This is a genomic window from Bradyrhizobium sp. WYCCWR15520 (genome assembly GCF_056174665.1).
Window position 1 is genome coordinate 53694 of record NZ_JBWBWM010000029.1, and the last position, 53464, is coordinate 107157.

Below are 53464 nucleotides of genomic sequence, written 5' to 3' on the forward strand. Positions count from 1 at the left end.
CTCATATCAGCTTCTTTTCGGTTAAACTGTCGGGAAGGCCGCATCTGTCTAGCCAAGGCGGCGGCAACAGGAAAGCCAAATATCGCGTTCCCGGTCGCCGCAACCCCTTGCCGCCATTCGACAAGTGGGCTGTAAGGAGGCGAGATTTTCGGAGATGGCCCCGTGAACGCCCCCTTGCGTCCCGACGCGACCCCGCGTCTGGAAGATTTTCCCTATCGCCTGTCGGACAATGTGCGCTTTGCCGACCTTGATCCCAACCAGCATGTCAACAATGCGGTCTACGCGACCTATTTCGAAACCGGCCGCGTCACGCTGATGAAGGATCGCAGCTACGGGCTGATGCCGGAGGGCCTCGGCTGGATCATGGTGCGGATCGACATCCATTTCCGCGCCGAGTTGCGCTGGCCGGGCAAGATCGAATTGGGGCTCGGCGTCGCCAAATTCGGCCGCACCTCGGTGAGCTTCGATCAGGCGGTGTTTTCCGAAGGCAAATGCGTGGCTTCTGCGCGTGCGATCACGGTTCTGATCGATGAAGTCACGCGCAAGCCGGTGCCGCTGACACCTGAGCTGAAGGCAAAATTTGCGCCGTGGATCCGCCACGGCGTCGATCCCGGATGAGGTGGGCCGCGCTGCTCCTGCTTGTGGTCGCGAGCATCACGCCACGATCTGCCGCGGCGGCGGAATATCATCGCGAGGAGTTGCGCATTCCGATGGAGGCTGCGGGTCCGCGCGGACTTGAAGCGATGCTGCTCAGGCCCTCGGGCACGCGGCGTTATCCACTCGCCCTGATCAGCCACGGCACGCCGCGCGAGGGGCATGCACCGGCGCCGATGTCGCCGTACGGATCTTATCGCCAAGCGCTCGAATTCGCCCGGCGGGGTTTTGCGGCGCTGGTTTTCATGCGCAGGGGCTACGGCGATTCCGGCGGCCAATATGCCGAGAGCAGCGGCCCATGTGAGCGGCGCGACTACATGCGGGCGGCGCGCGAGTCGGCGAGCGATTTGCGGGCGGCGATCGAGGCCATGAGGAGCCGGACCGACGTTTCGACCGATGGCATGATCGCCGTCGGCGTCTCCGCCGGCGGTTTCGCATCGCTGGCGCTGACCGCCGATCCACCGCCGGGCCTCGTCGCCGCGATCAACTTCGCCGGCGGCCGCGGTTCGCGCGCCAACAACGAGGTCTGCGACGAGGATGCCCTCGTCCGCGCCTTCGCCACGCTCGGCAAGACATCGCGGATTCCGACGCTGTGGATCTATGCGCAGAACGACAGGTTCTTCGGACCAGAGCTGGTGCGCAGAATGCACGCTGGCTTTACCGGCGCCGGCGGGCGGGCTCAATTCGTCGACTTCCCGCCACATGGCGAAGATGGGCATTTTCTGTTTTCGCGTGGCATCCCGCTCTGGACGTCAGCGGTCGATGGCTTCCTGCGCGATCAAAATCTCGGAACGCGCGACATCGCCGCGATGCCGGCACCCTCGTCAATTCCACCGCCGCCGCAACTGCGCGACAAGGGGCGCGCGGGATTTGCCGATTATCTTTCCGCGAGCCCGCACAGGGCGTTTGCCGTCTCGCCAAAGGGCGCTTTTGCTTTCCGCAGCGCGCGCCGGTCGGCGCGCGAAGCGGCGGAAACAGCGCTTGCCGCCTGCGCAGAGTATGCGCCCGATTGCGCGCTATATGCGGTCGACGACCATCTCGCCGAAACCGCCAACGCCGGATCGCGCTGAACGTCCTCCGGACTTCAGGCCTGCCGCTCCGGCGTCGACACCACGAGACCGTCGAGGTCGTCGCTCACCTTGATCTGGCATGACAGGCGCGAGTTCGGCCGCACGTCAAAACCGAAATCCAGCATGTCTTCTTCCATCGGGGTCGGCGCGCCGACCTTCTCGCGCCAGGCTTCCTCGACATAGACGTGACACGTCGCGCAGGCGCAGGCGCCGCCGCATTCGGCCTCGATGCCCGGGATGGCGTTGCGAATCGCGGCTTCCATCACGGTCGCGCCGTTCTCGACTTCAATGGTTCGTTTTTCGCCCGTGTGGTCGACAAAGTGGATTTTGGCCATGATCGCTCGTGCTGCCGGAATCTGTGAGGAAGGTCCCGGCAGTCCTATAACGGGTCGATCCGTACAGCGCCAGCGGTCGGGACGAAAACCTTAAACGAGGCATTATACGAAGGTTTTGGCCGGTTTTCCGCTCAGGAACGGCGCAGAACCGCCTCGATCGCTTCCCGCGCCTGCGCAACTGCCTCGCCGAGTTCGGCGAGCGCCGCGGCGGCGTCGGAGCCGCTCGCGATGGCCGCCTCCAGCCGGGCTGCAGCCTCGGCGACGGCAAAGGCGCCGATCGCGCGGGCCGACCCCTTGAGCGTGTGCGCTAGCGCAGTGGCATCCGCAGGTGCGGCAGCGAGCGTGAGCACGAGTTTTAACGACTGGGCCGAGAACATCGTCAACACCTCCTGCTCGATACCGGCATCGCCGAGCGTCATGCGCTGCAGGTGGTCGAAGTCAATCGGCCCGCCGCCGGGAGCCAGCGGTGGCGATGGCATCCATTCAATCCGTTCGAGAGGAAGCGGCATGGCGTTGGGAGATCCCGCCCCCACCACTGATTCTCGGAGGGGCACTCTTGGGTGAGCCAACCACGACAGTGGTTAACGGAACGTTCTCCGAATTCGCCGTAATTTCTCCTTATTTTTGACAAAAATCTGTCTTGATCCGGAATCCGGTTCCAGAAATTTGTGTATCCGTAAGGCTTTAAGGAACAAAGCTGTTAACGATGATTAAGAATGTCTTAATCGCGGCCATTTCATTCGTATCGCTCTACCAATAGGATGTTTGCGGATGTGTGCGGACAAGCTGCCGGCGGGCACGCTTGCGGTCCGCTGGGGGTTATGAATCCGGCTTCGAGCTTGCGGGGGTTTTTGCAAGAACGGCTGGGCGCGTACGTTTAAGAGGGCTCGGACTGACATGGCGAACAATCCGAAAAAGGTCAAAGATCCCACCGAAGTCGCGCTCTCCGCCATTCAGGAAGCGCTCAACATCAGTGATACGTCCGTCGACCCCAACCGAAATTCGATCGGCGGTGAACTCGCGCCGCCGTCCATGCCCTCCGCCGCACCCTCCTATTCGGAAGCGCCGTTCGACACGCGCGGAAGCGCCGAGCGTCCCGTGTTCGATTCGATCGACGAGCCGCGCAGCCCCCGTCGCGCCGCCAATGACGATCGCGAAACCATCGGACAGATTCTGCAGGCGATCCAGAAGAACCACCCCGCCCGCAGCGTCTACACGCTTGCCACCGCCTTTGGCGGCGTCTGGGTGCTCGGTTGCGCCCTTCTGACCATCAGCTTCCTGCCCTCGCTGCAGGCGGCGATCGGACAGAGCGGTGGCGTGCTGGTGCTCGCCGGCCTTGCGGCGTTGTTCTTTGCGCCGGTGCTGTTGTTCTACTTCCTCGCCAGCCTTGCCTGGCGTGGCCAGGAAATGCGGATGATCGCGCAGTCGATGGCGCAGGTCGCGATCCGCTTCTCCGAGCCCGAGGGCGCCGCCGCCGATTCCATGGTGACCGTCGGCCAGGCGATCCGCCGCGAAGTCGCCGCGATGGGCGATGGCGTCGAGCGCGCGATCGCGCGCGCTGGCGAGCTGGAAACGCTCGTCGCCAACGAAGTCGCCGCGCTCGAGCGCGCCTATACCGACAACGAAGTGCGCATTCGCGCGCTGCTGCAGGACATCGCCCATCAGCGCGACAATCTGGTCGGCCAGGCCGAGCAGGTTCGCAGCGCCATTTCCGGCGTTCAGATCGATCTGCGCCACGACATCGCGCTGATCTCGGATGCGATCGCCTCGCGCGTCGACGAGGTCGCAAAAAGCATCACCGGCGCGCTGGAAGAGCGCGGCCAGCACATCACGAGTGCGCTCAGCCATGCCGGCGACAACATGATCCTCGCCCTCGGCGAGCGCGGCGGCGACCTGCTCGACCGCCTGGAAGAAGCCAGCGCCGAGACCACGCGCGCCGTGCTCGACGCCTCCGAGCGGCTGACCACCAGCCTCAACTTCAAGACCGGCCACGTCCACGACGAGTTCGTCGATCTCGCCGACCGCGTCCACGAGATGCTGAACGAACGCATCGACCGCATCACCGGCGAGTTCGAACAGCGCTCATCGACCATCGTCGACGGCATCTCCGACCGCACCGAACAGGTCCACGACTCCCTGAAGAACTCCTCCGACTCGCTGCTGCTCGAGCTCGAACTGCGTTCGGGCGATCTCGTCAGCAAGATCGACGATGCCGGCAACCGGTTGGCGAGCCGCATCCTCACCTCCGGCGACAAGGCCAGCGACGCGCTCGACGTGACCGTGAACACCTTGGTTGCCAAGGTGATCAGCCAGACCGAGAACGCACACGACAGCCTCGCGCTGCAGATGAGCGCGTACGACGAGCTGGTGAAGCACCAGGGCGCTGAGCTTGCGGAAAAGTTCGCCCGCGACAGCGGCACGCTCGGCGCGCTGATCACGCGGCACATCTCGGAGTTCGACCGCACCGTCAAGACCTTCGGCGGCGAGATCGTCGAGCGCATGGGCCAGCGGACCCAGGAGATATCGGACAGCCTGAAGAACTACGTCGACACCTTCGATACGCGCCTGGTCTCGAACAGCGGCGAGATCACCGCTTCCCTCGATCAGCGGCTGCTGCAATTCGAAACCCAGCTCGGCACCCGCGTCAGCAACCTCGACACCTCGCTCGACAGCAAGATCAAATGGTTCGATGAGGCCGTCGACGGTCGCCTGAAATCGCTGGAAGCGACGTTCGATAGCCGCGCCCAATCCGTCACCGAAACCATCGACAACCGCCTCAGCACGCTGTCGGGCTCGCTGACCGACGGCGCGGCGCAGGCGATCCAGTCGATCGACCAGCGACTCAGCCTGCTCACCTCCTCGCTGACCGAGGGCACCGCGCAAGCGATTGCAGCGGTCGACCATCGCATTACCAACGTCACCGAAACCATCGATGGCCGCAGCGCCCACCTGACCGACACCATCCAGGCGCGGTTCCAGGAAATTCACCAGGGAATGGAGACGCGGGTCGGCGAAATCGCTGCCGGCATTGAGACGCGGGTCGGCAATCTCACCAGCGGCATCGAGACCCGCGTCGGCGATCTCGCCAGCGGTATCGAAACCCGGGTCGGCGCCATCGCCGGCGACATCGACACCCGCGTTGCGCAGTTCGAGGATCTGCTCGGTTCGCGCATCGAGGCCGTTGCAGGCCGGATCGAAAGCAGCGGCCGCCAGGCCAGCGAAGACCTGATGTCGCGCGCCGAAATGCTGTCCTCCGGCATTAAGTCGCATGTCGAGGACGCCGAGCGTTCGCTGACCAACCTCGTGGTCAATACCGCCGAGACCATCCAGACCGGCGCGCGCACCGCGCAGCAGGCGCTGCTGACGGTTTCCTCCGATGTCGGCGCGCAGCTCAAACTTACCTCCGCCGAGGTCGAAGCCGCCCTCACCGCCGTCGGCACCGGCGCCGCCACTTCGATCCTGACCAGCGCCAAGGATGCCCAGACCACGCTGGTGTCGGCCTCCTCCGAGGCCGCTACGCAGATCAAGTCGCTCGCCGCCGACGTCGAGCGCACGCTCTCGGCCGCAGGCGACGCCACCGCCGCATCGGTTCTATCAGGCGCGCGCGAGGCGCAGAGCGCGCTGGTGACCGCGTCGGCCGACGCCGCCAGTCACGTCAAGTCGCTCGCCATCGATGTCGAGCGTTCGCTATCGATCGCCGGTACGGCGACCGCCGAGGCCGTCACCGCGGGCGCCCGCGAGGCACAGAGCACGCTGGTTGCCGCTTCCACCGAAGCCGCCAATCAGGTCAAGTCGCTCGCCGCCGACGTACAGCGCTCGCTGTCGCTTGCCGGCACGGCCACCGCCGAATCGATCACGGCCGGCGCCCGCGACGCCCAGAATACCCTGATGAGCGCGTCCGCCGAAGCGTCGACCCAGGTCAAGTCGCTCGCCGCCGACATGGAGCGTTCGCTCTCGATGGCCGGCAATGCCACCGCCGAGTCGATCACGACGGGCGCGCGCGAAGCCCAGAACACGCTGATGACGGCGTCTTCGGAAGCCACCAATCACGTCAAGTCGCTGGCGATCGACGTCGAACGCACGCTGACCGCGGTCGGCGCCGCCGCCGCCTCCACCCTCCTCGGCAGTGCGCGCGAGGCTCAGAGCTCGCTGTCCACGACTTCTGCCGAGGCTGCGAACCAGATCAAGGCGATCGCCGCCGACATGGAGCGTTCGCTCGGCGCCGTCACCGCCTCTACGACCGATACCATCCAGACATCGGCGCAGAACGCGCAGAGCGCGTTGGTCGCCGCGACCAACGAGGTCAGCTCCAAGGTCAAATCGACCTCGGCCGATATCGAGCGGTCGGTGCTCGCCGCGAGCAGCAATTTCGGTTCTACGATGACCGGCAAGACCGACGAAATCGTCACCTATGTTCAGCAGCAGACCGACCGTCTGGCGCAGATCGTGGACAGCCGCCGCGGTTCGCTGGTCGAGGCGCTCGGCGCCCGGGCCACGCAACTCACGACCGACATCGACCGCGTCACCGCCGACGCGCTCAAATCGATCGAAACCCGCGGCCAGGCGTTCTCGCAATCGATGTCGACCCACGGCTCGGACGTCGCGCGCACGATTACCACCGCCGGCGATCTCGCCACCGGCGCGGTGGCCAAGTCGCTGAAGGATCTCGAACAGGCGTCGCGTTCGGCCATCGACCAGTCGCGACAGGTGTCGATCGCCGCCGTCACCGAGATGCAGGAGACCAGCAAGATCCTGCGCACCGACACGGTCGCACTGTTCGAGCGGCTGCGCGAAGGCAACATCCTGCTGCAGGAGGTGCTGACCGGCGCCCACGACAACCTCAACTCGCTGGAACGCGCGCTGGTGACCCGCGTGGCCGACTTCGTGTCCGCCATGAACGACGTCACCGCCCGCAATGGCGTCGCCACGCAGACCCTGGAAGACCAGCTCACCGTCTTCAACGGCAAGACCACCAAGGCGCTGGAAGACCTCGGCTCGCTCTCCAGCGAGTTCGAGAAGCACGGCAAGGCGCTGGTCGAGGCGGCCAGCGTGGTAGAAAAGGCCAACCTCTCCACCACGACATCGGTCGCCGACCGCAAGTCGCAGCTTGAGTCTCTGGTGACCACCATCGACCTGCGCACCACCGACCTCGACCAGCGGCTGTCGCGCTTCACCGGCCTGCTCGACGAATCGCTCGCCGCGGCCGAAGAGCGCGCCCGCGACATCGCGCGCGTGGTCGCGGAGACCGCGGGCGCCGGATCGGCCGCGATCAGCCGCCAGTTCGAGGCGGTGCGCACTGCGGCCGAGAACGAGCGGCAGCAGACCCTCCATGCGATGAACGATCTGTACCAGCAGAGCACGCATGAAACCGATGCGATGTTCAAGCAATCGACCGAGAAGTTCGCTGCGATGGTGCAGACCATGAAGCAGATGGCCGCCGAGATGCATCAGGAGCTGGAGGCGACGCGCAACGAGCTGCGCCGCGGCGTGCTCGAGATGCCGCAGGAGGCCGCCGACAACACCGCGCAGATGCGCAAGGTGATCGTCGACCAGATCGAGGCGCTCGCCGAGCTCAACCGGATCGTCGCGCATCATGGCCGCGGCCTCGACGTCGTGACCTCCGGCCGCGCCAGCGTGCAACGCCAGGAGGAGCCGGTGATGGCCGCCGCGGTCAGCGGCCGCAACGAGGTGCGCATGCGCGACGCCGGCAGCGCTTCCACCCTGCCCCCGCCCGATCTCGGCATGCCGATGCCGATGCCCTCCCAGCGCCGCACCGAAGCCCCGCCGGTCTCGCCGGCTGCTCAGGACGCGGGACGCGACGGATGGCTTTCCGATCTGTTGAGCCGCACCGATGCCGGCGGACGCGAAACGCCGCGGGGCCGGCAGCAGGGCGCGGCCAACCCGCTGGAATCGCTGTCGCTCGACATCGGCCGGCTGATGGATCGCAACCTTGCCGCCGAAATGTGGGATCGCTACCAGCGCGGCGAGAGCAAGGCGTTCACCAAGCGCCTCTACACGCCCGCCGGCCAGAAGGCGTTCGACGAAGTCGCCCGCAAGTACCGCGCCGACCGCAGCTTCAAGCAGACGGTCGACCGCTACATCGCCGAGTTCGAACGGCTGCTGGACGAGGTCGCACGCGAGGATCGCGGACCGCAGGCGCTGCGCGGCCACCTCACCTCGGAGACCGGCATGGTCTACACCCTGCTCGCGCACGCGGCGGGACGGCTGGGGTAAGCGCTAATAGCGAGTGGCGAATAGCGAAAGAAAAACGGAGGCAGCGATGCCTCCGTTTTTCTTTTAGTCCTTGAAGCCTGAACCGAGCTATCTGTCCGTCGTCATTGCGAGGAACGCAGCGACGAAGCAATCCATTCTTTCTTGATGCGGCGCGATGGATTGCTTCGCTTCGCTCGCAATGACGGCTGGTTGCAGGAATTCCATCCGCTATTCGCTACTCGCTATTCGCCAGTCACTGCCGCTTCTGCCCGCTCGGCGCCCTTGGGGCTGCCGCCGGCGCTGGTGGCGGCGGTGGCGGTGCTGCCGCCTGGCTGTTGCTGCTGCTGCCGCCGCCGAAGATCACCCGGGTCGGGTTGCGGTCGAAATTGTTCACGGCGCGGCTGATGTCGGCGAGCGTGCGGCGGCCATCGGCCATCAGCGCGCCCGACCGCTTGTCGAAATCCTCGGCCAGATCCTTGATCGCCTTCACCATCAGGTTCAATTCGCCGCCGGCGGCGCCGCCCGCGATCGTGTTCAGCCCGAGCATCAGGCTGTCGGCCTTGCCCATCACGCCGTCGACCCTGAGCATGACGTTGTCGATTTTCTCGGAGTTGCGCGCGAGCGCGGCCGTGAAGGTCTCGAGGTTTCGCAGCGAGTTCTTCACCGATTCCTGATTGTCGGCGACCAGCCGGTTGACGTTCTGCAGCGTGGCGCGAATGGACTCCGTCACATCCTGCAGCGCGCTCGGGTCGGCGGTCAGCATCGGCACGCCGTCCTCGTCGAGCGGCACGGTAGCCGCGTTTTCCTCGCCGCCCTTCAGCGAGATCGCCGCCACGCCGGTCAGTCCCTGGAATTCGAGACCCACAAGCGTGTCTTTCCGGATCGGAGCGTTGTTCTCAACCATCGCCAGTGCGACCACGCGCCGCGGGTTGTCGAGCTTGACCGACACAACCTCCCCTATCCGGATACCGTTAAAGTTGACGCTGCCACCATTGCGCAACCCTGACGCGGGACCTTCGAAGACAATACGAATCGGGCTGCGCTGCTTGGTGGTATGCAGGCTCTGAAACCACAGCACGAAGCCGAATGCGGCGGCGATCACCGCCAGCGTGAAGGCCCCGATCAGGACGTAATTCGCCCGCGTTTCCATAACTCAATGTACTCCGAAACCAGGATCTATCCAGCGTCGCCGATAGATCGTCATTATCTCATGTTTGAGCACGATCTGATCCGAAAACCGATCACACTTTCGGGGTCATGCCCTAGCCCATCACCGCGCGGGCGCGTTTGCCGTGAAAATATTGCCTCAGCCAGGGATGCTGCGAGGCCTGCATGTCAGCAATTGTGCCTGCAGCAATGATCTTACCGTTCCCTAAAACCGCGATGCGGTCGCAGGCCGTGTATAGGCTGTCGAGATCATGGGTTACCATGAAAACCGTCAAGCCCAAAGTACGCTGCAGGGTGCGCACCAGCTCGTCAAAATCTCCGGCGCCGATCGGATCCAGCCCCGAGGTCGGCTCGTCCAGGAACACCAGCTCGGGATCGAGCGCGAGCGCGCGCGCCAGCGCCACGCGCTTGATCATGCCGCCGGACAATTCGGACGGATAGCGGTCGGCGACTTCGGGCCGCAGGCCCACCATGCCGAGCTTGGCCACCATGATCTCGTCGAGCAGCCGCTGCGAGACCTTGAGATATTCGCGCACCGGAAACTGGATGTTCTGCCGCACGGTGAGCGAGGAGAACAGCGCCCCCTGCTGGAACAGGATGCCCCAGCGGCGCTCGATGCCACGGCGCTCGGCGGCACTCGCCGCATCGAGATCGACGCCGAACACCTCGATGCGTCCGGCAATCTTTGGCACGAGACCGATAATGGTGCGCGTCAGCACCGATTTCCCGGCGCCCGACGGGCCGACGAAGCCGAGGATCTCGCCGCGCTTGACGTCGAGATTGAGTCCGTCCAGCACCCGCGTCTTGCCGAACTGCACGGTAATGTCGCGTACCCGGATGATGGCGTCGGTAATCTCACCCGCCATGGTCACATTCCGATCGATGCAAAGAAGATCGCGAACACGCCGTCCATCACGATCACGAAGAAGATTCCCTTCACCACCGAAGACGTCGTGTGCTGCCCGAGCGATTCAGCGCTGCCCTGCACGGCGAGCCCCTCGACGCAGGCGACGATGCCGATGACGGCCGCCATCACCGGCGCCTTGATCATGCCGACGACGAAATGATCGATCGAGATGGCGTCGCGCAGCCGCAGCAGGAAAGCTTCAGGCTCGACGCCGCCATAGAGCCACGCCACCAGCCCGCCGCCGTAGAGCGCCGCCATCGCCCCGAGAAACGCCAGGATCGGCAGCGCCAAAACCAGCGCCAGCATCCGCGGCAGGATCAGGACCTCGATCGGATCGAAGCCCATGGTGCGCAGCGCGTCGATCTCCTCGCGCATCTTCATCGAGCCGAGTTCGGCGGTGTAGGCCGAGCCGGAGCGGCCCGCCACCATGATCGCGACCAGCAGCACGCCGATCTCGCGCAGCACCAGCACTCCGAGCATGTCGACCACGAAGATGTCGGCGCCGAACTTGCGGAAATGAAAGATGCCCTGCTGCGAGATGATGCAGCCGATCAGGAACGTGATCAGCACCACGATCGGCACCGCGCGCCAGCACACCTGCTCCAGGTGATGGATGGTCGAAGTCAGGCGGAAGCCGCGCGGGCGAATGATGACGTGGGCGGTCGCGGCGAGCACCGCGCCCAGCATGTCGATCAGCCCGATCAGGGTGCCGCCGATACCGGCCACGGCGCGGCCGATCTGCTCCAGCATGCCCGTGATCGTCACCCGGTCGGTGTCGGCGACCGGCTCGGCGTTCACCCGGCGCACTTCGTCGACCAGGCTCGAATAATTGTCCGACAGCCCGGCAATCTGGGCCTCCACGCCACCGTGGGTCAGGCTGCGGCGCAGCCGCTCGATCAGCCAGGCGCCGAACGTGTCGAGCTTCGACACCTGCGAGACGTCGATGAAGATGTTGGGCCGGGTGCCGCTGAGCTTCTCGGCATCGGCGACCATTCGCTCCAGCATCGGCGCAAAGCGGGCCGTCCACGAGCCCGCCGCGCACAGCGCCAGCGCGTTGCCCCTGGCTATCCGCTCCAATGTCGGGCCGCCGCTCACAATACCCACCCCTCGACCGGTACATCAGCGGTGCAAACGCTGAAGGTTCCGCACGCCGTACCGCCTTGTCGAATCTGCCCCTAACCAGCCATAGTTGGTACCGGCGGGCAAGCTTACGGTTCAGAAAATTGCCAGATTTTAAAATGACTTCCAGCGTATCTCGAAACCTTGCCGTCAGCATCGAACGCTGGCCGATTGCGGGCGCTTTCACCATCAGCCGCGGCGCCAAAACCGAGGCTGTCACCGTCGTCGCCACCGTGAGCCAGGGCAACCAGACCGGCCGCGGCGAATGCGTGCCCTACCCGCGATATGGCGAGACGGCGGAAGCGACGCTGGAAGCGCTTCAAGCGATGCATGAAGCGCTCGCCGGGGGATTGGACCGCGCGGCCCTGCAGGCGGCAATGCCCGCAGGCGCCGCCCGCAACGCGCTGGATTGCGCTCTGCTTGACCTCGAAGCCAAGACCGCCGGCCAGCGGGTCTGGACCCTGCTCGGCCGGAAGGAGCCGCGCCCCTGCACCACCGCGTTCACGATTTCACTCGGCACGCCGGAAGCGATGGCGTCGGCAACCGCGAAGGCCGCGCACCGGCCGTTGCTGAAGATCAAGCTCGGCGGCGATGGCGATGAGATGCGGATTGCCGCGGTCCGCCAGGCGGCCCCCGAGTCCGAACTGATCGTCGATGCCAACGAAGCCTGGACACCGGACAATCTTGAATACAACCTCGCCGCCTGCGCCAATGCCGGCGTCACGCTGGTCGAGCAGCCGCTGCCGGCCGGGCGCGACGAGGCGCTGGCGCGCATCGAGCGCCCGATCGCGGTCTGCGCCGACGAAAGCGTGCATGACCGCGCCTCGCTCGAAGGCCTGCGCGCGCGCTACGACGCGGTCAACATCAAGCTCGACAAGACCGGCGGGCTCACGGAGGCGCTCGCGATGGCGGATGCCGCCGAGGCTCTAGGCTTCGAGATCATGATCGGCTGCATGGTCGCGACCTCGCTGGCCATGGCGCCAGCCATGTTGCTCGCGCAACAGGCCAGGTTCGTCGACCTCGATGGTCCGCTGCTGCTGGCGCGTGACCGCGACCTTGGCCTGCGCTACGACGGCAGCCTCGTCTATCCGCCCGAGGCCGTCTTGTGGGGCTGATGCGATAGCCGGTCCCGCGCCAGCCAGATCACCAGTCCGCCCAAGGCGGCCATCGCCGCCATCCCGTAATAGATGCCCTGTCCCCAAATCTCGTAGATCGTGCCTGACGCGACCGAGGCGAGGCCGGCGACGATGCCGCCGCAGGCGGTGAGATAGCCCTGCGCCCTCGCCATCACATGGCCAGGCACGTGATGCAGCATCAATCCCATAATGCCGACCTGCGTCAGCCCGAAGCTCAGCGCATGCGCGAGCTGGACGATCGCAAGAACCGCCAGCGGCAGGTCCTGCGCCGTCAACACCCAGCGCACGGCCGCGCTCAGCGCCGCGATCACCACCAGCATCGACGGCTGCAGCGTGAATCGCGGCGACAGGGCGAACAGCACGATCTCGGCGATCACACCCAGCACCCACAGAACTGCGATCGTCAGCCCGTCATACCCTGCTTGTTGCCAGACGATCGACGCGAAAATGTAATAGGCGGCATGGCTGCCCTGGATCAGCGCCGAGGCCACGATAACAGCGAGAAAGCCGCCGTCACGCAGCAGCGCGCCTGCGCCGCCGGTGACCGGGCGAGCGGCCTTGGCATCGTCCAGCGGCGCCAGCGCAAGGCTCGCCACCGCCCCGAGCGCGGCCGATCCGGCGATGATCCAGATCAGATTCTTGGCGGCGATCAGGTCCAGCAGCATGCCGCAGACCAGCGCGCCGAGGACAAAGGCGGCGGAACCCCACAGCCGCAACGGTCCGTAGTTGAGGCCGTAGCGCTTCACCCCCCGTAACGCATAGGCGTCCGTCAGCGGCACCATGGGTGTCCACAGGCAGCAGGTCAGGGCGTAGATCAGGAACACCAGCACCGGCAAATGCTGGGTGCCGAGGACGAAAAAGCCCAAAGCGGTGGCAAAGGCGGTCAGGATGATACCGCCGCGCAAGGCCTGGCGCCGTTCCGCAAAGCCGGTCACCAGCGGAAGCGCGGTAAATCGGGTTACCGGGGGTACGGCCGTGATCAAGCCTATCCAAAATGCATCGATCCCGACCGCCTTCAACCATACCGTGAAAAACGGCAGGTGGGTGCCGGTCATGCCGAACAGCGTGCCGTAAAATAACGCCACCCGGGTCGCGAATCGCTTCGATGCGTCTTGAGAAGCGATGGGGATTTGTGATTCGCTTGGCATCAATTCAATTGCGATTCGGTCAATATCGTGTTGTTTCGATATCGCAATGCGCGCCGATTTGCGCGAAGAGTTTGACATGGCCGACGAAGCATTCGCCCTTTCGCCGATCTCAGCCCGCGCCGCGCTGCCGAGCGAGGAGGACTATGCTGCGATCGCCGAAGCCTTCATGGAGACCTCGCGGGGCCGCTGGTTCCTGACCGAATACGCCAAGCGCAACCGCAATGCCGACACCCGTATGGTGCTGGACGCGGTGTCACGGATCGAGCAAAGCCTCACCGCCCAGAAGGAAGAAAGCCGTCACCGGGAAGAAAGCCTTCGCCGGGAAGAAGGCCTTTCGGCCCAGCAGGCCGCGGAAGCCGTCGCCGCGGCGACCGCAGCGCAGGAGCGGCTGACGGAGGCGCTCGCTGCCATGCGCGGCGCGGTCGAGGCGGCCGAGGAATCGGCGGTCGAGGCGCTCGACAGCCTCGCGCTGGACCAGCGGCTGGCGCCGGTCCGCAAGGGTGCGCGGGTGTTGCGCGAAATCGCCTGGCGGTTGCGGGAAATCGGCAATGACGGGCGGATCTGCGACCTGATCGATTCGCAGGTCACCGTCATCGAAAGGGGCACCGAACAGTTTTCCTCCGAGGATGCGAGAGTGGCCCTCCGTGCGGCCTTTGCCGCCCTGCAGGGCCGGCTTGTGGAAGTCGAGGACGAGGACGCTTCGCCAGTGCCTCTGGCCGAGACCGACGCTATGGCCCCCTTCTCTGCCGCGCAGGACATGCCCGCGACGGGGACAGCCGAAACGTTCGTCGCGCCGGAAGCTGAGAAAGCTGCCGAGACGCCGTTCACATCCGAGACGCCGTTCACCGCACTGGCCAGGTCTGCCGAAGCCGCGCTTGCGGCGGCGGAAGCCGGGCTGAAGGCTGCGGAAGCGCGGCAGGCTGCCGAAGCCGCCGCGGCTCAGGACAGCTCGGCTCAGGATACTTCGGCCCAAGATACTTCGGTCCAAGATACTTCGGTCCAAGATACCTCGGTGCAAGATACCTCGGTGCAAGACGCCGCAGCCCTGCAGGCGACCACGCAAGACAACGCCACGCAAGACAACTCTATCCCGAATGTCGACGTCCAGGACCCCGATGCACAGGACGAGGCCCTCCTCGACATCATCGCGATGGAGATGGGCGCGCCGGATCCGATCAGCGACGCAGAGATCGCCGAGGCGATAGAAGAGCAGATCCGTTCTGCGGAGCCTACGCCGGTCGCTCCCAAGGCCGTCGCCGAAGCACCCCAGCCGACCGCCACGCCGGCGCCGCCGCCGGTTCAACAAGTGGTTCAACCTCCCCCACCGCCCGCTGCCGCGCCTGCGCCTGCGATGGAAGTGTCGCTCGGCTCGACCCTCATTGCGAGCGGTATGCTGCGAAAGCCGGTCAGTGCAGCCAACGATCCGCTGGCGCCGATCCGGCGCATGAGCCAGGCCGAGAAGATCGCGTTCTTCTCATAAGAACTGCGCTGTCGCGTGAAGCGCCCCGGCCTCCACGACGCATACGCAGCATTTGTTGCACCTGCGAATAATTCGCTTTCCGGTTGATTCACTTCTCCGCCGAGATCAAGCTGGCGCGATTGCCTTCTTGGGAGACAGCCGTGCGAACCAAGATCATCGTCAATCCGATGGCGAACAAAGGAAACTGCGGCAAGCGTTGGCCGCAGATTTGCGCTGAACTCGAAAAACATCTTGGCCCACTCGCGTCCTCGGACGTTGCGATCACGCGCGAGCGCAATCACGCCACCCATCTGGCGCGGGAAGCGGTCGATGCCGGCTATCGCCGCCTGGTCTCGGTCGGCGGCGACGGCACCTTCAGCGAGATGATGAACGGCGTGATCGCGGATGATCGCCCGATTGTGCCAGGCCTGGTGCTGGCGCAACTGCCCGGCGGCACCTCGAACGAACTCTCCCGCTCCTTCGGCCAGCTTTCGCTCGCCGAGGCCAGCAAGGCCATCGCCATGGGGCATACGCGCGAAATCGATGTGTTCCGCGCCGACGCCAAGGGCTACGCGGGCGGCCAAGTCACGCGCTACGGCTTCGTGCTTGCCATCGTCGGCGCCGCCGCCACGATTTCCTGGCGTGCCCAACGCGTGCCGCTGCTGAAGCGATTGGGCCCGATCAGCTATGTGCTGATGACCGCGTTCACGTCGCTGACCTACAGCCCCCGCCCCTATCGTATCTGCATCGACGACGAAGCCGAACAGCGCCTGCCGATGTGGTCATTGATGCTGTGCAGTTTCGATGGCGCGGGCGAAGGCCTGATGCTCGCGCCGGGCGCCGATCCGACCGACCGCAAGCTCGATCTGATCATGGTCGGCGACATGGGGCGCTGGGAAAGCCTCACCAAGATCGTCCCGAACCTTGCCGATGGCAGCTATCTGAAACACCCGAAAGTCTCGCGGCGCCACGCAACGCGGATCACCATTGACAGCGATGACATGGTCCGCGCCGATGTCGACGGCGAAAGCATCGGGCAGTTGCCGATGTCGGTGACGATGTTGCCGTTCCACCTGAAGGTGGCGGCCAATCGGCCGTAGCCGCGCGCGTAAGGCTCATTGAGACGTCCGCTCCAGGAAGCCAGCCGGCTTGCCCTTGTCGCCCGTGACGGCCAGCAAGAGCCAAAACATCCACCGCGAGGAGCGATGTCAGGGGGGTGTTTGCCTGCTCAAACAGAAAGAAGGAGCGAGATGACGATGCCATCTCGCTCCAGTGGCAGGGAGGAACTATGCGCTGCGTGCGGTGGGCTGCCACGCGTAAGCCAGCCAGCCGATCCCGTGGGAGATCAGGTCGACGCCGAGCAGAAATCCGAGCACCCACAACCCGGTCGCGGGAAATCCGGTCAGAATGATGATGCCGGCCACGATGCCAAACACGCCGGACAGCAGCATGATCCAGCCCGCTTCCCGCCAATGGCTGATGCCGATCAGGATGCGGACGAAACCGGAAACCGCCAGCACCAGACCGAGAACGTAGGTGAGGATCAGGGCGCTGGCGATCGGCTGCCCCACCAGCACAACGCCGAAGGCCACGTACAGGATGCCGAGCAGCACCTGCCATACGAACCCTCCCCACCCCTTGGTCCAGAACGCATGGACGACCTCGAATGCGCCCGCAATGATGGAGACCCATCCGATGAAGATGGTGCTGATGACGGTGACGAGCATGACGTCCCCGAGCACAAAGAATCCCGCCACGATCAACGCGAGCCCGAGCAGGATACAGATCCAGAACGGCGGCGCAGGCAGGTTGGTGACGCCCATCGGCGAGCTGTTGTCATATGTCGTCATGTCATCTCCTCGCTTTGGGTCTCACCGACCTCGATTTTTATGTCCATCGCCAGCCGCACCGGCGACGGCCGCGATGCCACCAGCAGACCCAACGTCGACGTCGACGGCGATGCCTGTGAGGGGGAGGACGCGACGGCCGCGGGGGCGGCCGTCCTCCAGGCGGTCGTCCCGGTGGCCGTCCAGCCGGCGATCCAGGCGGCCCCATGCCGGGACCTTGAGCCTCCAGCTTGAAATCTCCGGCGTTCCTTCCAGGATCCTTCTGCACCGCGAGCGGCGCTGCCTCGGCCATGGCTGATGGCAGGCTTGTGGCCAGGCCGATGGTCACGGCACCGCACACCAGAGTCCGCAGCGCTGAGCGACGGTCGATTGCATCCATGGTTGTTCTCCTTCTTGGAACGTCCCTTTCCTCGCATGCTCGTGCTGATCAGCCGGACCTCAATCGGCTGCCGGGCGCATCACTTGGGATCTCGCCCGGCAGGTAGTTCGGAAGCCGACCCGCCGGGATGATCGCCAGCAATGCAAGACCGGCCATGATCAAAAGTCCGATCTTCAGGGCGCGCAGCCGCGCTTCGGTATTCACGCGTACCGCTTCGTCGACTTGCTGCGGCGTGGCGGTCGTGCCTTCCATCACGCTGCGCAGCCGGTCGTTGCTGACGAAATTGATGTTGTCGAGATCGACCTGGCTCTGGACCTCCTTCGGCAGCACGGGGTTCGCAGCGATCTGGCCCAGCACGATCGTGCTCAACAGGCCGACGAGAAGCGCACCAGCCAGCGCCGTTCCGACCGCGCTGGCCAGATTTTGCGTGGTGCCCCGCAGCGACCCGACGTCACCGGCCAGTTCCTTGGGCGAAGCCGTGACCAGCACGTTGAACAGCAACGTCACTAGCGCGCCCTGGCCGATGCCGAACAGAATGAGGCCAAACAGTACCGGAACCTCACTCCAATCGTTGCGAACGACGAAGGCGAGCCACACCAGACCGATGGTGCAGAGCACGAAGCCGTAGCGGCCGATCTGCCGCGGCGTCAGCCGGTCATAGAGATTGACGACCAGCATTGCGGTGAAAAATACCGTCAGGTTGAACGGCATCATGGCAATCGCGGTCGCCAGCGGCGAGCGGCCCTGGACGATCTGGATATAAAGCGGCACCGAGAAATTCAGCGCGGCTTCCAGCGCGACCACCGCAAACAGCGCATATACGGCGCTGCGCTCCTCCGGCGAGTCGATCACCTCGAGCGCCAATAGCGGCGTTCTTCCCGCTGCCTGGCGCCGGTGCGTCCACATCAGAAAAGCTTGCCCGAGCACGACGCCGAGAACGATGAGGACAGGCGCGGGCGAAAGGCCGAGCAGATTGAATGGCGCATTTGCCGTCGCCAGCACAAGGCCCCAGCCATTCAGATTGTTGAAACCGAAACTGATGAGGACGATCGCCGCCGCGGCCAACACGACACCGACCATATCGATCTGCACATCCGGGCGGCCGTAGTCGCGCTTGAGGCGGAAACTCAGCAGAAACACAATTGCGGAAACCGCAATCAGGATTCCGAACGCCGGCCGCCAGCCGATATAGGTGCCGAGCACGCCGCCGATGATGAATGCCAGCACGCCGGCGGCAGCACGCGCCGAGCCGAGCGCGCCGACCGCCGTCGCCTGCTGCCGCCCCGTGTAATTCTCGGCGATCAGCGCCACCAGCGACGGCACGATCACGGCGCCCGCCGCGCCGCAAAGCCCCTGCGCCGTGATCATCAGCGCTGCCGTCGGGCTGAACGTCATCAGTATCTGCGACGCGCAGAACAGGACCACGGCGAAGCGGAACACCTGCAACGCGCCGAACCGCTGCGCGAGCTTGGCGCCGAGCATGACGAAGCCGGCCACCAGCATCGAATACGCCACGATGCCGGTGGCAACCGTCGTCGGCGGCACGCCGAAACTCTTGACCATCCCCCCGAGCGCGACCGGGAGCGAGGCGACGTTGAAAGACATGATCATCTGGCCGAGCGCGATCGCGATCATCGGCACCCATGATTCCCGCGCCCCTTCCCGGATGCCTCCGATCGACATCGAGTGCGTTGCCATGGTGTCCTCCCGAGTTGCTCGGCTTTTTGGATCGACCGAGCCATCGGCTCGATCAAGCCATTCTTTGCATCTGCTTCAGTTTTCCGGTTGCGATACGAACAGATCCATTCCCAGCCGCTGCGACAGGAATTTTGCTGCGAGTTGTCCCTTCACGCTGTTGCCGGCCGCATCGAGCGGCGGCGCGAAGGTGCCGAAGCCGCCCTTGCCGGGAGAGACCGCGACAATGCCGCCGCCGATCCCGCTCTTGCCCGGCAAGCCGATGTCGTAGAGCCAGTCGCCCGAGGTCTCGTACAGGCCGGCTGTGATCATCACGGTCAGCGCATAGTGGCAGACCGAGGCATCCACCACCCGCTGCCGGGTAACGGGGTTGACGCCGCCGTCCGCCAGCGTCGCGCCCATCACAGCCAGGTCCCGCGCGCTCACATTCAGCGAGCACTGCCTGGTATAGAGATCGGTCGCCTGCTTGGCGTCGCAATAGATGCGGTCGTAGCTCTGCAGCAGCCGGGCGATACTGCGGTTGCGATAGTTGGTTTGCGAGGCCGAGGCGTACACCTCTTCATTGAGCGTGAGCTTGCGCCCGGCAAACCGCGACAGTCCGTCGTGAATGAATTGCCATTGGCCTTCCGCCGTCAGGCCCGGCACCAGACTCGTCGTCGCAATCGCGCCCGCATTCACCATCGGGTTGGTGCGGCCGCCGCCCTGCTCGATGGCGGCCAGCGAGTTGAACGGCAGTCCGGTGGCGTTCGCGCCAAGCCTCGCGCGCGCCTCCTCCGGACCGATCGTCTCGCACACCAGCGCGAACACGAACGGCTTCGATACGCTCATGATCGAGAATTTATACTCGGTCTCGCCTGCTTCGTAGACGCGCCCGCTGGTCCCGACCACGCAGACCCCAAACAGCTCTCTGGGGACCCGGGCGAGTGCCGGATAGACCTGAGAGTTGTGGCCCTCTTCATTCGACTTGAACCGCCGGTGGGCGTCGGACACCAGCCGCTGCACCATCTCTGGCTCAGGCAGATGCCCTGTCGAAATGTATGGCCGGTCTGCGGGTTCCGAGATCGAAGGCATGTCCATCGGACTCCTCCACCCGGCTCGAACGATCCTGCTCGCGGATTGTCGAGCCGTTCGGCAACACAACTACACGCTGACGAGCGATCGTGCTCGATCGCTTCAGCCTTCTTGCTGATTGGATGAACCGTAACGCTCAAGTCTATGTCGAGTCAACAATACAACCTGGAAGAAGGTTTGCGACGCGTGCGTTTGGCTACAACACTTTGTGACAAATCGCGCGACGTTGGCGATGCCTAGACGGTGCGTGCGCGCAGAAACCATCCGACGAATTAAGAGCGAATTTGATTACAGAGAACCCAAGAGTGCGATCAGCGAACCGTGATCCGTTCGCTCCCAAGTTATGATACGGTGATACCTCTGCCGCACGGCCGCTGTTCATTCCGCGGCTCTCCGGGATGACCTCGCCGCCGTCGGACATTTGCCATCGGCAGCTGACGCAACGGAAGCTCTCCGCTGCGAGGGCAACGCTTGAGGAGTGTCGAACCGTCAATGCGCCCCGTGCGGCCTATGTCATGTTCACATCGAGTGGGAGGATACGGATGTCAGATCTAGTCGCGATCGTCTATCCATCCGAAGCAAAGGCCGAAGAGGTACGGCAGCGTCTGTTCAAGCTGCAGAAAGAATATCTGATCTCGATCAGCGATGCCGTGATCGCGGTGAAGACCGAAGCAGGCCCCATCAAGCTGAACCAGCTTGTCAATACGACCGCGATCGGCGCCGTATCGGGCAGCTTCTGGGGGCTGCTGATCGGAGTGATCTTCCTCAATCCCATCCTTGGTGTTGCGCTCGGCGCAGCTTCCGGAGCGCTCGGCGGCGCCCTGTCGGATTACGGTATCGATGACGCCTTCATGAAGGACCTCTCCAAGAGCATGCAGCCGGGCAATGCCGCACTGTTCGTGCTCATCAAGAACATGACCCCCGACAAGGTGCTGCGGGAGATCAAGGACGCGGGAGGCACGGTGCTCAAGACATCCCTTGACGACAGCAAGGAACAGCAACTCCGCGACGCGCTGGCGAAGACGAGCACCGAGGAGCCAGGGCCCAAGACCAACGCCGCCTAGTTCGCGGCGGCCAAACGATAGCCGGCTGCGGTCGCGATGCCGCAGCCGGCCGCGCTTCAAGGCATGCTCCGAAGGCATGCTGTGCAAGGATGTCTGTCATGCGCGTCGCGGGCGAAGTGACGACTGACCCGGCAAAGGTAACCACCCGGACAATTCTCGACACCATCGAGCGGATCGGGAACGGCGTTCCCCATCCAGTCGTGATTTTCCTGATCCTGATTGCCGTCGCCGCACTCGCATCGCACCTGCTTTATCTGCTCGATGCCTCGGTCTCCTATCAGGTTATCAATCCAGCGACGCATGGCACCGACACCGTGACAGCGCGCGCCAACAGCCTGCTGACAGCCGAGGGCATCAGGCACATCTATACGCGGCTGGTGCCGAATTTCATGGGGTTCTCCGCCGCCGGATTGCTGATCATCGCCATGATCGGCGTGGGGGTGGCCGAGGAAGCGGGCCTCGTCAACGCATGCATACGCAAACTCGTGACCGTCTCACCGCGCTGGGCGCTGACCTACATTCTCGCCTTCGTCGGCATCATGTCGAGCGTTGCCTCGGATGCGGGCTATCTCGTGCTGATCCCGTTGGCAGCCACGGCGTTTCTGAGCGTCGGCCGGCATCCGCTGGCGGGGCTCGCGCTGGGCTTTGCCGCCGTTGCCAGCGCGTTCAGCGTCAATATGCTGATCAAGCCGCTCGATGCCGTGCTCACCGAGTTGACCAACGACGCCATTCACATCGTCAACCCGTCGCTGTCGATTGCGGTGACCGCCAATTTGTGGTTTTCAATCGTGTCCGTCGTCGTCTTGACGATTGTGATTGCGCTGATCAACGAACGGATCATCGAGCCTCGCCTTGGCTTGTATCGCGAAGATCAGGCGGGGGTAACCCTGCCTCCGCACGAAGGCGGGCGGCTTTCCGCCCAGGAGACGCTCGGCCTGAGGTACGCCGGCGCGGCGCTGCTGGCCGTCATACTGGTATTCTGTCTGCTGACGCTGCCATCAGGAGCCCCGCTCCGCGATCCCGCGACCGGTGCGCTGCTCGGAAACTCACCCTTTATGAGCGGCCTGATCGGCCTTGTCATGCTGCTGTTCCTGCTAACCGGTATCGCCTACGGCATTGGAGCCGGAACGATCAAGCGCGCCACCGATGTGGTCGACGCCATGACCAAAGCCGTTTCGGGATTGGGCGGCACGATCCTGCTGTTCGTGGTGATCAGCCAGTTCGTCGATTACTTCACCTACAGCAACATGCCGACGTTGCTGGCGGTCAGCATGGCCGATATCCTGAAGGACGCCAACATCGGTCCGCTGTGGCTGTTGCTGGGTCTTATCCTGCTCGTTGCTGTCCTTGACCTGATCTTCACGCCGGCGATTGCGACATGGGCCATCTTTGCACCGGTGTTCGTGCCGCTGTTCGTGCAACTGGCCGTCGATCCCGCCGCGGTGCTGGCGGCCTACCGGGTCGGCGATGGCCCCATCAATTCCATCACGCCACTGAACGCCTATTTCGCGCTGGTCGTCGGGTTTGCGCGAAAATACGAACGAAATGCCGGCGTCGGCACGGTCGTCGCGCTGATGCTGCCCTACGTGGCCTGGATGTTTTCGCTTTGGGTAGTTCTTTTCGTCGTGTGGTACCTGTTGGGCCTTCCCTGGGGGATATAGCTGGAGACGGCGCGAGGGCGCGATGTGGAGTTCAGCGATGACGGGGCCGACCGTGGAGCGCGACGCAGCCCACATGGAAGACCGCATGCTGATCGATCCGCGCCACGGCGATATCGAGGACGATGCCGCTAGTCCCGGGCAGCGATCTCTGCTCGCCATCGCCGGCAGCCTGCTGGTCGAAATCAGTTTGCCGAAGCTGCTGTTTGCCTGGACGGTGTTGCTGCTGTTGCCGGCGGTGCTGCTGGGTCTCTCGCCATTGCTGGTCTCCGCCTGGCTCGCAACCCTGTCGGAAAAGCTCGCCACGCTGACCGGGATCGGCACCGCCCTCGCCTTGCTTGCGATCGTCGCGGTCGGATGGATCGGATGGCGACCGCTGTTCCGGATCGCCGAGAATAATTTCTGGTCGCTCAATGCGCTCGCCGTGCAGCCCGGCTACGCTTTCACCCGCGAAGCGCTGCGCCACCTGACGGAACGAATGTGGGGCAGGAAGCTGACCGTCGTCGGCCGGGCGAGGTTACGCAGCGCCAATTCGATTGGGGCAGCCGTCCTGCTGTCCGCCGGCGCGGTGCTGATTGCGATGCTGGCCTGGCCCGCCTCGCGTTGGACAGGCGGCTGGAACGACCTGGTCCTGCTGCACCGCCTCGCGGTGCCGACGCTGGCAAATGCAATCCTGCTGGTGTCGGGATATCTGGCGGTCGCTTCGCTGATGTGGGGATTTGCCGATGCCAGCATGCAGCAACCCGTCGATCTCGCTACGTTCGACACCGCCTCGTCCGATGCGCGCCGCTGGCGCGTTGCGCACCTGTCGGACCTTCATGTGATTGGCGAGCAATACGGTTTCCGCATCGAAAGCGGACGGGCCGGCCCACGCGGAAACGACCGGCTCGAGCGCGTCCTGGCGCATCTCGCCGCCATTCACACCGCCGACCCGCTCGACCACATTCTCGTTACCGGCGATATGACCGACGCCGGCCGCGCCAGCGAATGGGCCGCATTCCTCGACGCCATGGCGCGTCATCCGGAACTTGCCGCGCGTACAATCTTGTTGCCGGGCAATCATGACCTCAACATTGTCGACCGCGCCAATCCGGCCCGGCTCGACCTGCCGTTCAGCCCGAACAAGCGGTTGCGGCAGATCCGCACCCTGTCGGCGATGGCGGCCGTACAAGGCGATCGCGTGCACATAGTCGACGGCAACGGAAAACCGACCGTAACGCTGAGCGCCTCGCTGGCGCCGAAGCGCGATTCGATCGTGGCCCTCGCTCAGCACGGCGGCCTGCGCCGGGCCGCGGCGCTGCGCGGCCTGTTCGACGACCAGTTTCCGATGATCCTGCCGCCCGATGCGGAAGGCGGCCTCGGAATTGCGGTCCTGAACTCCAACGCGGAAACTCACTTTTCCTTCACCAACGCACTCGGATTGGTGTCGGTCGAACAGACGCATCGCCTCGAGGCGGCGATCCGGCATTATCCGGCCGCACGCTGGATCTTCGCATTGCACCACCACGTCGTGGAGTATCCCATGCCGGTGAAAGCATTCTCCGAACGCATCGGGACCGCCTTGATCAATGGGAGTTGGTTCGTGCGCAAGCTGGATGCGCTGGCCGGTCGCACCGTGGTGATGCACGGTCACCGCCATATCGACTGGATCGGCGCCTGCGGTTCGCTCAAGATCATCTCCGCGCCCTCCCCGGTGATGAATGCGACCGATGATGCGGCCACGCATTTCTACATTCACACCCTGGCGGCCGGCCCGGAAGGGCGGCTTGATCTGCTGCCGCCGCAGCGCGTAGAGATTGCCGGCGAGAAGAACGCCTAGGGCAAAGCGGCGTTCGATCGGAAGTGGCTCAGATCGAACGCCAACCTCAGCGGCAGCCTCGCGGGCACGTCGCGATAAAGCGAGCCTACGTGCGCAGTTCGAGGGCAATCCGAACCCGCACGAGCCCGACGCGGTGAGTTTGACTCGAACGCGTTCGGAAAAAGACTAGAGCCCGCCGCGGCACATTTCCCGATACCGTCGGCAGTTTCCCTGGCCCCGTTCGCCAAGCTCATCCTTGTAGAGGCAGTGCGCGCGCAATTTCGCGCAAACCTGGCCGGTTGATACACGCTCGAATGACGGACGATCGAATGACGGACGCTGGCACGCTTCGCGGAATCTGCGGCAATGGCCTTGACCGCGCTCGCCGAGCGCGTCCTTCATTTCGCAGGTGCGCTGCAATTCCCTGCAGTTCTGCGCGAACACAACATCGGTCAATCCAACTAGCAAAAACATCGCTACTGAAAATGCACGCATGGCTTCACTCCTCGCGTTATCACTTTTGCTAAATACTAGACCCTGAAGTCTCCCGGCACGAATGTGTCAAGTGGATGCCGGGAAGAGCTCGATTTTGCGCACCAGCAAGTAAATCGCGAACACGACTTACCTCCTTTGCACCTCCACTTCCTTACCACGTCGGCGCGTATGGGCGCTGTGAACCCGATCACAGGTAGAATGGCTGGAATGCTAACTTGCTTGTCTCGATCTAAAGGACCGCTTCGATTCAAGAGCGACGGTCGAGGCTAACGGCAGCTACGTCGCAGGCTATGTCTTTGCGATCCGCTCGGAGCGATTGATCTGCCGCGAAGTGCGGTGAAGGTTTGCCATCGATGCGAGGCCGATTGCGGCTGATGCCAACAAGCAGCGCTCGATCACGGAACAGGATTGGCGTAGAGATCGCGATCCGGCGAAGTCAAGCCAGTGTCTAGCGACCGTCGCGATTCGGCTGGGGCATCGCCAGCTTGTCTCACCATCGGATCCCGCGGCGCAGTGGACCGGAGCTCACAAGCGGCCGGCATTCTTTGCTTCTCGGACAACTATCTCATCGACGTGAAGTCAGTTGCGGAAGTCCAGCACCGGAAATCGGTCCGTAATTCGATGCCAAAAACTGAGTGGCGGTCGCCGCGATCTTTGACCTGGAAGGTACAAGCACCGAGGCGCCAATTTCATTCCATAGTAAAGATTCTTTCCAGAAATGATTTGTCCACCCTCGAACCTTGCGTCCGCATCAAAAGTTAGCTTGATCACTTCTGCTGTTCGGTTCAGTAGTCCAGTTGCTGTATCGTCAAACGCAACCGTATATTTGGTCGTTGCCTTCAGAACTTGCTGTCCCTGACAGATGTAGTCACCTTCCTGCAGATACCTTCTCACCTCCTGATCGCATGTCCCTCTGTGTAACAACTCATTTGCTATGACCGCGAGATCCTCGAGTGACACTTCAAGAACTTCAACGTCATCAAGCTCAAGCTTGACAGATTCTACAAGCTTTGCATTCACGGTTGTTTCGATATTCCGCAATAACTCTGTAGTCACTCCAAGTCGCGCCTTTCGGAGCTCCGAAGAGACCTGTTTATTTGTGAAAGAGGTGCGAGTCACAGCGACTAGTCGTTGAGGCTCAACCTCGCAGAGCATGGAATAATATTTGCCGTCCGATGATACATGGTAGAGTGACCCCGGAGCGCGCAAGCTGGTGGGTGGCGTAATTGGATAGAAGCCAATGTCCACAATGGCTTCGTTTAGTTTATCGGGGTTAGGCTTGTGCATGTATACCGCCGCTACGGCGCCTGGGGGGCCTGCACACGCTAGAAATATTGCTCCCCACTTAAGGATCGGAAACATCAGATTCCCCTCCTTCGACGACTAGGGACAACAAACACTGCCGCAAGGCCGCGGGCACGCATTGGCCGAGTTGGTGGGGGCCGCCGCACCTAACGCGGAAAGAGCGAAGATCAAGAACAATGCTGCGAACTTCATGACCTGTCCTTTCTCAGATTGGTGTGTGCTCGCTCTAGTTGATGCGAAAAATTATCTCCCTACATAGACGTGCCAAATGTTATCTACTTCACACCCGCCTCGTTTTTTGTGGGATTGCCGAGAGAAACGGTCTGAGCCTTAGTGGTGCGATCGGCTCAAACAATGGGCCCTCTGGGTACCAGAACCAGTCATTGGCACGCATCCCAAGATGGAAGCGACGGTCGCAGAGGTTAGCGCCGGCGATGTTGGGTGAGCGTAGTGGACTCCGCAAAATGAAGCAGCCTCAGTTCGAAGTTGACTGAGGCAGCAGGTTTGGTCACCACAAGTTGACCGGTTCCAAATGGAAAGGCGATCGTCAATTTCGCCGATCGCGATCCGAGAGTGTTCCCGCAGAAGGCGAAGGGAGAGGCATCGATGATGGCTGCGCAGCCGATGACTGCGCCCTGGGTTGCGGCGTGTTGGGCTGCGGGATGGAGGTCGCCTGCGGGGCCGGAGCCGGAGACGTAACCGACATCTTCTGTCTGATGTCCTCCTGAACACCGCGCAGTGCCGCAACGTTCTGGGCGAGCTGTTCTTGCTTGTTAGCGAGTTGCTCTACGCTGCGCCGCACGGCATCGAGATTGGACGCCAGGGGCTCAAGCTGCACCGGGCCAGGGGAAGTTGCTGCCACGGCCGGGGATTTTGTCGTCGAAGTGGATAACAACCAGGCTAGCGCTGGAGCCCGGGCTACCACCATCTCCTTTGCTACATCACCATAGGACTGCCAGCCAAGCGTAGCGCCGACACCGATGAGAACCGTAATAGAAAACCGGATGAGACTGCGGGTCATTCGCCTGCCAATCGACGGCCGGCCGCCCGTCGCCGGCCCCTCGCCGAAGCGATAGGAATGCGAAGAATCGACCGACGACTTCGTGCGTCTTCTACCCATACGCCGATCGGATCGGACGTCCAGATCGCGCGCAAGCCCGCCCGACGAAATTTCTTCGGCGCTCGGCCACTGCTGCTCCGCGAGCGGTGGGCTTTGCGAGTATAACATCTGGTGACTCCACCCCGCGGTTCTTATTGGCTGAAGAGGCCAACCTGGTTTGACAGAAGCGAGGCGGGAGCGCAGCAGTCCTGGGGCGATTGTGGGATCGTCGCGCGATAGAGGATCGGTTTGTTTGAACTCGGTGAAAACTCAACCGTCAAGCCGGCTCATTGCGCAGCCCGTGCGTGACGGCAGTGGGAAGAAGCTCACAGTGACGATGCTTGATCGGTGTCCGGTCACGCCGCGACGGTGACCTCCAAATTGATCAACACCGCCGGCCGAATTGACTTAGGCAGCGCCGCCATGCGTCTTGAGTTGCGCCGTCCGTTAGCCTCCGGACCGAGGCAAAAACGGATGCACGGACTCAGCTAACAGGGTCGCCAATTGTGCGGTGGCAGGCGTGGACTGCTTTTCGGGCGGCAGTGAGCCGACAGACTGGACCACCAGTCCAGTACCAGCGGCAATGGCAACTATCGCAATTGCAGCAAGATATTCGATCCTCATGGCGATGGTTCCTCCATGGGCTTCCACAGAATAACCGGACACTCTCTGAATTGGTTCCAGAGCGCAGTTTGACCCTGGCCCTGGACCGCCTGCTTGCGCGGCGCCCGGATGGCACCCTTGTCAATCCGGCCGAGCGCGGCGTTCCGTCCGAACGGCGTCACGATCAGAAGTCAGGGAACGAAAGCTCTGGCCAAGACTTTAGAAGCTTGAGACCGTCGCTCGCCGTTAACTTCACGGCGCATGTCGCGGATAGCCAAAGGTTCTACTGCAGGGCCCGCTGTTCTCAAAAACAAGCGCTCGCGCAGATAGCCAAAAGCGGCGGTCTCGGTTCCGTTCAGAATTGCAGCAGTGCGCGCAAGCGGGAGATCTGCAGGAGGGGTGGGCGCCGATGCTGGTGCGTTCTTACCCGAACGAGGCTTCGTTATGCGCAACCGCCTTGACATAGACCCCAAACACAGCCGAGCAATCGTTCAAGAGATCGGGGAAAGATTACGCGCGCTCCTGAAAGAAGAGCCGGAACTCCCGGGGAGCCTTGGAACGCAACTCGATCGGCTCCGCGAATTTGAGAAGCAGTCACCATCGATCATTCCAGCGGCTGAGCACTGGGACAAGCGTCGCCGTTGAGACGCAGACGGCTCGGCCGAACATGGACGAGCAATGCCATCGGTGAAGGGCCGTGCGTCAAAAATTTTGAATGAGTACGGTGCGGCGCAATTCGAATTGATCGGCAAAGCCGTCGTGCTTACCGACGGAAAGGCTGGCACGGTCGAAAACGTTTGGCTCGACGAAATGCACGGGCTTCGGATTTCCATCAAAGGTCATGATGGAAGATGGCCGGTCTCGACCATCAAGCTTGTGGAGCCCTAGACCTCGCATCGGCTACGCGCTGCCCAGATCGCGCGCTCGGCGAGAGAGGGTTCATAATGCCTCGCATCTTGCGAAGCCCCGGGAGTGAGTAAACGCGCTAGAGCTTGCCCGGCTTCGTCTGATCCGGTCCGCCGAACAGATCGGCGACCCAGCGGCTCGACGGATGCGCGGCGCAGAAGGTCAGAATAGCGAGCGTGATCGGCACGCCGATGAAGGTGCCGAACAGGCCCCACAGGAAAGTCCAGAAGAAGATCGCGAACAGCACGACAACAGGCGAAATCGACAGCATGGAGCCGGCCACCCGCGGCTCGATGTAGCTGCCGACCGCAAACTGGATGACGTTCAGGCAGACGAAGACACCGAGCACCGCCGGCCAGCTCTCGAACTGCGTCATCGCCAGCAATGTCGGAAACAGCGTCGCGACGAACGGGCCGATGAACGGGATATAGTTGAGCACGAAGGCGATCACGCCCCACTCCAATGCGAACGGCAATCCGGCTACCCACGCAAATGCGCCGACCAACAGGCCGGTGATCGCGCTCATCTGCGTCCGCACCACGAGGTACTTGCGGAATTTCGCCGCCGTCGCCGCGCTGCCGTCGAGCAACACGCGGGCTGCGGCCTTGTTGTCCAACCGTTCGACATTCCGCCTGATGTTCTCGACTTCGAGAAGCCCGAGCATGACGTAAACCAGCGCGATCACCCAGAAGGTGAGCGTGGTATTGACGCGGGCCGTCACCTGCTGCGTCGCGCGCAGCAGCCAGCCGACGTTGAAATGCTCGGCCCAGAGCCCGGCAACCGAGATGCCGTGGCCGTCCAGCCACGTCACCATCGCCGAATAAAGCGCCTGGTACCGCGGCAGATCGCTGACCAGTGATCGGCCGACACGACCAAATCCCCAGGCAGCGAGCGAAGCAACGCCGAGACAGACCGCGACCGTTGCAACGACCGTGATCGCCAGCGCGACAAGCTTCGGCATCCAGGACTGCAACCGCTTCTGGATCGGCCACACGATCGCGATGATGAACAGGGCCGCCGCCAGCGGCGCGAACACCTTGCTCGCCTGGGCCAGCGCCGCCGTGACCAGCACCGCCGCAATGAGTCCCGTGGTGGTCTTCAGCCCGAAGCCCATTTTGGGTTCCTTCGACCTAATCAGCAACCTGAGACTGTCAGCCGCATCGAACCGCGGCAAGAGCGACGGCGCACCTACGCCATGCAACCGTGATCGCCGTCACGTACGACAACCCGGACCTGACTTAGCTTCCCGGCAGCAAACCTCGCAACGAGGTCCGCCCGAGGAGGCAGCCATGTCCCGTTTTAAGCCATTGCTATTGGGTGCCAGCCTGCTGGCAGGCCTGTTGAGCTTCGCTGTTACCGGTGCGGCTTTCGCCGAAGCGCCGAACGTCGACATCCGCAACGGCATGCAAGGGCCGCTGACCGACCAGCGCGTCGCGCTGGTGATCGGCAATTCGAATTACCAGACCGCGCCAAAACTCGCCAATCCCGGCAACGACGCGCAATCGATCGCGCAGCTTCTGAACTCGGCGGGCTTCGAGGTCACCCAGGCGACCGACCTGACGCGCAGCGACATGGTCAGGGTGGTGCAGGACTTCTCCAACAAGGTCGCCGAGCGTGGTCCCGGCGCGGTCGCCATGATCTACTATGCCGGCCATGGCGTGCAGGTGGCCGGCGAGAACTATTTGCTGCCGGTCGACGCAAGGATCTCCTCGCCATCCGATCTCGATGGCAACTCGCTGCGGCTGGTCGACGTGATGGGCACGCTGGAATCGATCCAGAGCCGGATGCGCATCGTCGTGCTCGACGCCTGCCGCAACAATCCCTTCCCGGAGGTCAACGACGCCGGACGTGGCCTCGCTATCGTCGATGCGCCGCGAGGCTCGATCGTCGGCTACTCCACCGCGCCGGGAATGGAGGCGCAGGACGGCGACGGCAACCATAGCCCGTATACGAGGGCGTTCCTCAATATCGCACGTGAACCGAACCTGCCGATCGAGCAATTGTTCAAGCGCGTCCGGCTCGAGGTGAACAATACCACCTCCGGCAAGCAGACGCCGTGGGAAAGCTCCTCGCTGACCTCCGATTTCTACTTCTTCGGCGATACCGCGGTTGCCGCAGGCCGCGCGCCGGATCGCCGCCCGATCATGCAGGTCGCGTCGAACCTGCCGTCGCGTTCGGCGCGCCAGGCTTACGATTACGTGCTCTCGGAAGGCTCGCCCGAATATTATGAAGAGTTCATCCGCCTCTACCCGCACGATCCGCTGTGCGATCACGTCCGCCTGCTGCTCGGCAACTTGCGGGTGGCGACGGCGTGGCACAAGGCGGTCGTCGCCAACTCGCCGTTCGCCTACAAGACCTTCTATGACAATTATTCGAGCAGTCCCTACGCCAAGTCCGCGCTGAAGCTGCAGACAGCGCCGAAGGCTGTTCCGCTGATGCACTTCACGCATCTGGCGAAGCAGTCGCCGGCGTTCAAGCCGGGCAACGTCGGCAACGTGTCCACCCTCGGCATCTCCAAGGGCAATCTTGGCGGCAATTTCGGCACCCACGGTCACATGCCCTCGAAGATCGTCACGCTTCCCGCCAAGGGTATCAACCCGATCAATGACGGCAAACTCAACGGCAACGCCGGTAAGGTCACCACCCTGCCTGGGAAGTTCAAGCCGGGCTCCGTCAACAACGGCGGGAATGCCGGCAAGATCGCCACCTCCCCCGGCAAGTTCGACCGCCATCCGACGCGGTTCGCCAACAAGCCCATGATGACCTCACGGCCCATGATGACCTCGCGGCCCATGATCAAAACCGCGCCGCGCCAATTCAACGGCGGCATGGGCGGCGGAAATTTCAACCGCTTCGCCGCAGGCCCGTCCCGCAGCTCGTTCGGTGGCAGTTCGTTCGGTGGTGGCTCGTTCGGCAGAATGGGTGGCGGCTTCAGGCGCTGACTCAAACCAGCGCAATGAAAAACCGGGCAGAGCATAAGCTCTGCCCGGTTTTGATTTTTAGAGAGCTGGATCAGGCGACCAGCTTGGCGAACAGGTCCGCGTCGACATTGCCGCCGGAGAGCACGATGACGACGTTCTTGCCCTTGGCGTCGATGCGTCCGGCGAGCAGTGCAGCGAGGCCGACGGCGCCGCCGGGCTCGACCACCAGCTTCAATTCGCGATAGGCATAGGCGACCGCCGCGCCGACTTCCTCGTCGGAGGCGGTCACGCCGTTCGCCAGCAGCTTGCTGTTGATCGAGAAGGTGAGTTCGCCCGGCATCGCCGCCATCAGCGCATCGCAGATGGTGCGGCCGGCGGCGTGATGGGCCTCGCGATGGCCGGCGCGCAGCGACAGGCCGTGATCGTCATAGTCCTTCGGCTCGGCGACGATCACCTGCGCTTGCGGAAATTTTGACTTCACCGCCGTCGCAACGCCGGCGATCAGCCCGCCGCCCGACGCCGGGGCCACCACGATATCGGCGCTGAGCCCGAGCGCCGCCATGTCCTCTGCGATCTCGCGGCCCGCGGTGCCCTGCCCGGCGATGACGAAGGGATCGTCATAGGGGCGGACCAGCGTCGCACCACGCTTGCTGGCGATGCCGTTGGCAATGGCTTCGCGGTCTTCCTTGTCGCGGTCGTAGAGCACCACCTCGGCGCCGTAGCCCTTGGTGCGCTCGCGCTTGGTGACCGGAGAATCCGCAGGCATCACGATGGTCGCCTGCATGTTGAGGATCTGCGCCGCCGCCGCCACGCCCTGGGCATGGTTTCCGGAAGAGAACGCAACGACCCCGCCGCCCCGCTTGTCCTGCGGGATCGAAGCCAGCTTGTTGAAGGCGCCGCGGAACTTGAACGATCCGGTCCGCTGCAGCATTTCAGGCTTGAGAAAGACTTTGGTCCCGACGCGCTCGTTGAGAACGGGGAACGACAAGAGCGGCGTCCGCACAGCGAACGGGGCAACCACCCGCGCCGCCGCGTCGATATCTGCGGCACCGACCGGTGCCGTTGAGGCTTTTTCCGTCATCCACACTTTGTATCGCGCAAGCAGGCCGACGAGCAATACAGATTCAGGTGATCTCAGGCGGCGAAATGCGGGTCTTCCGCCACAAATTCGGCCGCCTCACCCTCCGATTCGACCGGGCGAGAATTCATGGCATGCTCGATGAAAACCCGCGTGGAGGCCTGCCAGGTATGGGCGGCGGCGAATTCGACGCAATCTTCCCGCGAGATCTGCAGCGCCTCAAGGCAGGCGGCCCGCAAATCCTCGCTCAGCACGCCCACGGGCGCCGCGCCGATCACGTCGCGCGGGCCGGTGACAGGAAAGGCCGCGACCGGCAGCCCGCTGGCCAGCGCCTCCAGCAGCACCAGTCCAAACGTGTCGGTCCGGCTGGGGAAGACGAAAACGTCGGAGGCTGCGTAGATTTCCGCCAGTTCCTCGCCGTGCCTTGCGCCGAGGAACACGGCATCAGGATACTTCCGCTCCAGCGCCATCCGGGCAGGTCCATCGCCGACGATGAGCTTGGTGCCAGGCAGATCGAGATCGAGGAAGGCTTCGAGATTCTTCTCCACCGCGATCCGGCCGACGCAGAGATAGACCGGCATCGGCAGGCAGAGATCGGTGCTGCGCGGATGGAATAGCGAGGTATCGACGCCGCGCGACCACAGCACCACGTTGCGAAAACCGCGCATCCGCAATTCGGCTGCCAGCGCCGGCGTCGCCGCCATCACCGCCCGGCTCGGCCGATGAAACCACTGAAGCGCCTTCCACACCCATGATTCCGGGATTGGCGAGCGCGCCGAGACATATTCGGGAAACCGGGTGTGAAAGCTCGTGGTAAACGGCAAGCCATGCTTGCGGCAATAGCGCCGCACCAGAAGCCCGATCGGGCCCTCGGTCGCGATATGAATGCTGTCGGGCCTTGCCGCTTTGATCAATCGCGCGATTTTTGCTGGATACGGCAGAGCCAGCCGCAGGTCGGGATAGCTCGGCATCGCAAAGGTGCGAAACGATTGCGGCGTCAGGAAACTCACCTCGACACCAAGTCCCCTGGCCGCTTCCGCCATTGCGGTCAGCGTGCGCACCACCCCGTTGACCTGGGGATGCCACGCATCGGTTGCGACCAGGATATGCGTCATGCGGCGCGCGCCGCGACGCGGGGAACCGGCGCAGCCCTTCGCACCGGATCGGTCCAGGTGATGATCTCGAACCGGCCGTCCTCGTGCTCGGCGAGCGCGGTACAGCTCTCCACCCAGTCGCCGCAATTCATGTAGCGGATGCCATGCTCGTCGCGGATGGTGGCGTAATGGATGTGGCCGCAGATCACGCCGTCGGCGCCGTGCCGCCGCGCTTCACCGGCCAGCGTCTGTTCGAACGCGCCGATATAGTTCACGGCATTCTTGACCTTCAGCTTCGCCCATTGCGACAGCGACCAATAGGGCACGCCGAACATGCGGCGGAAGAAGTTGACCAGACGGTTCATCTGGATGGCGAAGTCGTAGGCCTTGTCGCCGAGATGGGCGAGCCAGCGCGCGTTCTGCACCACGAGATCGAAGATGTCGCCGTGGATGACGAGGTAGCGCTTGCCGTCGACGCCGGTGTGAATGGTGTTCTCCACCACATCGATGCCGCCGAAATGGGTGCCGTAATAGTTGCGCAGGAATTCGTCGTGATTGCCCGGCACGTAGATGACCTTGGCGCCCTTGCGCGCCTTGCGCAGCATCTTCTGCACGAAGTCGTTATGCGATTGCGGCCAGTACCAGCTCGACTTCAGCGCCCAGCCATCGACGATGTCGCCGACCAGATAGATGGTGTCGGCGTCGTGTGTTCTGAGAAAATCCAGCAATCGATCCGCTTGCGAGCCGCGGGCCCCGAGATGGACATCGGAGATGAACAAGGTACGAAAGCGCCGTTCCGGGCTCTCTTCACTCAAGGCGTCACTACCCATGCCTGTCCCCTGACAGATTTCTGTGACAGGGCGATGACTAGTTCACGCGACCCATAGCCCCACGAGAATCAATGTCGCGCCCCGCAGTTTGCGGATAGCAGCGCGATGCGACAGGCAAGCGACATCGCGGCGGCGATATCTCGACGTCGTCCCGCGTTCGCAGGGACAACGGAGACGCTCAATAATATTTGTGAAAATGATGCACCGGGCCGTGGCCATGCCCAACGCTGAACCGGTCTGCCGCTGCAATCGCGGCGGTCACCCACGCCTTGGCGTTGCGCACGGCGGTCTCCGTGCCCTCCCCCCTCGCGAGCCCCGCCGCAATCGCCGAGGATAGCGAGCAGCCGGTGCCGTGGGTGTTCTTCGTCGCGATGCGCGGCGCGGCCAGCGCGATCGCACCATTCGCGCCGACCAGATAGTCGATGCTCTCGGCGCCCTCGCCGTGGCCGCCCTTGATCAGGACCGCTTTGCACCCCAGCCCGAGCAAACGCTTGCCCTGTTGCTCGACTGCGGCTTCGTCCGCCGCCACGGCTTCATCGAGCAGCGCCGCCGCCTCCGGCAGGTTGGGCGTGATCACCGATGCCAGCGGAATGAGTTTTGTCCGCAGCGCCTCGACCGCTTCGGCGGCGAGCAACCGGTCGCCCGAAGTTGCGACCATCACGGGATCGAGCACGACGTGGTTCGGCGACCAGCGCGCAAGCCCCGCGACGATGGCATCGATGACAGGCGGATGCGCCACCATGCCGATCTTGACCGCGCCTACCGCCAGATCGGAAAACACCGCGTCGATCTGCGCGGTGACGAATTCAGCCGGCACCTGATGGATGCCGCTGACGCCCTGGGTATTCTGCGCTGTCAGCGCCGTGATTACGGAGGCACCGTAGACGCCGAGCGCAGCAAACGTCTTCAGGTCGGCCTGGATACCGGCGCCGCCAGAGGAATCGGAGCCGGCGATGGTCAGGGCGATCGGCGTCGTCACCGCAAGCCTCGCGCAGTTGGCGTGTTTGGGATCATGGATTGTCCTACCGCGCCCGGCCGTGGGCAGCAAGCTGGCTTGCCATGACCGGCGGTTTTTGGCCTATTGGGGCCAATTTATTCGGAGACGACAGCGATGGTTCCCTTCTTCGTCCAGTTCAAATGCAAGCTCGGCCAGTCCTACGCCGTCGCCAATGCGCTCGCCGAGGCCGAGATCGCCTCGGAGATCTATTCCACCGCCGGCGATTACGATCTGCTGGTCAAGTTCTACGTCGACAACGACACCGACATCGGCCATTTCGTCAACGAGAAGGTGCAGGTGATTCCGGGTATCCAGGACACCCACACCATCATCACCTTCAAGGCGTTCGGCACGGGCTAGCGGCCCCGCACATCGCCGTCGACTTCGCCCGGCGCGGCCACGCCCGCGGGCCTTACGGGAGTGCCCGTCCTGTCCGAGACGTCAGTTACTTTCGACCGGCTGAAGGCCTTCATTCAGCAGGCGCTCGCCGCGGTCGGCCTGCCGGACGCTGACGCCGCAGAGGTCGCGGCGCTGATGGCGGCGGCCGACCTGCAGGGGGCGGACGGGCATGGCGTCAGCCGGTTGCCGCAATATATCAGGCGGATCAAGGCCGGCGGCTTCAACGTCCGGCCGAACATCCATGTCGTGCATGAGCACGCCAGCACGGCCGTGCTTAATGGCGACAACGGCATGGGCCACCTCGTCATGAAACGCGCCGCCGGGATGGCGATCGAAAAAGCGCGGACCACCGGCATCGGCTGGGTCAACTCGCAGTTCTCAAACCATGCCGGCCCCGCCTCGCTCTATGCCACGATGCCGCTGGCCCATGACATGATCGGGCTCTATTTCGCAGTCGGCAATGCCAACCACCTTCCGCCCTGGGGCGGCCTCGACATGCTGCTGTCGACCAATCCGATCGCGGCGGCGATTCCGGCCGGCGAGGAAAAGCCGATCGTGCTCGACATGGCGACGACGGTCGCCGCCTACGGCAAGGTGAAGACCAAGGCGTTGCGCGGCGAGACCATGCCGGAGGGCTGGATGATCGACCGCAAGGGCAAGCCGCTGACCGACCCGAAACGCGCCGACGAAGGCATGCTGCTGCCGCTCGGCGGCATGGAGGCCGGATACAAGGGCTATGGGCTGGCGATGATCATCGGCCTGCTCGCGGGCACGCTCGGCGGCGCCGCGATGGGCCGCGAGGTCATCGACTTCAACCACGATGACGACAGCGTCACCAACACCGGACAGGCGATCGCCGCGATCAACATCGCCGCTTTCGGCGACGTCGCCGTCTTCAAGCGAAGCGTCGATGCGCTGGTGCGCGATTTCCGCAACAGCGAACGCATCCCGGGCGTAGACCGCATCTGGATGCCCGGCGAACGCAGCCATGAAACGCGGATGAAGCGGACGAGCGCAGGAATTCCCGTCGCCCCGGCGCTATTGCGCGCACTGGACCAGGTCGCCGACGACCTTGGAATATCGCGGCTTGGAGACTAGGCCTGAGGCTGGCGGTCGAGGCTGCCGACCGGCACCGGCCGGCCCATTGGATAGCTTTGCGCGAAGTTGACCCGGGGCGCCCTCAGCAACTCCTGCTGCACAAAACGGCACCGCTTTACCGCAATGCACGGCAACGACGTTAACCATGGCATGCTTTTGCCATAACAGGATCATCCTACCGCCTTGATATTTTTCATTATCTGGGGCGTCGTCAATCGGGAGTTCCGCGGCGGCGGACGTTCCGGGGGGAGTAGTCGCGAGTACCACCATGGGGACGCTGTACGATTTGCTCGGAGCCCTTCCGAGCGATAACGCCGAGGGATTGCGGACGGCGTTCCGCAAGGCCGCGAAGGCGACGCATCCCGATATCAATCCCGACAATCCAGATGCCGCGCTGAGGTTCAGGGAGCTCGTGCGCGCCTATGACATCCTGAACGATGCCGAGCAGCGCGCGACCTACGATGAACTGCTCGCCATTGCGCTGCAGCCGTCCCCCACGACGAAGACAACGCGTACCTACGAGAGGGTGCACAAGCTCGCCTCCAACACGATGGCGGCCTCGGTCATTTCGGCGGTGCTGGTGGGCGGCTACGTCCTGTTCGGGCTTTTTTCGACGCCACCTGGCGCCGCGGAAATGCTGGCTGACAGAACCACCGGCCGCGCGCAGGAAGTTTTGGCGCTGCTGCCCGACACCCCGGTGCAGGACGAGGCCCATGCCCCGCGCGGTGGAGAGATTTCGACCGGCGCGGTCACGCTGACCTCCGCAGCGCCGGCAGTAAAGGAAGCGGGCGCCGCGCCGGTCGGCCGCTTCGAGCCGGTGCCGGCTTTCGCCACATACAATCTGGGCGTTCAATATTATCCGCGCTTCGCAGCCGCCTATTTGGATCGCGGCTTCGTGCTGTACCGGGTGGACGATTTCGACCGCCCGTCTGCCGACATTGCAGCCGCCAAGCGTGCTGCGGATTTGAGACGCAGCAAGACCGCCACGCCCGCGCCGGTGCCGCAAAAGCCGCTGACCATCGTGCCCTCGCTGCCGGAAAGGGAAAGGCGCGAACCGGTCACCGCGGCCCTGACGCCCTGACGGCGCGCAAGGCTTTCCGCGCTCTCAGCCTTCCTTCTTCTTCGGCCGCGGCGGTCCCTCGACTGCAGGCAGCGACTTCACATATTCCGCAATCGCGGCGCGATCCTCCGGCGACAACTGCGACGTATTCTTGATCACGCGCACCATCGGTCCGCCGGCGGTGTCGCCATCGGGCGTTTGTCCGGTTTCGAGGAAGTAGGCGATGTCCTTTGCGCTCCACTCGGCCAGTCTCTTCTGGGTGATGTTGGGTACCCAGCCCTCGCCCTCCGGATTGGGCCCGCCGGCGAAGCGCTGCGCCTCGACGATGCCGCCCAGGAAGTTGCGCGGGCTGTGGCACTCGGCGCAATGGCCCATACCGTTGACGAGATAAGCGCCGCGCTTCCATGACGGAGAACGCGAGGCGTCCACTGTGTAAGTCTTGCCGTCCATGAACAGCCATTTCCAGATTCCGACATTGCGGCGGATACTGAATGGAAACGGCACGTCGTGGTCGCGCGGTTTGCCGGTCACCGGCGCAAGCGTCTTCAGATAGGCAAAGAGATCGCGGACGTCCTCGACCGTCGCATGCTGATAGGACGCATAGGGAAAAGCCGGAAAATAATGCGTGCCATCCGGCGAAGTCCCCTTGAGCACCGCAGTCACGAAATCCGCTTCGCTCCATCGGCCAATACCGTAAGTGGGATCGGACGAGATGTTGGGAACGTAAAACGTTCCGAACGGCGAAGGCATTGCAAGCCCGCCGCCGAGCTTCAGCCGGTCCGGCTGGTTGGGAACGGCGTGGCAGGAGGAACAGCCGCCGGCATTGAACGTTGCAGCACCATTGGCCAGGTTCGGCGTGCGAGGAGCCAGCGAGCCCGGGGCAATCACCGCCGGGATCGTCAGCCACCAGAAGATTCCGGCGCCAGCGACGCCCACGAAGATCAAGCCAAGGAGAATTCGTCGCAGCATTCACCGATCCATCGTCAGGAGTCTCAATTCGATGACAGTATGAACGCACATCGCGCCATAAGCTTCCACGAAATTGCTGATGTCATGGCCGCCGTTCGGGGAATAAATCCGGAAAGTCGTTGTTTTGAGGCTGACACGGCCCGCTTCTTAATCAACAGGGAGAAACACCATGTCGAACAAGACCATGCTTGTCATGCTTGCGCTGGGGGCAGCCGTTGCTTTTGCCGGACCCGCGTCTGCCGACAAGATGAAGGCGACGCTCGACGGCAAGGCCCAGGTGCCGCCCAACACCAGCACGGCCACCGGTACGGCCGACATCGACTACGATCCCGCCAGCAAGAAGCTGAGCTGGAAGCTGAGCTATTCCGGCCTGTCCGGTCCTGCCACTGCCGCGCATTTCCACGGCCCGGCCGAAGCTGGCAAGAATGCCGGCGTCGCGGTCGCGATTCCCAATGCGACGTCGAGTCCGGTCGAGGGCAGCGCGACCCTGACCGATGCGCAGGCCGCCGACCTCGTGGGCGGCAAGTACTACATCAACATCCACACCGCAGCCAATCCGGGCGGCGAAATCCGCGGCCAGGTAACGAAGTAGACTTCGCATTTGCGCCGAAGCAAAAAAGGCGGACGCATCAAGCGTCTGCCTTTTTCGTTTTAGTCGCACTGAAGACAGTAACAACAAATCGTCGTCCCGGCGAACGCCGGGACCCATAATCCCGGTCGTCTATTGTTGAGCGACGCCGTCGGCGATCATACTCGACAATAGCCGCCGCGGCGTATGGGTCCCGGCTCCTTATGCGCAATTGCGCACAGGGCCGGGACGACCAATCATCAGCCTTTCACGCGGAAGGTCTCATGGCAGTTGCTGCATTCCTTACCGATCGCGGGCATGGTTGCTTTCAGCGAATCCAGGTCCTTGATCTTTGCCTTGGCCTCGGTGACCGTTTTGGCGAAGCTTGCAATGGCTGCGTCGAAACCGGCCTTGTCGCTCCAGATCTTCGGTGACGGGCTGTAGTCCCCCTCGAACTTCACGCCCTTGAGGCTGGCAGGAAACAATGTAGGAAGGTTCTTGGCGGTGTCGTCGAACTGGCCGATCGCGGCGTTGACGGTCGCCTGATCATAGGGCTTTTCGCCCTTGACCATCGCCGACAACGCGCCGGCGTTCTTGCCATTGTCCTTCATCATGGCTTGGGTCCGCTTGACCTGATCCTGCTGTGCAACGACCGCACCGGCACTGAATGCAAGCACAGCTACGACGACGACGATCCGCTTCATTGGCTAATCCCCCTTCAATTCGGGTTTGTATCGGCCCCAAAGTGCGGACCGACTGTTTGTAAACACCGCACCCGGCGCATCATTCCGCATGCGACAAAATATCAGAGATTATGCTGCTTCTGCGCCTCGCGGATCGCGATCCAGACCCGTTCGGCCGTGGCCGGCATATCGATGTGGTCGATCTTGTACTCGCGCCACAACCCCTCGATGATTGCATTGACCACCGCGGGACAGGAGCCGATCGCGCCGGCCTCGCCCGCACCCTTGACGCCGAGCGGATTGGTCGTGCACGGCACGTTGTGCGTTTCGAAATGGAATGACGGACCGTCGGAAGCACGCGGCACCGCATAATCCATGAAGGTGCCGGTGACGAGCTGGCCGTCGGTTGCGCTGTAGACCGCCTGCTCCATCAACGCCTGGCCAATCCCCTGCATCGCCCCGCCATGCACCTGGCCGGCGAGCAGCAGCGGATTGAGCGTGACGCCGAAATCGTCGACGATGACGTAGTTGACGATCTTGATGATGCCGGTCGCGGGATCGATCTCGACTTCGGCAAGATGCGTGCCGTTCGGATAGGTGCCGTCGGCCTGCGCAAACGTCGCGCTCGCATTTAGTTTCGAGGGATCGACGCCGGGACGCTTCGCGAGGTCGGCGAAGCTGATCGAACGATCGGTGCCGGCGATGCGCACGACGCCATTGCTGATCTCGAGGTCGCCGGCGCTGGTCTCCAGCGCTTCCGCCGCGATCTCCTTCAGCTTGGCGCCGAGTTCGCGCGTGGCGCGCTCGACGCTGACGCCGCCGGTCGGGATCGACGCCGAGCCACCGGTGCCGAGACCGGTCGCGATCTTGTCGGTGTCGCCCTGCAGCACATGGACGCGCTCCGGCGGCACGCCGAACTGCTCGGCGACGAGCTGCGCGTAGGCCGTCTGGTGCCCCTGCCCGCTCGACTGGGTGCCGATCAGGATGTTGATGTCGCCATTGGGATCGAGCGCGACATTGGCGGTCTCCTCGCCCATAGTGCCGCAGATCTCGACATAGCAGGACATGCCGATGCCGCGCACGAGGCCGGCCTTCTTCGCCGCCTTGGCGCGCTTGGGAAATTCCTTCCAGCCCGCGACTTCCATCGCGCGCTTCATATGCGCGGTGAAGTCGCCGGAATCGTAGACCTTGCCGGTCGCGGTCTTGTAGGGCATCGCCTTCGGCGAAATGAAATTCTTGCGCCTGATAGCATCCGGCGTCATTCCGAGCTTGCGTGCCGCCGCGTCGACCAGGCGTTCGACCACATACGCCGCTTCAGGACGTCCGGCGCCGCGATAGGCATCGACCGGCACGGTGTTGGTGAACACGGTGCGGACACGGCAGTGGAAGGCCTGGATGTCGTAGAGACCCGGCAGCATGCCGGCGCCGCCGTGCGGGATGTACGGCCCGAAGGTCGAGAGATAGGCGCCCATGTCGCCCATCAGGTCGACGTCCATGCCGAGGAATTTGCCGTCCTCGGCCAGCGCCATCTTCGCGGTGGTGACGTTGTCGCGGCCCTGCGCATCGCCCATAAAATGATCGGAGCGGTCAGCGGTCCACTTGATGGTCTTGCGCAGCTTTTTCGCCGCAACTGAAATCAGGGCATATTCGCGGTAGGGAAACAGTTTGGTGCCGAAGCCGCCGCCGACGTCGGGGCAGATCACCCGCATCTTTTCCATCGGAATCTTCAGCACCATGCCGCACAGGATTTCGCGCAGGCGATGGCTGCCCTGGCTGCCGATCGTCAGCGTCAGGTGATCGCGCTTGGCGTCGTATTCGGCTACGGCTGCGCGCGTTTCCATGAAGTTGGTGATGACGCGCGGATTGACGATCGTTACTTCGGCGACCGCGTGCGCCTTGGCAAAGGCGGCCTCAGCCGCCTTCTTGTCGCCAACCGGCACGTCAAACAGCACGTTGCCGGGCTTGTCGGGCCAGACCTGTGGCGCGCCCTGCTTGACGGCGTTGACGACACCGACCACGGCCGGTAGCGGCGTCCATTTGACGTCGATGGCCTCGATCGCATCGCGCGCCTGGTCGATGGAATCGGCAACCACGAAGGCCACGGCATCGCCAACATGGCGCACCTCGTCCTTGGCGAGGATCGGGTATGGCGGGCCGGTAAACGGGTCGACTTCCAGATTGAACAGGCATGGCAGATCGCCGAGATCGCCGACCTCGGCCGCGGTCAGAATCAACGACACGCCCGGCATCCCGCGGGCCTTCGTGACGTTGAGGGTGAATTTCGCGTGCGCATGCGGCGAGCGCAGCATCAGCGCGTGCAACGCCGGCTGTGGCGAATGGTCGTCGGTATAGCGGCCCTTGCCGCGAATGAGCGCGTCGTCTTCCTTGCGAAGAACGCTTTGACCGACGCCGAATTTGATGGGAGCTGCCATCGTATCTCCAATTCCATTAGCGCGTCATGACTTGAAACGTCATCGCGCTCACTTTTGTTTTGAGCATGATCCTTTTCGGAGAAACCCCTATCCGCGCTTGCGGATCACGCACCTGGAAGCATTCTATATTGCAGCGGTTCGCGAGCCAGCGCAAACCCCCGCTTTCGGCGGCGAGCACCATTCCAGCAGCCGGATTTTCTGCACCTGCACAACAAGAAAACTTGATGATGCCCGGCTCACAATGCCGGCGTTTTTCCGTCAGCAGACGCGAAAATGCGTCAGCGCGGCCACCGCGTCACTTCCAGAAAATTTCGTTTATTCACAGAAGCTTAGCCCCGGGATTGGCGGTCGCGGACCAGCACAAATAGCCATCCCCTGCCGAACAGCAGAATGATGGTAACCCCATAAACGAACGCGCCGGCGACAATCAGCAGCAACAATGCGGTCTCGTCGCGGAAAGCATGCATTGACGCGAAATAGACGGCCGCGAATCGTGCGATGCCCCACAATGCGGCGGCGAGCACGATACCGGCAGTCGCGAACTTGGCGAAAGACGTCATCCAGGTGCGATCGAGTTCGAGATAGCCGGCCCGCACCGCAAAGAACAGCACCAGCAGGAGATTGACCCAGGCGCCGATGGCGGTGGCGAGCGCCAGGCCGATCTGCGCCAGCGCGCCCATCAGCGCGATCTTCAGCGCCACGTTGACGGCAACGCCGGTCAGCGCCGCCTTGACTGGCGTCGCGGTGTCGTGGCGGGCGTAGAAGGTCGCTACCGCGCTGCGGATGGTCACGAACGGAATCAGCCCGATCGCGTAAGCGGCCAGCGTCGCGCCCGCGGCCACGGCATCCGCCTTCGAGAATGCGCCGCGCGCGAACATCGCGCGCATGATGACGTCAGGCACGGTCAGGAAGGCGGCAACGAACGGTACCGAAAACAACAGCGAGAATTCGAACGCCCGACGCTGCGCGACGGATGCGCCGGTGACGTCGTTGGCGGAGAGGCGCCGCGACATTTCCGGCAGCAGCACGGTGCCGATCGCGATCCCGATCACGCCGATCGGCAACTGATTGAGGCGGTCCGCATAATACAGCGCCGAAAGCGCGCCCGCCGGCAGAAAGGTCGCGATGATGGTGTCGGCGAACAGCGCGATTTGCGTTCCCATCGAGCCGAGGGTCGCAGGCCCCAGCGCCCGAAAGAACGCGCGCACATCCTCGTCGAGCCTCGGGATTGCAAACTTCGGCAGGATCCCGCTCTTCGTGGCGTCACCCGCCAGCAGCAGGAATTCAAGAATACCAGCGAGCAGAACGCCCCAGGCCGCGGCGTAGCCCACGCCCGGAAAGAACGCGGCCAGCGCCAGCGTCGCCATCATCGACAGATTGAGGAAGATCGGCGCGGCGGCGGCGCTGGCGAAGCGATGCATCACGTTGAGCATGCCGCCATACAGCGTCACCAGCGTGATCAGCAGCAGATACGGAAACGTGATCCGCGTCAGCGAAATCGCCAGTTCGCCGCGCGCCGGATCGTCCTTGAACCCCGGCGCGAGGATGGCGATCACCTCCGGCATGAACACCCAGGCCAGGACGAGCAGGATGACCTGCGCGCCAAACAGCAGCGTGAAGATACGGTCGGCGAACAGCCGCGCCGACGCTTCGCTCTTGCCGTGCAGATGCGCGTAGGCCGGCACGAAGGCGGCGTTGAAGGCGCCCTCAGCGAAGATCGCGCGAAAGTGATTGGGCAGCCGCAGCGCCACGAAGAACGCATCCGCCACTGGCCCCGCGCCGAGAATGGCGGCGAGCATGATGTCGCGCGCGAACCCGGTCAGCCGCGAAAGCAGCGTGTATCCGCCGACGGTAAAGATGCGTCCGAGCATGCGCCGCTTCTAGCGCATATTCGTCAAACGGTGAAATCAGGCAGAAAGCGCGCCGCGCACCGCCTGGATGACGCGATCCTGCGTCGGCTCGTCGAGATAGGCGTGAATCGGCAGGCTGATGACATCGTCGGAGAGCTGTTCGCTCACCGGCAGCCCGCCATCCGCTACCGGGAAACCCTTATACGCGGTCTGCTGATGCATCGATTTCGCATAATAGACCATGGTCGGAACGCCCTGCGCCTTCAGCGCTGCCGCAAAGCCGTCACGATCGGTCCCCTTCGGCAGGCGGATGGTATACTGCGCCCAGATCGATGTGCATCCGGAGGCCAGGCGCGGCACCGTAACGACGTTGCCGAGACCGCGGGCATAGCGCTCCGCGACGCGGTTGCGGGCCGCGATCTCGTCCTCGAAAATCTTCAGCTTCTCGATCAGGACCGCCGCCTGCAGGGTATCGAGACGTCCGGTCAGGCCGAGACGCACATTGTCGTATTTGTCCGAGCCCTGGCCGTGGACGCGGATGCTGCGCAGCGTCTCGGCAAGCTCGTCGTCATCGGTAAAGATGGCGCCGCCATCGCCGAAGCAGCCGAGCGGCTTGGTCGGGAAGAAGCTGGTCGCGGTCGCAAGTCCCAACGAACCGGTCCGGCGGCCCTTGTAGCTCGCGCCAAACCCCTGCGCGGCGTCGTCGAGCACGAACAGGCCCTCGGCCTTCGCCACCGCTGCGATCGCATCATGGTCGGCGCTTTGGCCGAACAGGTCGACGGGGATTACCGCCCGCGGCTTCAGGCCACGCTGCCTGGCCGTCGCGATCCCACGCTTGAGCGAAGCTGCATCCATGTTGAAGGTTGCTTCATCGACATCGACGAACACCGGCGTCGCACCGGTCAGCGCCACCGCTTCGCCGGTCGCGCAGAATGTGAACGAGGGGCAGAAGACGGTGTCGCCCGGGCCGACCTCCTTGGCCATCAGCACCATCAGCAGCGCGTCGGTGCCGCTCGCGCAGCTCACGACATGCCTGGCGCCGCAGAAATCCGCCAGCGCCTTCTCCAGCACGGCCACTTCCGGACCGTTGATGAAGAGGCAATGGCTCGTCACCCGCGCCATCGCCTCATCGATCGATGTGCCGAGCCGCCGGCGTTGCGACGCGAGATCATAGAAAGGAACGGGTTCTGGGCGCATGTGCTGGTTCATGGAGCCTTGCAGGAATCGGAGTGAGGTTCAGCCGACGACGCGGCGCGGTCCCTTGCGCACGGCGGAGGCCGCGGGCTTGGCGGGCTGTTCGAGACAGCGGATGGCGATCTCGAGACTGGCGACGCCCTCATCGCCGGAAACCGCCGGTACATTGCCGGTGCGGACGGCATCGAGGAATGCGATTAGCTCGGCGCGCAGCGGTTCGTCATGGCCGACCGGCAGATGGCGCATCGAATAGCTGCCGTCGGGCTTGAAGCCGAAACACTCGGTCACCTGCCGCGTCAGGAGGTCGCCCATCACATATTTGCCGCGGGTCGCCACCGTGACGCTGCGCGCCTTGAACGGCGTCAGCCAGTTGGTGTTGATGTGGGCGAGCACGCCGGAGGCGGTGCGGAATTGCAGGAGAGCGATGTCCTCGCGCTCGGCAACCGCGCTGGAAAGCTGCGGCTGCACCTCGACGATATCGGACTCGGTGAACCAGCGGATCAGGTCGATATCGTGCACGGCAAGATCGATGACGACGCCGACATTGGACATGCGCGGCGGAAACGGCCCGACGCGGGTGATGCCGATCGACAAAATATCCTCGCCCGAGATCGCCTGCTTGATCGCCGCGACCGCGGGGTTGAAGCGCTCGACATGGCCGACCATCAGCGTCACGCCGGCGCTCTTCGCCGCATTGACGATGTCCCGCCCCTCTTCCACCGTCGAGGCGACGGGCTTCTCGACCAGGAGATGGATGTTGCGGGTGATGCAGGCCAGCGCAATCTCGTGATGCAGATGGGTCGGCGCCGCGATCGTCACGGCATCGACGCCCTCGTCGAACAATTCGTCGAGCTCGGCGAAGGCGCGGCAGCCGGCAAGCGCAGTGGCGCGCGCGCGGTGTTCAGGCAAGGGATCGACGATACCGACCAGCGTCACGCCGGGCAGGCCGGCCAGCACGCGGGCATGGTTGCTGCCCATCACGCCCGCGCCGACGACGCCTACACGCAAGCCGCGTTTTTCACCGGTCTTCGCGTCGGAAGCGGACCCTTTGGAACTCATGATTTGTAGACCCCAAGCAGATTCGGCGCTGGAACTTTCCCCGGCGGTTCTCTAGCACGCCGTCACAGACGTGGCGAATGCGATTGGCGGTTTTCGGACACGTTTTGATTCAAACAGTTACAACCGCAGGACCGGTAGAATTACGGTCTCCGCTCAACTGCGCTTGTAGTCGTCCTCGATGCGGATGATGTCGTCCTCGCCCAAATAGCTGCCGGTCTGGACCTCGATCAGTTCGAGCTGGATCTTGCCGGGATTTTCCAGCCGGTGCACCGCGCCAATCGGGATGTAGATCGATTCGTTCTCGTGCACGGTCTTGACCAACTCGTTGACGGTTACCTGCGCCGCGCCGCGCACCACAATCCAGTGCTCGGACCGATGATGATGCTTCTGCAGCGACAACCGCCCGCCCGGCTTGACGATGATGCGCTTGACCTGATGACGGTCGCCATTGTCGACCGACTGATAGGAGCCCCAGGGCCGATGCACCCGGATGTGATCTTCGGTCACCTGCGGCGCCACCGTCTTCAATTTCGCGACCAGCCGCTTCAGGCCGTTGGAGTCCTTTTGCCTGGAGACCAGCACGGCATCTTGCGTTGCGACCACCACGAGATCGTCGACACCTTCCAGCGCGACCAGCGCGCGGTCGGTTGAAACGTTGCAGTTGCGCGAATCCTCGAACACGGCTGCACCGCGCGCCGCGTTACCCTCGCCGTCCTTGCCGGACAATTCCCACACCGCATGCCAGGAGCCGACATCGGACCAGCCGCATGCGACCGGCACGACGGCGGTGCGCGCGGTCTTTTCCATCACCGCATAGTCGATCGAGATCGACTTCGCCGAACCGAACGCGGCCTCATCGAGCTTGACGAAGCCGAGGTCGGTGCCCGCCTTCGCCACCGCATCGGTGACGGCCTGGACACTTTCCGCGTCGACCTTGCGATATTCGTCCGACAGCACGGCAGCGCGGAACATGAAGTTGCCGCTGTTCCAGAGATAGCCTGCCTCGACATAACCCGCCGCCGTTGCCGTATCCGGCTTCTCGACGAATTTCGCGACTGCGCGAACCTTGCCGGAAATCACCTCGCCGGGATTGATGTAACCATATTCAGTGGCGGCGCGTTCGGGCTGCACGCCGAACGTCACGATGTGGCCGGCTTCCGCCGCGGCCAGCCCCTCGCGACAGGCGGCAACGAAAGCTGGCGTGTCGCGAACCACGTGATCGGCGGCGAGCGCCAGCACGATCGCGTCCTTGTCGCGCGCCTCTGCAAAGGCGGCGCCGGCCGCAATCGCCGGACCGGAATCGCGCCGCATCGGTTCGAGCAGTACGTCTGCCTCGAGCCCGATCTCCGCCAGTTGCTCGAGCACCATGAAGCGATAGGCGTTGTTGGTGATAATGACGGGCCGCTCGAACAGATCAGCGTCCGAAACCCGCAACAGCGTGTCCTGGAACGTCGAGCGCTCCCCGAACAGCGACAGGAACTGCTTGGGGTGTACCTCACGCGAGGCCGGCCACAGCCGCGTTCCTGCGCCGCCGCACATGATCAGGGGAATAATTCGTCGGGTCATCGGGCCTCAAATCCTGTGGTAGTCACGGTACCACGCGACAAAATCGCGAAGCCCGTCCTCGATCGAAGTCTGAGGCCTGAAGCCGGTGTCGCGCATCAGTTCCGCGACGTCGGCAAAGGTCTCGGTCACATCTCCAGGCTGCATCGGTAGCATCTCCCGGACCGCCGCGCGCCCCAGTTCCCGCTCCAGAACCGCTACCACATGGGTCAGCTCTTCCGGATGATTGTTGCCGACATTGTAAATTTGTGCTGGCGCACCGGCCGCGGGGCCGCCGTCGCGCGGGGCCTGGTCGACCAGTTGCACTACGACGCGCGCCGCGTCGTCGATATGGGTAAAGTCGCGCCGCATCCGGCCATGGTTAAAGAGCCTGATCGGGGTGCCCTCGACGATCGCCTTGGTAAAGAGGTAAATCGCCATGTCAGGACGGCCCCACCGCCCATAGATGGTAAAGAACCGCAGACCCGTCACCGGAAGGCGATAGAGATGGCTGTAGGAATGCGCGATCAGCTCATTGGCCTTCTTTGTAGCGGCGTAGAGGCTGACCGGATGGTCGGTCTTATCGTCTACCGAAAACGGTAGTTTCGTATTCGCGCCGTAGACCGACGAGGACGACGCATAGATCAGATGGCCGCATCCGTGATGCCGGCAACCTTCCAGCACATTGACGAAGCCCGCAAGGTTGGCGTCGACATAGGCATGCGGCCGGTCGATCGAATACCGCACGCCGGCCTGCGCCGCGAGATGCACCACCCTTGCAAAGCGGTGCTTGGCGAACAGGCGTTCCATGGCGGCGCGATCAGCGAGGTCGACCTGCTCGAATGCAAAGCCCTGCTCACCGCGCAGGATGTCCAGCCGCGCCCGTTTCAGCGCCGGATCATAATAGTCGTTGAGATTGTCGAGCCCGATGATGGCGCGGCCCTCGGCAAGCAGCCGGCGAGCGACGTGAAAGCCGATGAAACCCGCAGCTCCAGTGACCAAAATGGATTGATCCGGCATCATATCCCTCGGAGGCACCGCTCAACGGCTGAAATTTCTGTCCCCGAGCCTCTTTACCCGCGTTGCCGAGGCCGCCGCAACACCTACCAGCCCCGCTATTGCCAGAACGGCTCGAAAACCATACCAAGGCGCCGAATTGCATCGCTTTGCACCCCCCTTCTCAAACCCGGCATGGGCGAGATGCGCCGTATCCTGCTTTCGACATTAAAGATACTGGTCTCGGCGGCGCTGCTGTATTTCTCGCTGCGCAAGGTCGACCTTGCCGACCTCGCCGCTCGCATCGACGTCTCCAGCCTGGGCTGGATCGGTGTAGCGATCGCGGTGACGTTCCTGCAGATCTTCATCGGCGTGCTGCGATGGCGCGAGATCAGCGCCGAGTGCGGTGCGCCGCTGCCGACCCGGCAGGCGATGCGCTTCAACGTGATCGGAACCTTCTTCAACCAGACGCTGCCCTCCTCGATCGGCGGTGATGCGGTCAGGCTGTGGCTGGTGGCGCGCAGCGGTCATGGCTGGCGGGCTGCGACCTATTCCATCTTCGTCGACCGCGCCATCGGCCTGATCGCTCTCGCGGTGGTCATCGTCGCGAGCCTGCCCTGGAGCTACCGTCTGATCACCGATCCGCACGGCAGGTCGGCACTCTTGTTCGTCGATTTCGCAGCGCTTGCCGGCGGCCTCGGATTTCTCCTGCTCGGCAGGCTCAAATGGCCGTGGCTGAAGCACTGGTGGGGCACCCACCACATCCACGCCTGCTCGGTGATCGCCAACCGCGTGCTGTTCAGCCCTACCCACGGCCCGAAGGTCGCGGTGCTGTCGCTATTGGTGCACGTGCTCGCCGTCGTCATCGCCTGGTGCGTCGTGCAATCGATCGCAGCGCCGGTGGTGTTCGGCCAGATCTTCCAGCTCGTTCCGCCCGTCATGCTGATCACCATGCTGCCGATCTCGATTGCCGGCTGGGGCGTCCGCGAGGCCACCATGGGGCTGGCGTTCGGCTATGCCGGCCTGATGGCCAATGAGGGCGTCAACATCTCGCTGCTCTATGGCGCGGTGTCCTTCATCGTCGGTCTGATCGGCGGGCTGGTCTGGATATTGAGCGCCGAGAAAGCCGCGCAGGGCACGGCGCCGATCGAGGTTCCCAAATAATCTCCGAATAACTTCCGCGCGGGTAGAATGGCCAATTCGCAATTAGTGCTGTCGTTTGCCGCAGCGGTGCCGGCGGCGCTGTTGTCGGGCATCCTGACCTGGGCGATCCGGCCGCTCATGGTGCGAATAGCGCTGGCGAAACCAAATGCGCGTTCTTCCCATCGCATCTCGACGCCGCAAGGCGGCGGCATCGCTGTCATCGCGGCCACGCTGATCGCGGCGACCGCCGTCATTGCACTTGCCGGCGCAGCAGACATGAAAATTCCCGTCGCGGCATTCGGCGCAACGCTGTTCATCGCGGCCGTTGGCTTTGCCGATGACGTCAAACCCCTCCAGGTCCTGCCGCGGCTGTTGCTGCAGGGACTTGCCGTCGCGGCGGTGATCGTTGCCGCGCCCGAAAGCCTTCGGATCGTTCCCGCCTGCCCGTTCTGGCTCGAGCGCGGCCTGCTGTTGCTCGCTGGCCTGTGGTTCGTCAACCTCGTCAACTTCATGGACGGGCTCGATCTGATGACGGTCGCCGAAATCGTGCCAGTCACCGCCGCGCTGGTCCTGCTCGGCTGGTTCGGCGATCTTCCGGCGTCGACAACGGTCGCCGCAGCAGCCCTGTTCGGAGCGATGCTCGGCTTTGCGCCTTTCAACCGGCCAGTGGCGAAAATCTTTCTCGGCGATGTCGGCAGCCTGCCGATCGGCCTGCTAGCCGGCTGGTGCCTGCTGCAGCTGGCCTGGCATCAGCAAGTGGCAGCAGCGCTGCTGTTGCCGCTCTATTATCTCGCCGACGCCACCATTACCCTGCTGCGGCGCATCGCGAGGGGCGAGCCGTTCTGGGCGGCGCATCGCAGCCACTTCTATCAGCGCGCCACCGACAACGGATTTTCAGTATCGGGCGTGGTGCGCGAGGTATTCGCGCTCAACATTCTATTGGCCGCATTGGCGATCGGCTCGGTGATGACGTCTTCGCCTGCGATCTCCGGCCTGCTTCTTGTTGCGGGAGCTGTCGCCACGGCGTTTCTGATGCGCCGCTTCTCGCGCCGCGCGCCGTCTATCGGCTAATAGCTCGGCTTCTTCTGCGCCAACTCGCGGATCAGGCCGCAATACGCGGTCATGGCGATCTCAAAATCGAAACGTTTGGAGATTTCAGCTGCGCGTTCGGCCCGCTGCGGATCGATGGAACGGACGGCGCGACCGACCATTTCCGCCAGTTCGTCGGCGTTGCCGGGTTCGACGACCCAGCCGATATCGTGCTCGGTCACCGTCAGCGCCGCCTCGGCATCGGCTTCGGAAACCAGGATCACTGGACGGCCGATTGCCAGCAGATTGTAGAACCGGCTCGGCACCGAAACGCCGGCGACGTTCTTGCGGTAGGGAATGATCCAGACGTCCGCGGCCGAGAGAAAAATCTCCAACTCATCGTCCTCGACGCGCTCGACCAGGGTGACGTTCGGAAGTTTCGCCTCCGCCTGCATCGCCTTCAACTGGTCGAAGCCGACCCCCCAGCCCGAGAAGAGGAAATGGATATCCCTATCGTCCCGCAGTAACCGGGCCGCCTCGAACACGATCACGGGGTCGTGGGTGAAACCGAGATTGCCCGAAAGCCCGACGACAAAGCGGGCGGACAACGAACGGCGATACGGATTGCCAGGTTCGACCGCGCGGACGCCACGCGCAAGCGTCGCCCAGTTCGGAATGAAGTGGATCTTGTCGCTGGTCATTCCGCCATAGCGCAACAACAGCTTTTCCGTGTCGCGGCCGATGATGACGACGGCGTCGAGCGCGCGAAACATCGGCGCGTTCAGGGCGCGCATCGCTTTCGCCACGATCGACTGCGGCTTCAACAGGCCAGCCATGACGAGAACGTCGGGATAGAGATCGTGCATGATCAGCACCGACCTCGCGCCTTTCAATTTAGACGCCGCGGCAAAGGCGTAAGGCAGCATGAAGGGCGCGGGAACCGTAAGCGTGACATCGCCGCGCTTGAGCCTCGCCAACAGCACGAAAAACATCCGGACCGTGAACAGCAATTCGGCCACCGCCCGCTTTCCTAGCGCGCCCTTTGCCGGCATCCAGCTCCTGGCTTCGACGACCTCCGGCTCGCCCGTTTGCGCCGATGTCGCGGAGCCTGCCGTGCCTGACAGCACCAGAACGTCGGCCTCCTGCGCCACGCGCTGCGAAATCGATGCCATGATCGCCGCCGTCGTGCTCGGATCCGGCGGATAATGCTGGCTGACGACGACGACTTTTCCGTAACTCTGCATCTTGGCTTTCGAACCGGCCCGCATGGCCGGCGGACACCGAAAAAAGATCAGGCGGCGTTCGAGCCGAACTCGGGCACGGCGTCCTTGAGCACCGCGCGGATGGTGGAACGGTCATCCCGCGCAATCGCATCCTCCAGCGCCGCGATCCAT

The 53464-nt window shown here is 63.6% G+C and carries 42 protein-coding genes (1 of these 42 running past the window's edge); 17 read left to right on the top strand and 25 right to left on the bottom strand.

Annotated features, from left to right (window positions below; all coding sequences use genetic code 11):
- A protein-coding gene (locus tag AC0QUY_RS29365) for an NAD(P)/FAD-dependent oxidoreductase (protein WP_475389725.1) crosses the window boundary here: on the bottom strand, window positions 1-5 show its 5' portion. It extends 1024 nt beyond the left edge of the window; the window shows 5 of its 1029 coding nt (coding positions 1-5); it begins with the start codon at window positions 3-5; its stop codon lies off the left edge, out of view.
- Between the two features lie 157 nt (window positions 6-162).
- On the opposite strand from AC0QUY_RS29365, the gene AC0QUY_RS29370 reads away from it, so the two are divergent.
- Window positions 163-618: an acyl-CoA thioesterase gene (locus tag AC0QUY_RS29370; RefSeq protein WP_475389726.1), complete on the top strand. Its 456-nt coding sequence runs from the start codon at window positions 163-165 to the stop codon at window positions 616-618.
- Window positions 615-1724 carry an alpha/beta hydrolase family protein gene (locus tag AC0QUY_RS29375; protein WP_475389727.1) on the top strand — a complete coding sequence of 370 codons (1110 nt, stop codon included), beginning with the start codon at window positions 615-617 and terminating at the stop codon, window positions 1722-1724. The genes AC0QUY_RS29370 and AC0QUY_RS29375 overlap by 4 nt, the downstream gene beginning before the upstream one ends.
- A 14-nt stretch (window positions 1725-1738) precedes the next feature.
- Here the strand turns inward: AC0QUY_RS29375 and AC0QUY_RS29380 are convergent, their stop codons facing one another.
- Complete coding sequence (locus tag AC0QUY_RS29380; protein ID WP_057835376.1) at window positions 1739-2059, bottom strand: 2Fe-2S iron-sulfur cluster-binding protein; 321 nt, start codon at window positions 2057-2059, stop codon at window positions 1739-1741.
- 131 nt (window positions 2060-2190) lie between these two features.
- Window positions 2191-2568 (bottom strand): Hpt domain-containing protein, encoded by a 378-nt coding sequence (locus AC0QUY_RS29385; RefSeq protein ID WP_161855799.1) that lies wholly within the window; start codon window positions 2566-2568, stop codon window positions 2191-2193.
- A 388-nt stretch (window positions 2569-2956) separates the two neighbouring features.
- On the opposite strand from AC0QUY_RS29385, the gene AC0QUY_RS29390 reads away from it, so the two are divergent.
- A complete protein-coding gene (locus tag AC0QUY_RS29390) occupies window positions 2957-8293 on the top strand; it encodes an apolipoprotein A-IV repeat region-like domain-containing protein (RefSeq protein WP_475389729.1) in 5337 nt (1778 codons plus the stop codon).
- Window positions 8294-8525: 232 nt separating this feature from the next.
- On the opposite strand, the gene AC0QUY_RS29395 is transcribed toward AC0QUY_RS29390, so the two are convergent.
- From AC0QUY_RS29395 to AC0QUY_RS29405, 3 genes are all read right to left on the bottom strand, one after another.
- On the bottom strand, window positions 8526-9422 hold the full coding sequence (locus AC0QUY_RS29395; protein ID WP_475389730.1) for an MlaD family protein: 897 nt from the start codon (window positions 9420-9422) through the stop codon (window positions 8526-8528).
- A 112-nt stretch (window positions 9423-9534) separates the two neighbouring features.
- Window positions 9535-10305, bottom strand: coding sequence for an ABC transporter ATP-binding protein (locus tag AC0QUY_RS29400; protein WP_475389732.1), 771 nt, complete (start codon window positions 10303-10305; stop codon window positions 9535-9537).
- Between the two features lie 2 nt (window positions 10306-10307).
- The gene (locus AC0QUY_RS29405; protein WP_475389733.1) at window positions 10308-11441 is read right to left on the bottom strand and encodes an MlaE family ABC transporter permease; all 1134 of its coding nucleotides are present in this window, start codon (window positions 11439-11441) and stop codon (window positions 10308-10310) included.
- A gap of 143 nt (window positions 11442-11584) precedes the next feature.
- On the opposite strand from AC0QUY_RS29405, the gene dgcA reads away from it, so the two are divergent.
- Window positions 11585-12580, top strand: coding sequence for an N-acetyl-D-Glu racemase DgcA (gene dgcA / locus AC0QUY_RS29410; RefSeq protein ID WP_475389735.1), 996 nt, complete (start codon window positions 11585-11587; stop codon window positions 12578-12580).
- On the opposite strand, the gene AC0QUY_RS29415 is transcribed toward dgcA, so the two are convergent.
- A complete protein-coding gene (locus AC0QUY_RS29415; protein WP_475389736.1) occupies window positions 12550-13749 on the bottom strand; it encodes an MFS transporter in 1200 nt (399 codons plus the stop codon). The genes dgcA and AC0QUY_RS29415 overlap by 31 nt on opposite strands.
- 76 nt (window positions 13750-13825) lie before the next feature.
- Between AC0QUY_RS29415 and AC0QUY_RS29420 the strand changes: the two genes are divergently transcribed.
- Entirely contained in the window at window positions 13826-15229 is a 1404-nt protein-coding gene (locus AC0QUY_RS29420) for a hypothetical protein (RefSeq protein WP_475389737.1), read from the top strand.
- A gap of 140 nt (window positions 15230-15369) precedes the next feature.
- Window positions 15370-16308: a diacylglycerol/lipid kinase family protein gene (locus AC0QUY_RS29425; RefSeq protein ID WP_475389739.1), complete on the top strand. Its 939-nt coding sequence runs from the start codon at window positions 15370-15372 to the stop codon at window positions 16306-16308.
- Window positions 16309-16494: 186 nt separating this feature from the next.
- Here AC0QUY_RS29425 and AC0QUY_RS29430 read toward each other — a convergent pair whose 3' ends face one another.
- The 3 genes from AC0QUY_RS29430 to glsA all read right to left on the bottom strand — a co-directional run bounded on the left by AC0QUY_RS29430 (window position 16495) and on the right by glsA (window position 20206).
- Window positions 16495-17058 (bottom strand): HdeD family acid-resistance protein, encoded by a 564-nt coding sequence (locus AC0QUY_RS29430; RefSeq protein ID WP_161855808.1) that lies wholly within the window; start codon window positions 17056-17058, stop codon window positions 16495-16497.
- A gap of 424 nt (window positions 17059-17482) precedes the next feature.
- Window positions 17483-19132, bottom strand: coding sequence for an MFS transporter (locus AC0QUY_RS29435; RefSeq protein WP_475389740.1), 1650 nt, complete (start codon window positions 19130-19132; stop codon window positions 17483-17485).
- Between the two features lie 75 nt (window positions 19133-19207).
- Window positions 19208-20206, bottom strand: a complete 999-nt coding sequence (gene glsA, locus AC0QUY_RS29440) for a glutaminase A (RefSeq protein ID WP_475389741.1) — start codon at window positions 20204-20206, stop codon at window positions 19208-19210.
- Window positions 20207-20742: 536 nt separating this feature from the next.
- Between glsA and AC0QUY_RS29445 the strand changes: the two genes are divergently transcribed.
- The 3 genes from AC0QUY_RS29445 (at window position 20743) to AC0QUY_RS29455 (ending at window position 24741) form a co-directional block, all read left to right on the top strand.
- Window positions 20743-21264, top strand: coding sequence for a DUF1269 domain-containing protein (locus tag AC0QUY_RS29445; RefSeq protein ID WP_161855809.1), 522 nt, complete (start codon window positions 20743-20745; stop codon window positions 21262-21264).
- A 98-nt stretch (window positions 21265-21362) separates the two neighbouring features.
- Entirely contained in the window at window positions 21363-22925 is a 1563-nt protein-coding gene (locus AC0QUY_RS29450) for an AbgT family transporter (RefSeq protein WP_475389743.1), read from the top strand.
- Between the two features lie 37 nt (window positions 22926-22962).
- On the top strand, window positions 22963-24741 hold the full coding sequence (locus tag AC0QUY_RS29455; protein WP_475389744.1) for a metallophosphoesterase: 1779 nt from the start codon (window positions 22963-22965) through the stop codon (window positions 24739-24741).
- Window positions 24742-25794: 1053 nt separating this feature from the next.
- Here the strand turns inward: AC0QUY_RS29455 and AC0QUY_RS29460 are convergent.
- Window positions 25795-26502 carry a hypothetical protein gene (locus AC0QUY_RS29460; protein WP_161855812.1) on the bottom strand — a complete coding sequence of 236 codons (708 nt, stop codon included), beginning with the start codon at window positions 26500-26502 and terminating at the stop codon, window positions 25795-25797.
- Between the two features lie 2398 nt (window positions 26503-28900).
- Here AC0QUY_RS29460 and AC0QUY_RS29465 point away from each other — a divergent pair.
- Window positions 28901-29110, top strand: coding sequence for a PRC-barrel domain-containing protein (locus AC0QUY_RS29465; RefSeq protein ID WP_161855813.1), 210 nt, complete (start codon window positions 28901-28903; stop codon window positions 29108-29110).
- Window positions 29111-29207: 97 nt separating this feature from the next.
- On the opposite strand, the gene AC0QUY_RS29470 is transcribed toward AC0QUY_RS29465, so the two are convergent.
- Window positions 29208-30242 (bottom strand): AI-2E family transporter, encoded by a 1035-nt coding sequence (locus AC0QUY_RS29470; RefSeq protein ID WP_475389746.1) that lies wholly within the window; start codon window positions 30240-30242, stop codon window positions 29208-29210.
- A 175-nt stretch (window positions 30243-30417) separates the two neighbouring features.
- Here AC0QUY_RS29470 and AC0QUY_RS29475 point away from each other — a divergent pair, with 175 nt between their 5' ends.
- Window positions 30418-32070, top strand: a complete 1653-nt coding sequence (locus AC0QUY_RS29475) for a caspase family protein (RefSeq protein WP_475389747.1) — start codon at window positions 30418-30420, stop codon at window positions 32068-32070.
- A gap of 70 nt (window positions 32071-32140) precedes the next feature.
- Here AC0QUY_RS29475 and AC0QUY_RS29480 read toward each other — a convergent pair whose 3' ends face one another.
- The 4 genes from AC0QUY_RS29480 to thiD all read right to left on the bottom strand — a co-directional run bounded on the left by AC0QUY_RS29480 (window position 32141) and on the right by thiD (window position 36030).
- On the bottom strand, window positions 32141-33130 hold the full coding sequence (locus AC0QUY_RS29480; RefSeq protein ID WP_475389748.1) for a threonine ammonia-lyase: 990 nt from the start codon (window positions 33128-33130) through the stop codon (window positions 32141-32143).
- 53 nt (window positions 33131-33183) lie between these two features.
- The gene (locus AC0QUY_RS29485; protein WP_475389749.1) at window positions 33184-34242 is read right to left on the bottom strand and encodes a glycosyltransferase family 4 protein; all 1059 of its coding nucleotides are present in this window, start codon (window positions 34240-34242) and stop codon (window positions 33184-33186) included.
- On the bottom strand, window positions 34239-35051 hold the full coding sequence (locus tag AC0QUY_RS29490; protein WP_161855817.1) for a UDP-2,3-diacylglucosamine diphosphatase: 813 nt from the start codon (window positions 35049-35051) through the stop codon (window positions 34239-34241). Before AC0QUY_RS29490 ends, AC0QUY_RS29485 begins: the two co-directional genes overlap by 4 nt.
- Before the next feature lie 178 nt (window positions 35052-35229).
- Window positions 35230-36030: a bifunctional hydroxymethylpyrimidine kinase/phosphomethylpyrimidine kinase gene (gene thiD / locus AC0QUY_RS29495; protein ID WP_475389750.1), complete on the bottom strand. Its 801-nt coding sequence runs from the start codon at window positions 36028-36030 to the stop codon at window positions 35230-35232.
- Window positions 36031-36162: 132 nt separating this feature from the next.
- On the opposite strand from thiD, the gene AC0QUY_RS29500 reads away from it, so the two are divergent.
- The 3 genes from AC0QUY_RS29500 to AC0QUY_RS29510 all read left to right on the top strand — a co-directional run bounded on the left by AC0QUY_RS29500 (window position 36163) and on the right by AC0QUY_RS29510 (window position 38626).
- On the top strand, window positions 36163-36408 hold the full coding sequence (locus tag AC0QUY_RS29500; protein ID WP_029583462.1) for an Lrp/AsnC ligand binding domain-containing protein: 246 nt from the start codon (window positions 36163-36165) through the stop codon (window positions 36406-36408).
- Window positions 36409-36468: 60 nt separating this feature from the next.
- On the top strand, window positions 36469-37545 hold the full coding sequence (locus AC0QUY_RS29505; RefSeq protein ID WP_475389752.1) for an Ldh family oxidoreductase: 1077 nt from the start codon (window positions 36469-36471) through the stop codon (window positions 37543-37545).
- A gap of 268 nt (window positions 37546-37813) precedes the next feature.
- Window positions 37814-38626, top strand: a complete 813-nt coding sequence (locus AC0QUY_RS29510; RefSeq protein WP_475389753.1) for a J domain-containing protein — start codon at window positions 37814-37816, stop codon at window positions 38624-38626.
- 24 nt (window positions 38627-38650) lie between these two features.
- On the opposite strand, the gene AC0QUY_RS29515 is transcribed toward AC0QUY_RS29510, so the two are convergent.
- Window positions 38651-39574 (bottom strand): c-type cytochrome, encoded by a 924-nt coding sequence (locus AC0QUY_RS29515; RefSeq protein ID WP_475389755.1) that lies wholly within the window; start codon window positions 39572-39574, stop codon window positions 38651-38653.
- A 169-nt stretch (window positions 39575-39743) separates the two neighbouring features.
- On the opposite strand from AC0QUY_RS29515, the gene AC0QUY_RS29520 reads away from it, so the two are divergent.
- Entirely contained in the window at window positions 39744-40166 is a 423-nt protein-coding gene (locus AC0QUY_RS29520; RefSeq protein WP_161855821.1) for a CHRD domain-containing protein, read from the top strand.
- Window positions 40167-40402: 236 nt separating this feature from the next.
- On the opposite strand, the gene AC0QUY_RS29525 is transcribed toward AC0QUY_RS29520, so the two are convergent.
- The 7 genes from AC0QUY_RS29525 to AC0QUY_RS29555 form a co-directional block, all read right to left on the bottom strand.
- Window positions 40403-40846 (bottom strand): c-type cytochrome, encoded by a 444-nt coding sequence (locus tag AC0QUY_RS29525; protein WP_161855822.1) that lies wholly within the window; start codon window positions 40844-40846, stop codon window positions 40403-40405.
- Window positions 40847-40947: 101 nt separating this feature from the next.
- The gene (locus AC0QUY_RS29530; protein WP_475389756.1) at window positions 40948-43257 is read right to left on the bottom strand and encodes a xanthine dehydrogenase family protein molybdopterin-binding subunit; all 2310 of its coding nucleotides are present in this window, start codon (window positions 43255-43257) and stop codon (window positions 40948-40950) included.
- Window positions 43258-43586: 329 nt separating this feature from the next.
- The gene (gene murJ, locus AC0QUY_RS29535) at window positions 43587-45128 is read right to left on the bottom strand and encodes a murein biosynthesis integral membrane protein MurJ (protein ID WP_475389758.1); all 1542 of its coding nucleotides are present in this window, start codon (window positions 45126-45128) and stop codon (window positions 43587-43589) included.
- A gap of 36 nt (window positions 45129-45164) precedes the next feature.
- On the bottom strand, window positions 45165-46316 hold the full coding sequence (locus AC0QUY_RS29540; protein WP_475389759.1) for a DegT/DnrJ/EryC1/StrS family aminotransferase: 1152 nt from the start codon (window positions 46314-46316) through the stop codon (window positions 45165-45167).
- 27 nt (window positions 46317-46343) lie between these two features.
- Window positions 46344-47360, bottom strand: coding sequence for a Gfo/Idh/MocA family oxidoreductase (locus AC0QUY_RS29545; RefSeq protein ID WP_475389761.1), 1017 nt, complete (start codon window positions 47358-47360; stop codon window positions 46344-46346).
- Window positions 47361-47513: 153 nt separating this feature from the next.
- Window positions 47514-48926: a mannose-1-phosphate guanylyltransferase/mannose-6-phosphate isomerase gene (locus tag AC0QUY_RS29550; protein ID WP_475389763.1), complete on the bottom strand. Its 1413-nt coding sequence runs from the start codon at window positions 48924-48926 to the stop codon at window positions 47514-47516.
- Window positions 48927-48932: 6 nt separating this feature from the next.
- Window positions 48933-49922, bottom strand: a complete 990-nt coding sequence (locus AC0QUY_RS29555; protein WP_475389765.1) for an NAD-dependent epimerase — start codon at window positions 49920-49922, stop codon at window positions 48933-48935.
- Window positions 49923-50102: 180 nt separating this feature from the next.
- Between AC0QUY_RS29555 and AC0QUY_RS29560 the strand changes: the two genes are divergently transcribed.
- Window positions 50103-51062, top strand: coding sequence for a lysylphosphatidylglycerol synthase transmembrane domain-containing protein (locus tag AC0QUY_RS29560; RefSeq protein WP_475389769.1), 960 nt, complete (start codon window positions 50103-50105; stop codon window positions 51060-51062).
- A 27-nt stretch (window positions 51063-51089) separates the two neighbouring features.
- Complete coding sequence (locus tag AC0QUY_RS29565) at window positions 51090-52112, top strand: MraY family glycosyltransferase (protein ID WP_475389766.1); 1023 nt, start codon at window positions 51090-51092, stop codon at window positions 52110-52112.
- Here the strand turns inward: AC0QUY_RS29565 and AC0QUY_RS29570 are convergent.
- On the bottom strand, window positions 52109-53314 hold the full coding sequence (locus tag AC0QUY_RS29570) for a glycosyltransferase family 4 protein (RefSeq protein WP_475389767.1): 1206 nt from the start codon (window positions 53312-53314) through the stop codon (window positions 52109-52111). The two genes, AC0QUY_RS29565 and AC0QUY_RS29570, sit on opposite strands and share 4 nt — an antisense overlap.
- Window positions 53315-53464 lie beyond the last annotated feature (150 nt).

Coding starts and splice junctions, on each gene's coding strand:
- AC0QUY_RS29375 (WP_475389727.1), top strand. CDS start 615: ATGAGGTGGGCCGCGCTGCTCCTGCTTGTGGTCGCGAGCATCACGCCA.
- AC0QUY_RS29380 (WP_057835376.1), bottom strand. CDS start 2,059: ATGGCCAAAATCCACTTTGTCGACCACACGGGCGAAAAACGAACCATT.
- AC0QUY_RS29385 (WP_161855799.1), bottom strand. CDS start 2,568: ATGCCGCTTCCTCTCGAACGGATTGAATGGATGCCATCGCCACCGCTG.
- AC0QUY_RS29390 (WP_475389729.1), top strand. CDS start 2,957: ATGGCGAACAATCCGAAAAAGGTCAAAGATCCCACCGAAGTCGCGCTC.
- AC0QUY_RS29395 (WP_475389730.1), bottom strand. CDS start 9,422: ATGGAAACGCGGGCGAATTACGTCCTGATCGGGGCCTTCACGCTGGCG.
- AC0QUY_RS29400 (WP_475389732.1), bottom strand. CDS start 10,305: ATGGCGGGTGAGATTACCGACGCCATCATCCGGGTACGCGACATTACC.
- dgcA (WP_475389735.1), top strand. CDS start 11,585: ATGACTTCCAGCGTATCTCGAAACCTTGCCGTCAGCATCGAACGCTGG.
- AC0QUY_RS29415 (WP_475389736.1), bottom strand. CDS start 13,749: ATGCCAAGCGAATCACAAATCCCCATCGCTTCTCAAGACGCATCGAAG.
- AC0QUY_RS29420 (WP_475389737.1), top strand. CDS start 13,826: ATGGCCGACGAAGCATTCGCCCTTTCGCCGATCTCAGCCCGCGCCGCG.
- AC0QUY_RS29430 (WP_161855808.1), bottom strand. CDS start 17,058: ATGACGACATATGACAACAGCTCGCCGATGGGCGTCACCAACCTGCCT.
- AC0QUY_RS29435 (WP_475389740.1), bottom strand. CDS start 19,132: ATGGCAACGCACTCGATGTCGATCGGAGGCATCCGGGAAGGGGCGCGG.
- glsA (WP_475389741.1), bottom strand. CDS start 20,206: ATGGACATGCCTTCGATCTCGGAACCCGCAGACCGGCCATACATTTCG.
- AC0QUY_RS29445 (WP_161855809.1), top strand. CDS start 20,743: ATGTCAGATCTAGTCGCGATCGTCTATCCATCCGAAGCAAAGGCCGAA.
- AC0QUY_RS29450 (WP_475389743.1), top strand. CDS start 21,363: ATGCGCGTCGCGGGCGAAGTGACGACTGACCCGGCAAAGGTAACCACC.
- AC0QUY_RS29455 (WP_475389744.1), top strand. CDS start 22,963: ATGACGGGGCCGACCGTGGAGCGCGACGCAGCCCACATGGAAGACCGC.
- AC0QUY_RS29460 (WP_161855812.1), bottom strand. CDS start 26,502: ATGCACAAGCCTAACCCCGATAAACTAAACGAAGCCATTGTGGACATT.
- AC0QUY_RS29465 (WP_161855813.1), top strand. CDS start 28,901: ATGCCATCGGTGAAGGGCCGTGCGTCAAAAATTTTGAATGAGTACGGT.
- AC0QUY_RS29470 (WP_475389746.1), bottom strand. CDS start 30,242: ATGGGCTTCGGGCTGAAGACCACCACGGGACTCATTGCGGCGGTGCTG.
- AC0QUY_RS29475 (WP_475389747.1), top strand. CDS start 30,418: ATGTCCCGTTTTAAGCCATTGCTATTGGGTGCCAGCCTGCTGGCAGGC.
- AC0QUY_RS29480 (WP_475389748.1), bottom strand. CDS start 33,130: ATGACGGAAAAAGCCTCAACGGCACCGGTCGGTGCCGCAGATATCGAC.
- AC0QUY_RS29485 (WP_475389749.1), bottom strand. CDS start 34,242: ATGACGCATATCCTGGTCGCAACCGATGCGTGGCATCCCCAGGTCAAC.
- AC0QUY_RS29490 (WP_161855817.1), bottom strand. CDS start 35,051: ATGGGTAGTGACGCCTTGAGTGAAGAGAGCCCGGAACGGCGCTTTCGT.
- AC0QUY_RS29500 (WP_029583462.1), top strand. CDS start 36,163: ATGGTTCCCTTCTTCGTCCAGTTCAAATGCAAGCTCGGCCAGTCCTAC.
- AC0QUY_RS29510 (WP_475389753.1), top strand. CDS start 37,814: ATGGGGACGCTGTACGATTTGCTCGGAGCCCTTCCGAGCGATAACGCC.
- AC0QUY_RS29515 (WP_475389755.1), bottom strand. CDS start 39,574: ATGCTGCGACGAATTCTCCTTGGCTTGATCTTCGTGGGCGTCGCTGGC.
- AC0QUY_RS29520 (WP_161855821.1), top strand. CDS start 39,744: ATGTCGAACAAGACCATGCTTGTCATGCTTGCGCTGGGGGCAGCCGTT.
- AC0QUY_RS29525 (WP_161855822.1), bottom strand. CDS start 40,846: ATGAAGCGGATCGTCGTCGTCGTAGCTGTGCTTGCATTCAGTGCCGGT.
- AC0QUY_RS29530 (WP_475389756.1), bottom strand. CDS start 43,257: ATGGCAGCTCCCATCAAATTCGGCGTCGGTCAAAGCGTTCTTCGCAAG.
- murJ (WP_475389758.1), bottom strand. CDS start 45,128: ATGCTCGGACGCATCTTTACCGTCGGCGGATACACGCTGCTTTCGCGG.
- AC0QUY_RS29540 (WP_475389759.1), bottom strand. CDS start 46,316: ATGAACCAGCACATGCGCCCAGAACCCGTTCCTTTCTATGATCTCGCG.
- AC0QUY_RS29545 (WP_475389761.1), bottom strand. CDS start 47,360: ATGAGTTCCAAAGGGTCCGCTTCCGACGCGAAGACCGGTGAAAAACGC.
- AC0QUY_RS29550 (WP_475389763.1), bottom strand. CDS start 48,926: ATGACCCGACGAATTATTCCCCTGATCATGTGCGGCGGCGCAGGAACG.
- AC0QUY_RS29555 (WP_475389765.1), bottom strand. CDS start 49,922: ATGCCGGATCAATCCATTTTGGTCACTGGAGCTGCGGGTTTCATCGGC.
- AC0QUY_RS29560 (WP_475389769.1), top strand. CDS start 50,103: ATGCGCCGTATCCTGCTTTCGACATTAAAGATACTGGTCTCGGCGGCG.
- AC0QUY_RS29565 (WP_475389766.1), top strand. CDS start 51,090: ATGGCCAATTCGCAATTAGTGCTGTCGTTTGCCGCAGCGGTGCCGGCG.
- AC0QUY_RS29570 (WP_475389767.1), bottom strand. CDS start 53,314: ATGCAGAGTTACGGAAAAGTCGTCGTCGTCAGCCAGCATTATCCGCCG.